Source organism: Nocardiopsis oceanisediminis, assembly GCF_048595525.1.
GTDB lineage: Bacteria > Actinomycetota > Actinomycetes > Streptosporangiales > Streptosporangiaceae > Nocardiopsis_A > Nocardiopsis_A oceanisediminis.
Window position 1 is genome coordinate 4,876,137 of record NZ_JAFMZJ010000001.1, and the last position, 57,671, is coordinate 4,933,807.

General features: G+C 75.1%; 47 protein-coding genes (2 of these 47 cut by a window edge). 16 read left to right on the top strand and 31 right to left on the bottom strand.

From position 1 onward, the window contains the following. The 3 genes from J0910_RS21355 to J0910_RS21365 form a co-directional block, all read left to right on the top strand. Positions 1-963, top strand: the 3' portion of a protein-coding gene (locus J0910_RS21355; protein ID WP_420160322.1) for a thiolase family protein. It extends 240 nt beyond the left edge of the window; 963 of the gene's 1,203 nt are visible here — the last part of the coding sequence; the start codon falls outside the window, past its left edge; the stop codon is at positions 961-963. Further along, complete coding sequence (locus J0910_RS21360; RefSeq protein WP_420160323.1) at positions 960-3,059, top strand: 3-hydroxyacyl-CoA dehydrogenase NAD-binding domain-containing protein; 2,100 nt, start codon at positions 960-962, stop codon at positions 3,057-3,059. Before J0910_RS21355 ends, J0910_RS21360 begins: the two co-directional genes overlap by 4 nt. A 105-nt stretch (positions 3,060-3,164) precedes the next feature. After that, the gene (locus J0910_RS21365; RefSeq protein ID WP_420160324.1) at positions 3,165-3,734 is read left to right on the top strand and encodes a hypothetical protein; all 570 of its coding nucleotides are present in this window, start codon (positions 3,165-3,167) and stop codon (positions 3,732-3,734) included. A 21-nt stretch (positions 3,735-3,755) separates the two neighbouring features. On the opposite strand, the gene J0910_RS21370 is transcribed toward J0910_RS21365, so the two are convergent. Continuing rightward, complete coding sequence (locus J0910_RS21370; protein WP_420160325.1) at positions 3,756-5,987, bottom strand: MMPL family transporter; 2,232 nt, start codon at positions 5,985-5,987, stop codon at positions 3,756-3,758. A gap of 288 nt (positions 5,988-6,275) precedes the next feature. Between J0910_RS21370 and J0910_RS21375 the strand changes: the two genes are divergently transcribed. After that, on the top strand, positions 6,276-6,971 hold the full coding sequence (locus J0910_RS21375; RefSeq protein WP_420160326.1) for a TetR/AcrR family transcriptional regulator: 696 nt from the start codon (positions 6,276-6,278) through the stop codon (positions 6,969-6,971). Between the two features lie 368 nt (positions 6,972-7,339). Continuing rightward, positions 7,340-8,200: a neutral zinc metallopeptidase gene (locus J0910_RS21380; protein WP_420160327.1), complete on the top strand. Its 861-nt coding sequence runs from the start codon at positions 7,340-7,342 to the stop codon at positions 8,198-8,200. 394 nt (positions 8,201-8,594) lie between these two features. Here the strand turns inward: J0910_RS21380 and J0910_RS21385 are convergent, their stop codons facing one another. From J0910_RS21385 to J0910_RS21420, 8 genes are all read right to left on the bottom strand, one after another. Continuing rightward, a complete protein-coding gene (locus J0910_RS21385; RefSeq protein ID WP_420160328.1) occupies positions 8,595-9,950 on the bottom strand; it encodes an FAD-dependent oxidoreductase in 1,356 nt (451 codons plus the stop codon). A gap of 64 nt (positions 9,951-10,014) precedes the next feature. Then, entirely contained in the window at positions 10,015-11,940 is a 1,926-nt protein-coding gene (dxs, locus tag J0910_RS21390) for a 1-deoxy-D-xylulose-5-phosphate synthase (protein WP_420160329.1), read from the bottom strand. A gap of 110 nt (positions 11,941-12,050) precedes the next feature. Beyond that, positions 12,051-12,695: a G/U mismatch-specific DNA glycosylase gene (mug, locus tag J0910_RS21395; RefSeq protein WP_420160330.1), complete on the bottom strand. Its 645-nt coding sequence runs from the start codon at positions 12,693-12,695 to the stop codon at positions 12,051-12,053. Between the two features lie 46 nt (positions 12,696-12,741). Next, positions 12,742-13,461 (bottom strand): sulfite exporter TauE/SafE family protein, encoded by a 720-nt coding sequence (locus J0910_RS21400; protein WP_420160331.1) that lies wholly within the window; start codon positions 13,459-13,461, stop codon positions 12,742-12,744. A gap of 99 nt (positions 13,462-13,560) precedes the next feature. Then, a complete protein-coding gene (locus J0910_RS21405; protein WP_420160332.1) occupies positions 13,561-14,829 on the bottom strand; it encodes a sugar ABC transporter permease in 1,269 nt (422 codons plus the stop codon). After that, on the bottom strand, positions 14,829-15,614 hold the full coding sequence (locus tag J0910_RS21410) for an ATP-binding cassette domain-containing protein (protein ID WP_420160333.1): 786 nt from the start codon (positions 15,612-15,614) through the stop codon (positions 14,829-14,831). The genes J0910_RS21405 and J0910_RS21410 overlap by 1 nt, the downstream gene beginning before the upstream one ends. Positions 15,615-15,704: 90 nt before the next feature. Beyond that, complete coding sequence (locus J0910_RS21415; protein ID WP_420162044.1) at positions 15,705-16,820, bottom strand: ABC transporter substrate-binding protein; 1,116 nt, start codon at positions 16,818-16,820, stop codon at positions 15,705-15,707. Positions 16,821-17,301: 481 nt separating this feature from the next. After that, on the bottom strand, positions 17,302-18,474 hold the full coding sequence (locus J0910_RS21420; RefSeq protein ID WP_420160334.1) for an ROK family transcriptional regulator: 1,173 nt from the start codon (positions 18,472-18,474) through the stop codon (positions 17,302-17,304). Between the two features lie 137 nt (positions 18,475-18,611). Between J0910_RS21420 and J0910_RS21425 the strand changes: the two genes are divergently transcribed. Continuing rightward, positions 18,612-19,193, top strand: coding sequence for a nucleoside/nucleotide kinase family protein (locus tag J0910_RS21425; protein WP_420160335.1), 582 nt, complete (start codon positions 18,612-18,614; stop codon positions 19,191-19,193). 352 nt (positions 19,194-19,545) lie between these two features. Here the strand turns inward: J0910_RS21425 and J0910_RS21430 are convergent, their stop codons facing one another. From J0910_RS21430 to J0910_RS21445, 4 genes are all read right to left on the bottom strand, one after another. Continuing rightward, positions 19,546-21,945 (bottom strand): serine/threonine-protein kinase, encoded by a 2,400-nt coding sequence (locus J0910_RS21430; protein WP_420160336.1) that lies wholly within the window; start codon positions 21,943-21,945, stop codon positions 19,546-19,548. 219 nt (positions 21,946-22,164) lie between these two features. Continuing rightward, positions 22,165-22,344: a DNA primase gene (locus J0910_RS21435; RefSeq protein WP_420160337.1), complete on the bottom strand. Its 180-nt coding sequence runs from the start codon at positions 22,342-22,344 to the stop codon at positions 22,165-22,167. An 82-nt stretch (positions 22,345-22,426) separates the two neighbouring features. Continuing rightward, complete coding sequence (locus J0910_RS21440; protein WP_420160338.1) at positions 22,427-22,732, bottom strand: hypothetical protein; 306 nt, start codon at positions 22,730-22,732, stop codon at positions 22,427-22,429. Positions 22,733-22,810: 78 nt separating this feature from the next. Beyond that, the gene (locus J0910_RS21445) at positions 22,811-24,487 is read right to left on the bottom strand and encodes a molybdopterin-dependent oxidoreductase (protein ID WP_420160339.1); all 1,677 of its coding nucleotides are present in this window, start codon (positions 24,485-24,487) and stop codon (positions 22,811-22,813) included. A 143-nt stretch (positions 24,488-24,630) separates the two neighbouring features. Here J0910_RS21445 and sigK point away from each other — a divergent pair, with 143 nt between their 5' ends. Both sigK and J0910_RS21455 read left to right on the top strand, forming a co-directional pair. Next, complete coding sequence (sigK, locus tag J0910_RS21450; RefSeq protein WP_420160340.1) at positions 24,631-25,227, top strand: ECF RNA polymerase sigma factor SigK; 597 nt, start codon at positions 24,631-24,633, stop codon at positions 25,225-25,227. Continuing rightward, positions 25,224-25,958, top strand: coding sequence for an anti-sigma factor (locus J0910_RS21455; protein WP_420160341.1), 735 nt, complete (start codon positions 25,224-25,226; stop codon positions 25,956-25,958). The genes sigK and J0910_RS21455 overlap by 4 nt, the downstream gene beginning before the upstream one ends. 96 nt (positions 25,959-26,054) lie before the next feature. Here the strand turns inward: J0910_RS21455 and J0910_RS21460 are convergent, their stop codons facing one another. The 6 genes from J0910_RS21460 to J0910_RS21485 form a co-directional block, all read right to left on the bottom strand. Beyond that, complete coding sequence (locus J0910_RS21460) at positions 26,055-26,216, bottom strand: hypothetical protein (protein ID WP_420160342.1); 162 nt, start codon at positions 26,214-26,216, stop codon at positions 26,055-26,057. A gap of 117 nt (positions 26,217-26,333) precedes the next feature. After that, positions 26,334-28,232: a S9 family peptidase gene (locus tag J0910_RS21465; RefSeq protein WP_420160343.1), complete on the bottom strand. Its 1,899-nt coding sequence runs from the start codon at positions 28,230-28,232 to the stop codon at positions 26,334-26,336. A gap of 84 nt (positions 28,233-28,316) precedes the next feature. Further along, positions 28,317-29,792 carry an MDR family MFS transporter gene (locus tag J0910_RS21470; RefSeq protein ID WP_420160344.1) on the bottom strand — a complete coding sequence of 492 codons (1,476 nt, stop codon included), beginning with the start codon at positions 29,790-29,792 and terminating at the stop codon, positions 28,317-28,319. Positions 29,793-30,142: 350 nt separating this feature from the next. Then, complete coding sequence (gene acnA, locus J0910_RS21475; RefSeq protein ID WP_420160345.1) at positions 30,143-32,863, bottom strand: aconitate hydratase AcnA; 2,721 nt, start codon at positions 32,861-32,863, stop codon at positions 30,143-30,145. A 321-nt stretch (positions 32,864-33,184) separates the two neighbouring features. After that, on the bottom strand, positions 33,185-34,117 hold the full coding sequence (locus J0910_RS21480) for an LLM class F420-dependent oxidoreductase (protein WP_420160346.1): 933 nt from the start codon (positions 34,115-34,117) through the stop codon (positions 33,185-33,187). Between the two features lie 205 nt (positions 34,118-34,322). After that, a complete protein-coding gene (locus J0910_RS21485; RefSeq protein ID WP_420160347.1) occupies positions 34,323-35,600 on the bottom strand; it encodes a class I SAM-dependent RNA methyltransferase in 1,278 nt (425 codons plus the stop codon). 259 nt (positions 35,601-35,859) lie between these two features. Between J0910_RS21485 and J0910_RS21490 the strand changes: the two genes are divergently transcribed. After that, a complete protein-coding gene (locus J0910_RS21490; RefSeq protein WP_420160348.1) occupies positions 35,860-36,546 on the top strand; it encodes a potassium channel family protein in 687 nt (228 codons plus the stop codon). 1 nt (position 36,547) lies between these two features. Continuing rightward, positions 36,548-37,237: a potassium channel family protein gene (locus J0910_RS21495; RefSeq protein ID WP_420160349.1), complete on the top strand. Its 690-nt coding sequence runs from the start codon at positions 36,548-36,550 to the stop codon at positions 37,235-37,237. 275 nt (positions 37,238-37,512) lie between these two features. On the opposite strand, the gene J0910_RS21500 is transcribed toward J0910_RS21495, so the two are convergent. Continuing rightward, a complete protein-coding gene (locus J0910_RS21500) occupies positions 37,513-38,301 on the bottom strand; it encodes a DUF3159 domain-containing protein (protein WP_420160350.1) in 789 nt (262 codons plus the stop codon). A 191-nt stretch (positions 38,302-38,492) separates the two neighbouring features. On the opposite strand from J0910_RS21500, the gene J0910_RS21505 reads away from it, so the two are divergent. Continuing rightward, on the top strand, positions 38,493-39,608 hold the full coding sequence (locus tag J0910_RS21505; RefSeq protein WP_420160351.1) for a serpin family protein: 1,116 nt from the start codon (positions 38,493-38,495) through the stop codon (positions 39,606-39,608). A gap of 43 nt (positions 39,609-39,651) precedes the next feature. Next, a complete protein-coding gene (locus J0910_RS21510; protein ID WP_420160352.1) occupies positions 39,652-40,026 on the top strand; it encodes a hypothetical protein in 375 nt (124 codons plus the stop codon). A 94-nt stretch (positions 40,027-40,120) separates the two neighbouring features. Here the strand turns inward: J0910_RS21510 and J0910_RS21515 are convergent, their stop codons facing one another. The 3 genes from J0910_RS21515 to valS form a co-directional block, all read right to left on the bottom strand. Continuing rightward, positions 40,121-40,918, bottom strand: a complete 798-nt coding sequence (locus J0910_RS21515; RefSeq protein WP_420160353.1) for a DUF3710 domain-containing protein — start codon at positions 40,916-40,918, stop codon at positions 40,121-40,123. 56 nt (positions 40,919-40,974) lie between these two features. Next, a complete protein-coding gene (gene dut / locus J0910_RS21520) occupies positions 40,975-41,412 on the bottom strand; it encodes a dUTP diphosphatase (RefSeq protein WP_420162045.1) in 438 nt (145 codons plus the stop codon). Between the two features lie 151 nt (positions 41,413-41,563). Next, the gene (gene valS, locus J0910_RS21525) at positions 41,564-44,137 is read right to left on the bottom strand and encodes a valine--tRNA ligase (protein ID WP_420160354.1); all 2,574 of its coding nucleotides are present in this window, start codon (positions 44,135-44,137) and stop codon (positions 41,564-41,566) included. 219 nt (positions 44,138-44,356) lie between these two features. Between valS and J0910_RS21530 the strand changes: the two genes are divergently transcribed. Beyond that, positions 44,357-44,662 (top strand): DUF4235 domain-containing protein, encoded by a 306-nt coding sequence (locus tag J0910_RS21530; protein ID WP_420160355.1) that lies wholly within the window; start codon positions 44,357-44,359, stop codon positions 44,660-44,662. A 37-nt stretch (positions 44,663-44,699) separates the two neighbouring features. Here the strand turns inward: J0910_RS21530 and J0910_RS21535 are convergent, their stop codons facing one another. The 4 genes from J0910_RS21535 to J0910_RS21550 all read right to left on the bottom strand — a co-directional run bounded on the left by J0910_RS21535 (position 44,700) and on the right by J0910_RS21550 (position 48,616). Further along, complete coding sequence (locus J0910_RS21535; RefSeq protein ID WP_420160356.1) at positions 44,700-45,539, bottom strand: hypothetical protein; 840 nt, start codon at positions 45,537-45,539, stop codon at positions 44,700-44,702. Between the two features lie 217 nt (positions 45,540-45,756). Continuing rightward, positions 45,757-46,053: a DUF4193 domain-containing protein gene (locus tag J0910_RS21540; RefSeq protein ID WP_184391424.1), complete on the bottom strand. Its 297-nt coding sequence runs from the start codon at positions 46,051-46,053 to the stop codon at positions 45,757-45,759. Between the two features lie 608 nt (positions 46,054-46,661). Then, entirely contained in the window at positions 46,662-47,966 is a 1,305-nt protein-coding gene (locus J0910_RS21545; RefSeq protein ID WP_420160357.1) for a sensor histidine kinase, read from the bottom strand. Beyond that, positions 47,963-48,616: a response regulator transcription factor gene (locus J0910_RS21550; protein ID WP_420160358.1), complete on the bottom strand. Its 654-nt coding sequence runs from the start codon at positions 48,614-48,616 to the stop codon at positions 47,963-47,965. The genes J0910_RS21545 and J0910_RS21550 overlap by 4 nt, the downstream gene beginning before the upstream one ends. Before the next feature lie 819 nt (positions 48,617-49,435). Between J0910_RS21550 and J0910_RS21555 the strand changes: the two genes are divergently transcribed. Continuing rightward, on the top strand, positions 49,436-49,603 hold the full coding sequence (locus tag J0910_RS21555; RefSeq protein ID WP_017593790.1) for a hypothetical protein: 168 nt from the start codon (positions 49,436-49,438) through the stop codon (positions 49,601-49,603). 72 nt (positions 49,604-49,675) lie between these two features. Here J0910_RS21555 and J0910_RS21560 read toward each other — a convergent pair whose 3' ends face one another. The 3 genes from J0910_RS21560 to J0910_RS21570 form a co-directional block, all read right to left on the bottom strand. Beyond that, a complete protein-coding gene (locus J0910_RS21560; RefSeq protein WP_420160359.1) occupies positions 49,676-50,524 on the bottom strand; it encodes an inositol monophosphatase family protein in 849 nt (282 codons plus the stop codon). A 39-nt stretch (positions 50,525-50,563) separates the two neighbouring features. Further along, positions 50,564-52,594 carry a S9 family peptidase gene (locus tag J0910_RS21565; RefSeq protein WP_420160360.1) on the bottom strand — a complete coding sequence of 677 codons (2,031 nt, stop codon included), beginning with the start codon at positions 52,592-52,594 and terminating at the stop codon, positions 50,564-50,566. Positions 52,595-52,864: 270 nt separating this feature from the next. Further along, on the bottom strand, positions 52,865-53,896 hold the full coding sequence (locus tag J0910_RS21570) for a ferrochelatase (RefSeq protein WP_420160361.1): 1,032 nt from the start codon (positions 53,894-53,896) through the stop codon (positions 52,865-52,867). Positions 53,897-54,024: 128 nt separating this feature from the next. Here J0910_RS21570 and J0910_RS21575 point away from each other — a divergent pair, with 128 nt between their 5' ends. Further along, positions 54,025-55,326 carry a D-arabinono-1,4-lactone oxidase gene (locus J0910_RS21575; RefSeq protein WP_420160362.1) on the top strand — a complete coding sequence of 434 codons (1,302 nt, stop codon included), beginning with the start codon at positions 54,025-54,027 and terminating at the stop codon, positions 55,324-55,326. A gap of 211 nt (positions 55,327-55,537) precedes the next feature. Here J0910_RS21575 and J0910_RS21580 read toward each other — a convergent pair whose 3' ends face one another. Further along, positions 55,538-56,581, bottom strand: a complete 1,044-nt coding sequence (locus J0910_RS21580) for a hypothetical protein (RefSeq protein WP_420160363.1) — start codon at positions 56,579-56,581, stop codon at positions 55,538-55,540. Positions 56,582-57,075: 494 nt separating this feature from the next. On the opposite strand from J0910_RS21580, the gene sepH reads away from it, so the two are divergent. Then, positions 57,076-57,671 carry the 5' end (the start) of a septation protein SepH gene (gene sepH, locus J0910_RS21585; RefSeq protein ID WP_420160364.1) on the top strand. Its footprint extends 733 nt past the window's final position, so 596 of the gene's 1,329 nt are visible here — the first part of the coding sequence; it begins with the start codon at positions 57,076-57,078; its stop codon lies beyond the right edge, outside the window.

Consider the following 57,671-nt stretch of genomic DNA (forward strand, 5'->3'; position numbering starts at 1 on the left):
GGGCTGCCGCGCAGCGTGCCCGGCTACGCCATCGACCGGATGTGCGCCGGCGCGCTCACCGCGGTCACCACCAGCGGCGCGGGCATCGCCTTCGGCGCCTACGACGTCGTCATCGCCGGCGGCGTGGAGCACATGGGCCGGCACCCGATGGGCGAAGGCGTCGACCCCAACCCGCGCTTCCTCTCCGAGAAGCTGGTGGACCCCTCCGCCCTGGTCATGGGCAACACCGCGGAGAACCTGCACGACCGCTACCCCTCCATCACCAAGGAGCGCGCCGACGCCTACGCGGTGCGCAGCCAGGAGAAGGTCGCCAAGGCCTACGCCGACGGCAGGATCCAGCAGGACCTGGTCGAGGTGCTGGTCCGCTCGGCCGAGCAGGGCTACGGCCTGGCCACCGCGGACGAGCCGCCGCGGCCCGGCACCAGCATGGAGAGCCTGGCCGGCCTGAAGACCCCGTTCCGCGCGCACGGCAACGTCACGCCGGGCAACGCGGCCGGCCTGAACGACGGCGCGACCGGCGCCATCATCGCCGCCGAGGACGTCGCCGCCGAGCTGGGCCTGGACGCCCGGATGCGGCTGGTGGACTTCTCCTTCGCCGGCGTCGAGCCCGAGGTGATGGGCGTCGGCCCGGTCCCGGCCACCGAGAAGCTCCTCGCCCGCCAGGGCCTGGGCATGGACGACATCGGCCTGATCGAGATCAACGAGGCCTTCGCGGTCCAGGTGCTGGCGTTCCTGGAGCACTTCGGGATCGCCGACGACGACGCCCGGGTCAACCCCTGGGGCGGCGCCATCGCGCTGGGCCACCCGCTCGCCTCCTCCGGCGTGCGGCTGATGATGCAGCTGGCCCGCCAGTTCGCCGAGCGCCCCGACGTCCGCTACGGCATCACCACCATGTGCGTCGGCATGGGCATGGGCGGGACCGTGCTGTGGGAGAACACGAACTGGGAAGGGAACGCCAAGTGAGCAGCCCCATCGAAGAGGCGCGGGAGCTCTTCGCCGACGAGGTCGTCACCAAGGCCCTCTCGCGCGACGTCGAACTCCCCTACGGCGCCGGCAAGGCCGTGCTGATCACCCTGGACAACGGGCACGACCACACCAAGCCGAACACGTTCGGCCCGGGCGGCCTGCTCAGCCTCGGCGAGGCGATCGACGCCGCCGCGGCGCGCACCGACATCACCGCGGTCGCGATCACCGGCAAGCCGTTCATCTTCGCCGTCGGCGCCGACCTGACCGGCGTGCCGCTGCTGCAGAACCGCGAGCAGGCGCACGCCATCGGCAGGCTCGGCCACGACGTCTTCCGCAAGCTCGGCGAGCTGAACGTGCCGACCTTCGCGTTCGTCAACGGCGCGGCGATGGGGGGCGGCGTCGAGGCGGCGCTGCACTGCTCCTACCGCACCGTCTCCTCGGGCGTGCCCGCCTTCTCCCTGCCGGAGGCCTTCCTCGGGCTGGTCCCGGGCTGGGGCGGCACCTACCTGCTGCCGAACCTGATCGGCGCGGAGAAGGCGCTCAAGGTCGTCATCGAGAACCCGCTGGCCCAGAACAAGCAGCTCAAGGGCCCGAAGGTGTTCGAGATGGGCATCGCCGACGCGATGTTCGAGCCGGCCGACTTCGTCGAGGAGTCGCTGCGCTGGGCGGCCAAGGTCGTCAAGGGCGAGATCAAGGTCGAGCGCCCCGAGGTGGACAAGGGCGAGGCCTGGGACCAGGCGGTGAACAACGCCCGGTTCCTGCTGGAGGGCAAGCTGCACGGCGCCGCCCCGGCCCCGGTGCGCGCCCTGGAGCTGGTCGCCGCGGCCAAGGACCGCACCCGCGACGAGGGCTTCGCCGCCGAGGACGACGCGCTGGCCGACCTGATCATGAGCGACCAGCTCAAGGCCGGGCTGTACGCCTTCGACCTGGTGCAGAAGCGCGCCAAGCGGCCGGCCGGCGCGCCGGACAAGTCGCTGGCCCGCAAGGTCACCAAGGTCGGCGTGGTCGGCGCCGGGCTGATGGCCGGGCAGCTGGCCCTGCTCTTCGCCCGCCGGCTGGACGTCCCGGTCGTCCTGACCGACCTGGACCAGGACCGCCTGGACAAGGGCGTCGGCTACGTGCACGGCGAGATCGACAAGCTGCTCGCCAAGGGCCGGGTCAACCAGGACAAGGCCAACCGGCTCAAGGGCCTGGTCACCGGTTCGCTGACCAAGGACGCCTTCGCCGACGCGGACTTCGTGATCGAGGCCGTGTTCGAGAGGATGGAGGTCAAGCAGCAGGTCTTCGCCGAGGTGGAGGCCGTCGTCTCCCCCGAGGCGATCCTGGCGACCAACACCTCCTCGCTCTCGGTCACCGAGATGGCGAGCAAGCTGAAGCACCCCGAGCGGGTGGTCGGCTTCCACTTCTTCAACCCGGTCGCGGTGCTGCCGCTGCTGGAGCTGGTCCGCGGCGAGAAGACCGGCGACGCGGCGCTGGCCACCGCGTTCGCCACCGCGAAGAAGCTGAAGAAGACCGCGGTGCTGTGCAAGGACGCCCCGGCGTTCGTGGTGAACCGGCTGCTCACCCTGTTCATGGGCGAGGTGCTGGGCGCCGTGCAGGAGGGCACCGACCCCGAGGCCGCGGACCGCTCGGTGGCGCCGCTGGGCCTGCCGATGTCCCCGCTGCTCCTGCTCCAGCTGGTCGGCCCGGCCGTCGGGCTGCACGTCGCCGAGACCCTGGCCGGGGCGTTCCCGGACCGGTTCCACGTCTCCGAGCAGCAGCGCAAGATCGTCGAGGCGGGCATCACCGACCTGTACGGGCCGGACTTCCGGCTCGACCCGAAGGTCAAGGAGCTGTTCACCGCCGAGGGCGACGGCCTCTCGGAGCAGGAGATCCTGGACCGGGCGCTGAACGCCCTGGCCAAGGAGATCCGGATCATGCTGGACGAGGGCGTCGTCGCCGAGGCGGCCGACATCGACCTGTGCCTGATCACCGGTGCGGGCTGGCCCTTCCACCTGGGCGGCATCACGCCGTACCTGGACTACGCCGGCGTCTCCGAGCGGGTCAACGGGAAGAGGTTCCACCCTGAGGCCACGGGTTTCAAAGCACTGTAAGGCGCTGTAGCGCTGCAGGGCCCCGCACCGGGCGGTGCGGGGCCCGACGCGCGGCCCCGGCCGGGATGCCCCTCCCGACCGGGGCCGCCGTCGTACGCTGGGAGGGTGAACGCGCGACCCGGTGCCTTCGCCGTCGTCAACCGCCGCCGGATCACCTCGCAGGGGCTCTGGCTGACCGCCGCCTGCCTGGTGTTCATCGTCATCGGGGTGGCCCTGGTGCTGCGCGGCGGGCTCGCCGACGTCCTGATCGGCGCGGCCACCGTGCTGCTGTTCGCCGGCGGCGGCCTGCTGGTGGCCGGCCGGCGGCTCTCCCGCCGCCCGCTCCTGGAGCTGGACCCCTCCGGGGTCCGGCTGCTCGCGCCGTGGCCGCGGCGCCCCTCCGACGACATCTTCCTGCCCTGGGACGAGGTCGCCTCGGTCTGCCTGTGCCGGCGCACCGTCGCCTACGCCGACCACACCCACGACCTGGACTACCTGCACTTCCTCACCGGGGAGGAGAAGTGCGAGGGCGAGCGGGGGCCGGTGCCGCCGCCGTCGCCGTGGACCGTCCGGCCCGGGGCGGCGGTCCGCTCCACCTGGGACCGGAGCGTGGAGGAGGTGCTGGCCGAAGTGCGCCGGCTCCGCCCCGCCCTGCCGATCACCGACCGGCGCACCGCACCGCCGCGCAGGCGGTGACCTGCCGCCGGCCCCGGGCGGTCAGGAGAGCGGCGCCCGCTCGCGGGGGCGCTCCGCGCCGGCGCCCGGCTCCTCCTCCGGCCCCTCCCCCTCGGTGATGCCGATCCGGTCGTGCAGCCGGCGCAGCGGGCCGGGCAGCCACCAGTTGGCGCCGCCGAGCAGCCGCATCGTGGCGGGCACCAGCAGGGCCCGGACCAGGGTGGCGTCCACCGCCACCGCCACGGTCAGGCCGACGCCGATGATCTTCAGCGAGAGCAGGGCCGAGGAGCCCATCGCGCCGAGCACCACCACCAGCAGCAGGGCGGCGCTGGTGATGATGGACCCGGTGCGCTGCAGCCCGACCGCGACCGAGTGCCGGTTGTCCCCGGTCGCCAGGTACTCCTCGCGCACCCGGCTGAGCAGGAACAGCTCGTAGTCCATGGCCAGGCCGAAGGCGACCACCAGGATGAGCACCATGTAGGTGGGGTCGATGGTGCCGACCGCGTCGAAGCCGAGCAGCGAGGCGAGGTGGCCCTCCTGGAACCCCCAGATGACCACGCCGAGCGAGGCGCCCAGCGACAGGAAGCCCATCAGCACCGCCTTCACCGGCAGCACCAGCGACCCGAAGGCGAGGAAGAGCAGCACCGCGGTGACGGTGATGACGAACGCCAGCGTCCAGGGCACCGCCGAGACGATCGCCGCCACGTTGTCGATCTGCATCGCGGCGACCCCGCCGACCAGCACCTCCTCCGCGCCCTCCGGACCGGGTTCGGCGCGCAGCTCGCGGATCATCCGCCGGGTGTCCGGGTCGTCGGCCTCGCCCCGGTAGGCGACGGCGATGTGCGCGGTGCCGGCGGAGAACCGCTCCACCGAGGCCTCCACCACCCCGTCGACCGCCTTCAGCCGGTCGGCGTAGCCGTCCAGGGCGCGCTCCGCCTCCGCGCCGGAGCCCATCCCGGTGACCGCGACGTCGGCGGTGCCCACCCCGCCGGCCGGGAAGTCCTCGGCCAGCGACTCCATCGCGGCCCGGCTCTCCGCGCCGGCCGGAAGGTAGCGCTGGTCGGTGGAGCCGACGTGCGTGGAGAAGAGCGCCGAGGCGAACGCGATGAGCACACCGCCCACCGCGACCGTGTAGAGCACCGGGCGGCCCATCACGCTCTGCGCCAGCCTGGACCAGGCCCCGCCGCCGGTGCTCGCGGCGAGCGCGGCGGTGACGCCGAGCGCGCGGCGCCGGTGCACCCGGGAGAAGACCCGCAGCGCGTCGATGCGCCGGCCCACCACGGAGAGCAGCGCGGGCAGCACCACCAGGGCGGCGAGCACGTCGAACAGGACGACCGCGATGCCGCCCAGGCCGATGGAGCGCAGGATCGGCTGCGGGAAGAAGAGCAGCCCGGCGAAGGCGATCATCACCGTCACCCCGGAGAAGGCGACGGTGCGCCCGGCGGTGGCCAGGGTCCTGGGCACCGCTTCGGAGACCGCCGCGCCGCGCCCCACCTCCTCGCGGAACCGGCTCACGATGAACAGCCCGTAGTCGATGGCCAGGCCCAGGCCGAGCAGGGTGGCGACGTTGACCGCGAAGACCGACACGTCGGTGGCGTAGGTGAGCACGCGCAGCAGGGTGAGCGAGCCGAGGATGGCCAGCCCGCCGACGGCCAGCGGCATCAGCGCCGCCACCACGCCGCCGAAGATCACCACCAGCAGGACCAGCAGCAGCGGCAGGGAGATCAGCTCGGCGCGGACCGCGTCGCTCTCCGCCCGCTCGGAGATCTCCTTCTCGATGGCGAGCGGGCCGCCCAGCGACCGCTCCAGCGGGCCGGCGGTGATCTCGTCGCGGATCTCGGAGAAGTTCTCCATCCGCTCGGCCTTGGTGCCGCCCTCGATGGTCAGCGGCACGTAGGTGGCGTGGCCGTCCTCGGAGAGCAGGATGCCGCGCTCCCTGTCGGTCAGGCCGTCGTCGAGGTAGGTGGTGGCCGAGGCGACCTCGTCCGGCAGCCGGTCGCGCATGCCCTGGATCTGCTTGACGAAGGTGAGGTTGTCGTAGCGCAGCTCGTCGCTGCGGAAGACCGCGACCACGTCGACGCCGTCGTGGCCGAGCCGCTCCTCGATCACCTCCGCGGCGCGGGAGGACTCGGCGCCGGGGTCCTCGAAGCCGCCGTCGCCGACCGCGCCGAACACCCCGGTGCCCCAGACGCCGGAGGCGACCGCGAAGACGAGCGTGGCGGCGAGCACCCACACCCGGCCGCGGTAGGTGAACCGTCCCAGCGCTGAGAACATGAAACGCCCCTCGGCATGCTGTTAACGTGAGGTGACACGGTCGCGAACACGGCTAATGCCGGTGAACGGCGTCAGCTTACGGTGTTCACGGAAGATGACGCTATTTACCACCGATTCCGGTGTCAACAGGCCGGTGGCGGAGGCCGCGCCGGGCGGGCGCGCGGGCGCCTAGAGAGGCGGAGGGAAGTGCGAGGCTCCGGACCAGGGTCGGCGCAGGTCGGCACGGGCGGGTCGGACGGCGGGGAGGCGCGGGCCGGCGCCCGGACCGCCCCGAGCAGGCGGGAGCGTGTGCGCGAGGCCACACTCGCCGAGATCAAGGAGAACGCCCGGCGCCAGCTGGCCGAGCAGGGGCCGGGCGGGGTGAGCCTGCGCGCCATCGCCCGCGGCATGGGGATGACCGCCCCCGGCCTGTACCGGTACTTCTCCAGCATCGGCGACCTGCTCAACGCGCTCAAGGCCGACCTGTTCACCGAGCTCGCCGAGGCGGTGGAGGGGGCCAGCTCCGCGCTGCCGCCCGAGGACACCGACGGCCGCATCCTCACCTCGCTGCGCGCCTTCCGCACCTGGGCGCTGGCCAACCGGCCGGAGTTCGCGCTGATGTTCGGCCTGCCCGGCCCGGACCGCAGCGCCGACGCCCGGGTTCTGGAGGCCGCCCGGCACTTCGCCGCGACCTTCTTCGCCCTCTTCGACCGGCTGCTGGAGGAGCGCCGGTTCGCGCTCCCCGCCGAGGAGGACATCCCCCCGGCGCTCCGCGCGCAGCTGGACGCCTTCGCCACCGAGACCGGCTTCACCACCGAGAACGTCTCCTACGGCGCCCTGCGGGTCCTGCTCTCCTCCTGGGTCCGGCTCTACGGCGTGGTGTGCATGGAGGTCTTCGACCACCTCTCGCTCATCCTCGGCGACATGGAGCCGCTGTTCGAGGCGGAGCTGCAGGAGGTGCTGACACCGCTCGGCGTCGCCTACCGCGCCCCCGGAGGGGGCTGAGGGGCGGCCGGAGACCCCCGCCGCACTCGCCGTCGCCGCCCATGTCCGAATAAGGTTGATCTTCTCCCCCTCCGCCGCCGAGGGCGGGGGACGACGAACGGGCAAGGACGCGCCACGTGGACAGCTCTCCCAGCGACGACCGGGCAGCCGGAGCGCCCCGCGCCGCACCGCGCGGCCCCGTGCCCCCGTACCCGCCCCAGGGCCCGCCCGGCCCGCGGCCGGCGGCGCCGTACCCCGCGCCCCGCTTCCACGGCCCGGCCGGGCCCGTGCCGCCTTACGGGACCGCCGGGCCCGCGCCGCACCCCGGCGCCGCCGGGGCGGCCGCGCCGTACCCGCATCCCGCGCCCCGCCGCCGGGCGTCCCGGCCGGTGGTGTGGACCGCGGCGATCATGTCCGCCCTGGTCTCGCTCACCGCCGTGGCCGCCGCGGTGGTCCTGGTGGTCGCCCAGGGCGGCCAGGCCCCCGGGCCCTCCGAGCGGCCCGCCGTCGACCTGTCCCCGCACTACTCCCCGGAGCTGTCCGAGCCGCCGCGGGCCGTGGAGATCGACGTCTCCTCGCACCCCGTCTACGACCTGCCCATGCCGGAGCCGGTGGACTGCCCGATCCCGGACCTGGACCCCGGCTCCGACGCCTCCTGGGAGGCGTTCAGCGCCGAACTGGGCCCCTGCCTGAACGACCTGTGGCGCCCGCGCCTGGAGGAGCTCGGGCTGCGCGTGGCCGACCCGGAGTTCACGACCACCCGCGAGAACCCGGACGAGGGCTCCTCCGCGGAGGGCGTGACCCTCGCCTACTACGACAGCGAGCTCCACGAGATCACCATCGTGATCCCGAACGTCTCCGCGGTGTCCGAGGAGTTCCCCGGCCGGGACCAGGAGGGCGTGTGGAGCGCCCTCATCGGGCACGAGTACGGCCACCACGTCCAGGAGGTGACCGGCGTGCTGGAGGAGTCCTACGAGATGGAGTACGCCGCCTCCTCCCAGAGCCAGTCGCTGCAGGCGCTGCGCCGCACCGAGCTGCAGGCCGAGTGCATGGGCGGGATCGCCATGCGCGGCCTGGGCGCCTTCGACGACGAGCAGATCGAACGGGTCAACGAACTGCTCAACGGCGGCGACGACCTGCCCACCCACGGCAGCTCGCACAACCGCCGCACCTGGTACGAAAAGGGCGCCGGCGGCGAGACCCTGGAGTCCTGCAACACCTACGCCGCCCCGGCCCGCGAGGTCCGCTGAGAATCCGCCCCGCCCCTCCGGTCCGGCGCGGGCCACCGCCACGCGCACCACGCCCCCGGGACGCCCTGCTCCGGGGGCGATGCGCACGCGTCAGGCGCGGCGGCGGGGCCGGGGCCGGACCGCCCGGAGACCGGCGCGGACGCGGCGTCCCGCGCGGTCGGCGGCCGCGCCGCGTCCGCGCCCCGGGCGCCCGCACAGGGCGGCGCCGGCCGCGGGACCCGCCTCGGTGGCGGGGGCGTCCGGCCGCACGCAGAGCACCGGAGGGCGCCTTCCCCGGCCGGCGGCGCGGAGACGCGCCCCTCCGGCCGCCGCGCGGAGGAGACCGGGAAGACCGCGGCGGAGGGCCGGCCCCGATCGGCGGGCCCGGCGGCGGCCGGAGCGCTCCGTGCCCGGGTCAGCTCCGGGCCGCGCGGCGGAACTCCTCCCAGCCGAGCAGCTTGACCCGCTCGCCGCGGCCCAGCCGGGCGGCCAGCTCCGCCTCGGCCTCGTCGATGGCCAGCCAGCCCGCGTAGTCGTTGGGCTCGGCGCCGCTCCCCTGCAGCAGCTCCTCCAGGCCGGCGCGCGGGTCCGCGCCGGCGCGCAGCTCCGCGGCGTCGTCGAGCAGCCCGCGGACCGTCCCGGCCGCGTCGGACTTGTTGGTGCCGATGACCCCGGTGGCGCCGCGCTTGGCCCAGCCCGCGGTGTAGACGCCGGGCAGCGGCGCGCCGTCCGGGCCGACCACCCTGCCGTCCCGGTTCGGCAGCACCGCGGCGTCCTCGTCGAACGGCAGCCCCGGCAGCGGCACCCCCCGGTATCCGATGGAGCGGAGCACCAGGCCGGCGGGGATCTCCTCGGTCTCGCCGGTGCCCTGCAGCCGGCCGCCGGCGTCCAGCCGGGTCCGCTCGGCCAGGACCGACTCCACCCGGCCGGCGCCGCGCAGTTCGAGCGGGCGGCGCCAGAAGCGGAGCCGCACCTCCCGGGGGCGCCCGGCCGGGGCCTGCCCGGCCCACTCCTTGAGGTAGCGGAGGTTGGTCCGGGCCGCGCGGGCCGCGGTGAGCATCTCCTCGCCGTTGGGGTCGATGTCGACCTCGGCCGGGTCGACGAACAGGTCGGCGTTGTCCAGGGAGCCCATGTCGCGCAGTTCGGGGGCGGTGAAGCGGGCCTGCAGCGGGCCGCGCCGGGCCAGCAGCCGGACCCGGCGCACCTTGCTCGCCGCCAGCACGTCGAGGACCGGCTGCGGGATGTCGGTGCCGCGCAGCTCGTCGGCGCTCTTGGCGAGGATCCGGGCGACGTCCAGCGCGACGTTGCCGGCGCCGACCACCACCGCGTCCTCGGCCTCCAGCAGGAACCGCTCCACCCCGCTGTCGGGGTGGCCGCAGTACCAGTCGACGAAATCGGTGGCGGCGGCGCTGCCCGGGAGGTCCTCTCCGGGGACGCCCATCCTCCGGTCGGTGGCGGCGCCGGTGGCGAAGACCACCGCGTGGTAGGCGCGGCGCAGTTCCTCCAGGCCGACGTGGCGGCCGTACTCCACGCCGCCGACGAAGCGGACGCCGGGGTGCTCCAGCACCCGGCGCAGGGCGCGGGCGACGCCCTTGATCTTGGTGTGGTCCGGAGCGACGCCGTAGCGCACCAGGCCGTAGGGGGTCGGCAGCCTGTCCAGTACGTCCACCCGGACGGGCTCGCGCTCCTGCCGGGTCAGGGCGTCGGCGGTGTACACGCCGGCCGGCCCCGACCCGATGACCGCGACCCGCAGGGGCTCGGGAGAGCTCATGCCCCTCATTGTCGCCCATGGGGCGCCCGCCCGCCCGGCCGGACGCGGCCGGGCGGGACCGCGGCTACTGCTGCGCGGGCTCCCCGTCGGCGCGGGCCCCGTCGGTGTGCCGGGAGACGGTGCCGATCAGCTTGCGGGCCAGGTCCTGCGGGGTCAGGCCGAGCTTCTCCAGCACCGCGTCGCGCGAGGCGTGGTCGAGGAACTCCTGCTCGATGCCGAAGGTGCGGACCGGCAGGTCGAGGTCGGCGTCGCGGAGCGCGCGGGCGACCGCGTCGCCGACCGCGCCGACCCGGCCGTTGTCCTCCACCACGGCGACCACCCGGTACCGGGCGGCCTCCCGCACCAGCGCGGCGTCCAGCGGCTTGACCCAGCGCGGGTCGACCACGGTGACGCCGATGCCCTGGTCGGCCATCCGGTCGGCGACCTCGACGCAGGTCCGCGCCATCGCGCCGACCGCGACCAGCAGCAGGTCCTCGCCGTGGCCGGTGTCGGCGGCGCGGCGCAGCACGTCCATCGAGCCGAGCTTGCCGACGGCCGCGATGTCGTCCTCCACCACGCCCTTGGGGTAGCGCAGCACGGTGGGGGCGTCCTCCACGGCGACCGCCTCGCGCAGCTCCTCGCGGAGGGTGCGGGCGTCGCGCGGCACCGCCAGCCGCAGACCGGGGACGACCTGCAGGATGGACAGGTCCCACATGCCGTTGTGGCTGGCGCCGTCGGTACCGGTGATGCCGGCCCGGTCCAGGCAGAAGGTGACGCCCTGGCGGTGCAGCGCGGCGTCCATCAGCACCTGGTCGAAGCAGCGGTTGAGGAAGGTCGCGTAGACCGCGACGACCGGGTGCAGCCCGCCCATGGCCAGGCCGGTGGCCGAGGTGGCGGCGTGCTGCTCGGCGATGCCGACGTCGTAGGTCCGCTCCGGGTAGGCCTCGGCGAACGGCGCCAGGCCGGTGGGGTGCAGCATGGCCGCGGTGATGGCGACCACGTCGTCCCGCTCGGCGCCGATCTTCACCATCTCGTCGCTGAAGACCTTGGTCCACTTGGTACCGGACGAAGAGGACTTCTTGGCCTCGCCGGTCTCCGGGTCGAAGGCGCCGGGCGCGTGGAACTGGTCCTCGTCGTGGTTCTCGGCCGGGGCGTAGCCCTTGCCCTTCTGGGTGAGGCAGTGCACGATCACCGGTCCGCCGTAGTCGCGGGCCCGGCGCAGCGCCCGCTCGACCGCGGCGGCGTCGTGGCCGTCGATCGGTCCGAGGTACTTCAGGCCGAGGTCCTCGAACATGATCTGCGGCTGGATGGCGTCCTTGAGGCCCTTCTTCAGGCCGTGCAGCGCGTCGTAGAGCGGCTGGCCGACCACGGGGGCGCGGTGCAGCGCGGACTTGGCCATGTCCAGGGCCTGCTCGTAGCCCTGGGACATGCGCAGCGAGGACAGGTGGTCGGCGAGCCCGCCCATGGTGGGCGAGTAGGAGCGGCCGTTGTCGTTGACGACGATGACCAGCCGGCTGTCCTTGCGCTCGGCGATGTTGTTCAGCGCCTCCCAGGCCATGCCGCCGGTGAGCGCGCCGTCGCCGATGACCGCCGCGACGGTGCTGTCCTTGCGGCCCCGGACCAGGTTGGCCTTGGCCATCCCGTCGGCGTAGGAGAGCACGGTGGAGGCGTGCGAGTTCTCGATGAAGTCGTGCTCGGACTCGGCCCGGGAGGGGTAGCCGGACAGCCCGCCCTCACTGCGCAGCCGGGAGAAGTCGCGGCGGCCGGTGAGCATCTTGTGCACGTAGGCCTGGTGCCCGGTGTCGAAGAGGACCGGGTCGCGCGGGGAATCGAAGACCCGGTGCAGCGCGATCGTCAGCTCCACCACGCCCAGGTTGGGCCCCAGGTGGCCGCCGGTGCGCGACACCTCTGCGACGAGGAACTCGCGGATCTCGGCGGCGAGCGCCGGAATGTGCTCGGCGCCGAGCCTCTTCAGCTCCTCCGGGTTGCGCACCGTTTCGAGCAGCGTCAACTCTCGTCAGTCCCCTCGTCTGCGTGTCGCCTCGCGAACACCGGCCTGCTTCGGCGGGCCCACGCGATCCACCGAGTCTACGTTCACCGTGAACCTGCCGTTACCTGAAACTACCCTCCCGTAGACCCTCCCTTGCGCGGAAACCGGAAGGACCGCGGGGGCTCCTCCGCGGGGCCGCCGCCGAAGCGCTCCCGGACCGCGCGCAGCTCCGCGGCGATCGCCTCGGGCGTCCAGTGCGCGTTGAGCCCGCTGGGGTTGGGCAGCACCCACACCGGCGCCCCGCCCACCTCCGCCCCCTCCTGGAAGCCGATCCGGGCGCGCGGCTCGGCGAAGGCCGCGCGGTAGGCGGTGACGCCGAGCACCGCCAGCACGCCCGGCCGGTACCGGGCCACCCGCTCGGCCAGCGCGCGGCCGCCCTCGCGGAGCTCGTCCGGGGTGAGCTCGTCGGCCCGGGCGGTGACCCGGGCCGCCACGTTCGTTATGCCCAGCCCCAGCCCCGGAAGCAGGTGCTGCTCGTCCGGGCGGAGCCGGCGCGGGGTGAACCCGGCCCGGTGCAGCGCCGGCCAGAACCGGTTGCCCGGCCGGGCGAAGTGCAGTCCGGCCCAGCCGGAGTAGAGCCCCGGGTTGATGCCGCAGAACAGCACGGCCGGATCCGGGCCGATCACGTCGGGCACGGCCGCGCCGCGCGCCGCCTCCAGCTGCTCGCGGGTGGGGCGCGCCGGGCGCGCCTCGCCGGACCGCCGTCCGCTGCTCATGCCGCTCATACCGGCGGGAGCCTACCGCCCCGGCCGGGCCGGGTGCTCACAGGAAGGAGCGGACCACCAGGACCGCTCCGGAGCAGGCGACCACGGCGAGCAGGGCGGCGCGGAGCAGCCCGGCGTCGACCAGCCTCCGCAGCGGCCGGCCGAGCAGGAAGCCGAGCACGATGCAGGGGAGCATGGCCAGGCCGACGGCGGCCTGGTCCCGGTCGAGCTGGCCGGAGGCGCCGAGCGCCGTCAGCGAGATGCCGATGCCGAACAGGAAGAACGCGCCGAGGGTGGCGCGCACCCGGGGCCCCTCCTCGTTCTGGTAGACCAGCGCGATGGGCGGGCCGCCGATGGAGGTGGCGGTGCCCATCACCCCGGAGGCCAGGCCGGCCGCCAGCAGCGGGGCCGGGGCCGGGCGCAGGGTGAGCGGGAGCAGCGAGAGCCCGACGGCGACCAGCACCATCGCGCCCACCGCCGCGCCGAGCATCCGCGGTTCCAGGGCGGCCACCACCCAGACCCCGAGCAGGGTTCCGGGGATCCGGGCGGGCAGCCCCCAGGCCAGCCCCTTCCAGTCGATGTGCCGCCACTCCGAGGCCACCGTGAGCAGCGGCAGGAGCCCGGTGGTGATGAGCAGGCTCCCCGGCATGAGCGCGGGGTCGATGAAGGAGACCACGGGGGCGGCGATCAGGCCGAGCCCCAGCCCCACGCTGCTCTGCACGGCGGCGCCGACGATCACGACGGCGCCGATCACCAGCATGTACTCGATCGGCGGCATGGGCGCCGACGCTATATCCCCACCCGCCCGGTCGGGATCAGGGGGTGGCGGATGGGGGGATGACCGGGGGACCGGACCGCGGGCCCGGTCCCCCGGGGGTCATCCTCGGGCGTGCGTCCTGCGGCTGCGCCGGGAGAACGCGTCCAGCACCACCGCGATCAGCAGCACCACCGCGGTGATCATGTACCGCACCGGGGTGCCCATCTGCAGCAGGTACAGCCCGGAGGTGATGGCGCCCAGCACCAGGCCGCCCAGGAGCGCCGAGTAGGCGTTGCCGCGCCCGCCGAACAGGCTGGTGCCGCCGATGACCGCCGCGGCGATGGCCATCATCAGCTCCTCGCCGGCCGCGGTGTCCAGGCTGGCCGAGAAGGAGCGCGACACCAGGACCACGCCGCCGATCGCGGCCAGCATCGAGGCCAGGCCGAACACCGAGATCCGGATCAGGTCGACGTTGATGCCGGCCCGGCGGGCCGCCTCGGCGCCGCCGCCGACCGCGAACACCATCCGGCCGTAGCGGGTCTTGCGCAGCATCAGGTCGAAGGCGACGACGAACCCCACGAAGATCAGGAACGCCAGCGGGACGCCCTTGAACTGGTTGAGCACGGCCACGCCGCCGAAGACCGGGACCGCGAGCAGCAGGGTGCGCAGCGCGACCTCGGCCGGCGGGCGGGCGGTGGCCAGGCCCGCGGCCGCGCGGCGCCGCTCGCCGGTGAAGGTGAGCACCGCGTAGAGCAGCACCGCGCCGCCGCCGATCAGCCAGCCCATCCACGGCACGAAGTAGGTCTGGGTGAGCGCGGCGATGGCCCCGCTGTCGCTGATGTTGATGGTGCCGTCGTCGCCCAGCAGCTGGAGCTGGAGGCCCTGCCAGCCGAGCAGGCCGGCCAGGGTCACCACGAACGCCGGCACGCCGACCTTCGCGAAGATCGTGCCGTGCACCAGGCCGATGGCCAGGCCGGCGCCGACCGCGGCGGCGATCGCCGCCCACTCGGGCAGCCCGTAGCGGACCGCGAGCACCGCGGTGATCGCGGCGGACGCGCCGGCCACCGACCCGATCGACAGGTCGATCTCGCCGAGCAGCAGCACCATGATCACACCGGTGGTCATCAGGCCGACGGCCGCGACCTGCACGGTGAGGTTGGACAGGTTCTGCGGGGAGAGGAACCGCTCGTGCATCGTCTGGAAGACGGCGCAGATGAGGATCAGCGCGACGATCACCGGGACCGGGCCCAGCTCGCCGCCGCGCAGCCGGCGCAGCCCGGCCTGGACCAGGCCGGCCGGCGTGGTGCGGGTGACGATGAGGCGCGGGTCCGGCCGCGCCGGGGCCGGCCGCTGCTCCTCCCCCGCCGCGGGTGCCTGCTGTGCGGCCATCATTCGGCTCCCGTCCGTGCCGTCGCGGCGCGCTGCTGCCGCCGCGCCACCGGGTTGTCGGCCGCGCCCGTGATGGCGGCCACGATCTCCTCGTACGGAGTGTCCTGCACCGGGAAGTCCCCGGCGTTGCGGCCGAGCCGCAGCACCGCGGCGCGGTCCGCCACGGCGCGCACGTCGGCCATGTTGTGGCTGATCAGCAGGATCCCCAGGCCGCGCTCGCGGAGCCGCTCGATGAGGTCGAGCACCTGCGCGGTCTGCGCCACGCCCAGGGCGGCGGTGGGCTCGTCCAGCATGACCACCTTGGGCTCGCCCAGCAGCGAGCGGGCGATGGCGATGATCTGGCGCTGGCCGCCGGAGAGGGAGGCGACCGGCACCCGCAGGCTGGGGATCTTCACCGACAGCGAGTCCAGCAGCTCGGCGGCGGTGCGCTCCATCTCGACCTCGTCCAGCGCGCCCAGGCGGGTCTTCTCCACGCCGAGGAAGAGGTTGCCGACGATGTCGAGGTTGTCGCAGAGGGCGAGGTCCTGGTAGATGGTGGCGATGCCGAGGCGCTGCGCGTCGGCCGGGCGGGAGACGGTGACCTCCCGGCCCTCCCAGCGGAACGCGCCGCCGTCCGCCGGGTGGGCCCCGGCGATCACCTTCACCAGCGTCGACTTGCCGGCGCCGTTGTCTCCGAGCAGGGCCACGACCTCGCCGGGGGCGATGGTCAGGTCGACGTCGCTGAGCGCCTGGACGGCGCCGAATCTCTTGGAAATCCCGGACAGTTCCAGGACGGGTGTGCTCATGGATCTTCCCCTCGGTCCCCCCGTTCGCGCGGAGGGCCGGATCGGTGCCCCGGTGCCCGTCCCGCGGTGCCCCGCGGGACGGGCGCCCTGCTAGGACTCGGACATCTCCTTGCAGAAGTCGGTGTCGGCGTAGTCCTTGGTGCAGATCTCCTCGACGGTGTAGAAGCCGTCGGAGACCACCGTCTCCTCGACCTGGTCGACGGTGACCGGGACCGGCTCCAGCAGGACCGCGGAGACCTCTTCGCCGCTGCCGTCCTCGATCTTGCTGATGCCGTGCTCGCCGCCGTCGTACTCCTCGCCGGTGGCCGCGGCGACCGCCATGTCGGCGGCGATCTCGGCCTCGGGGCGGATGGACTTGTAGACCGTCATGTACTGCTCGCCCGCGACGACCCGCTGGATGCCGGCGAGTTCGGCGTCCTGGCCGGTGATCGGGGGCAGGTCGTCGACGCCGGCGCTCTTCAGCGCGGCGACGATGCCGGCCGCCATGCCGTCGTTGGCCGAGTAGACGCCGGCGATGTCGTCGGCGCCGATGGAGGTGATCGCCTGCTCCATCTGGGTCTGGGCGCGGTCCGGCGACCAGTCCGGGGTGTCGAACTCCTGGGCGATCTCGACCTGGCCGTCGAGCACCTCGTGCGCGCCCGCCTTGAAGTCGCCGGCGTTGGGGTCGGTGGGGGAGCCGTTGATCATCACGATCTCGGCGTCCTCGTCGGCCTTCGCCTTGTCCAGGGCCTCCAGCAGGGCGCGGCCCTGGACCCGGCCGACCTCCTTGTTGTCGAAGGAGACGTAGTAGTCCACGCCGCCCTCGGCGAGCCGGTCGTAGGCCACCACCGGGACGCCCTGGCTCTGCGCGTTCTTCACGATGCCGCCGGCCGCCTCGGAGTCGACGGCGTCCAGCACCAGCACGTCCACGCCGTCGGTGAGCATCGCCTCGGCCTGGGACTGCTGCTTGGAGGTCTGCTGGTCGGCGTTCTGGTAGAGCAGCTCGCACTTCTCGCACCGGTCGGCCAGCGCCTCTTCGAAGTACGGCTTGTCGAACTTGTCGTAGCGGGCGGTCTTGGACTCGGGGAGCAGCAGGCCGACGGTGAAGCCCTCGTCCACGCTGTGGGTCTCGCCGTCCGCGGCCCCGCCGCCGGTCGTGGTGGCGCCGCAGCCGGTGGCGAGCAGCGCCAGCACGGCGGCCGCCCCCGCCGCGGCACCGCGCAGCATCGTGTTCTTCGACTTCAAGGGGATGTTCCTCCTACTCAGGGCGAACACCGGGCAGGGGAACGCGAAGCCCGGTGAACCGATGTGTGAAGTCAAGCCCCCGGAAACTTTGCCGTCAAGTCTTGAACACATAACTGAAACGTCACGAGAGTTTCGTTCAACCCGTGAAGCAAATATTTGCGCAGGTCGCAGCAAGGATCGCATGGCTGTGAACATCTGTGGGCCCCCCGGGTGCACCCCGCCCGCACCGCTGCCTTGACCCGGTTTCCCCAGGTGGGAGCCGACATCGACGGCGCCGCAGGCGTTCCCGGGTGGCACAGGCCTCGCCCGCCTGTGAGCGACGTCGCGGCGCCCGCCGCGCCGCCCCGGAGGCGGGTTCCGGGGACAGCGGTCGAAGGCGGGGGCGCTCCGGGGCCCGCGCCGCCCCGCGCCGCGGGCCCCGGGCTCCGCCCGCGCGGCCTCCCCGGTCCGGCGCCGGTCCGGGCTACCCCGCCGGCACCGCCGAGGCCGCGGCGCGGAGCGCGCCGCGGATCACCGCGTCCTCGCCCAGCGCGCCCGGCTCGATCCGCAGATCGCGCAGGGCGCTGCCGAGGGCGCCCAGCTCCAGCGAGCGCCGGCACGGCTCCATCAGCCGCTCCCCCGCCGCCGCGAGCTCCCCGCCGATCAGCACCATCTCCGGGTTGAACGCGTTCACCAGCACCGCGACCCCCCGGCCCAGCGCGGACCCGGCCTCGGAGACGATCCGCCGGGCGCCCGGATCGCCCCGCTCCGCGGCCCCGATCAGCCCGCCCAGGTCGCTCGGCGCCCCCGGGCCCCCCTGCGTCGGCACCATGTCCACCAGGTAGGGGGCGCCGACCAGCGTCTCCAGGCAGCCCCGGTTGCCGCAGCGGCACACCTGGCCGCGCTCGTCCAGGCCGATGTGCCCGATCTCCCCGGCGGTGCCGCCCGCTCCGCGGAACAGCCGGCCCTCCACCATGATCCCCGCGCCGACCCCCTGGGAGAGGCGCACGTAGACCAGGTGCCGCACCCCCCGCCCGGCGCCTTCGGCCGCCTCCGCCTGCACCGCGAGGTTGGCGTCGTTCTCCGCCAGCGCAGGCAGGCCCAGCCGGGCCGCGAGCAGCTCGGCCGGGCGCGCCCCGGCCCAGGCCGGCATGCAGGTGATCGCGCCGACCTCGCCGGTGCGCACGTCCACCGGCCCCGGCACCGCCGCGCACACCCCCAGCACCGCGGAGCGGTCCAGCCGGGCCCCGGCCAGCACCGTCTCCAGCAGCCAGACCGCGCGCCGCACCCCCTTGGCCGGGTCGGCGGCCACCTCGTAGGGGATGGACTCGCGGACCAGCGTCCGGCCGTCGGTGTCGCCGACCGCCGCGGTGATCCGGGAGTTGCCGAAGTCGAGCGCGGCCACCGCGCCGGGGGCGCGGCGCAGTGTGACGGCGCGGGCGCGGCGCCCGTTGGAGGAGGTGCCGCGGACCGATACGGTGCCCGCGGTGCGCAGGTCGCGCACGATGTTGGAGACGCTGGCCGCGGAGAGGCCGGTGGCCCGCGCGATCTCCGCCTGGGTCAGCGTGCCGGCCTCGCGCAGCGCCTCCACCACGCGGCGGCGGTTGGCCTCCCGGAGTGCGGCCTGGGAGCCCGGGGTCACCTCGACGTCGGTCACTGAGCCCCTTCTCTACCTCTCCCGCCGGCCGCGGCGCGGCCCTCCGGAGTGGAAGCGTACTGGTGAGAGCCAGCTTACAAGGCTTGAAACCAGGGCTCTCCGGGCTCCGCCGCGCGGGCCCGGGTAGGGTGCCGGGCATGCCCACCGTGCCCACCCGCTCCCCCGACTGGCGCTCCCGCGTCGCCGACCTGCTGCTCCGCGCCCCGGCCCGTGCCGGGCGGTGCCGGGTCCTCGGCCTGGAGGGGCCGTCCGGGTCCGGCAAGACGTCGCTGGCCGGAGCGCTCGCCGAGCGGCTCCGCTGCCCGGTGGTGCACATGGACGACCTCTACCCCGGGTGGGAGGGCCTTGCCGCCTCGGTCGCCCGGGCCCGCCGCGAGGTCCTCGACCCGATCGCCGAGGGCCGCCCGGCCGACTGGCGCCGGTGGGACTGGGAGGCCGGGGACTGGGCCCCCGACGGCCCCGGCGGCCGGCACCGGCTGGACCCGCCCGGCCTCCTGGTCATCGAGGGGTGCGGCTCCGGCGGCGCGGAGCTGCGCCCCGCCCTGTCCCTGCTGGCCTGGGTCGAGGCCCCGGAGCGGGTGCGGGCCGAGCGGCTGGACGCCCGCTCCGACGCCGCCCTGTACGCCCCCTACCGCTCGATGTGGGCCGCGCAGGAGGCCCGGTTCTACGCCTCCGACGCCCCGCGCGACCACGCCGACCTGGTACTGGAGAACGGCTGATCCCTCCGGTGGGGAAGGCCCGCCGGGCCGGCGCCCGATCCGGCAAGGGCGCCGGTCCCCGGGCGCGGCCGGGGCCGTTCACCGTTCGGCTCCCCCGGCCGTGCACGGGCGCGTCCGGGCGGATGCCGCGCGCCGCCGGGCGTTCCCGGCCGACCCGGCGGCCGCTCCGCGCGCGGGCCCTCCGGAGGACGCCGGAACGTCCTCTGCCGGGGAGCCCCGGCTCAGGGGCTCCCGCCCCCGGCCGCCCGAGCGCCCGGAGACCCCGGGCACATCGCGGCCCCGGGCCGGAACCGGGGGCCGGCGGCGGGAGCACCCGGGCCGCGCGGTGCGGGGGCGCGGCCGCGCCCCGGGCTCAGGGGGCCGAGGGCAGGGCGCGCAGGGCGCGCAGGTCGGCCTCCATCGCGTCCACGCCCTGCCGGAGCCGGACGACGTGCGCCTCGGCCTGCTGGTGGCGGGCCTGAGCGGCCTGGACCGCGCTCGGGTAGCCGTTGCGCGGCCCCATCGAGCCGGTGACCCCCATCGCGGCGATCCGGGCGCCCGCCCAGAGCAGGAAGACCGATCCCGTCCACCCGGCGACCGACCCGGCGGCGCCGCCGATGCCGGCCGCCACGACCAGCGCGATGACCAGCACCCAGACCGGGACCTTGAGCCGCCGGTGCAGGGTGTACAGCCGCGCCTCGCGCTCCCACTCCTCGGCGGCGGTGCCCTGCTCGGCCTGGGCCCGGCTGAGCGCCTCGCGCCACTCCGCCCGCTCCTTGGCCACCGTGGCCACCAGGCCCGACATGGACCGGAGCACCGCGGCCATGCCGGCCCGCCGCGCGCCGCGGGCCTGCTCCACCGGGGCCCAGAGCAGCGCGTGCAGCTCGGCCGCGTCCGCGTCGCCCTGCGGCGGCGGGCCCGCGACCTGCTCCGGGTGGAGCAGGTGCGCCAGGACCCGGGCCGAGTCGATCGGCGGCCCGCTCAGCCGGGAGGTGCCGGACCGCAGCCGCCGCTGGAACTCCACCGCCGCCTGGTCGGCCTCCTCCAGGTCGTGCAGGAGGCGGCGGCGGTCCTCGGCGTCCGGGCCCTGGTGCAGCGCCATGGCGCGCAGCACCTCGGGCCGGGCCACCAGCAGCAGGTCGTTGGCGGGCGGGGCGCCGGTGAACAGCGCCTGGGTGTCGGAGAACTGCTCCCGCAGCCCGGCCAGGGAGGCGTCCCGGCCGCGGAACACCGGCGGCAGGTCCGGCCGGAGCTGGGCGATGAACCAGGCCAGGGCGATGTTGGCGTCGTCGGGGCGGCGCCGGAACAGCGAGCGGTCCACCGCGGTGTCCCGGGCGTCGCTGATCAGCCAGCTGCCGAGCGCGTCGCGCGCGCCGTCGTCGCCGAACACCCGGACCGCGTGGCCCCAGTCGCGCTGCATCGCCTCGGCCAGCGCACCGGGCTCGGTGTACTTGGCCCCGGCGAACCAGTACGGCGGGGTCTCCCCGGGCGGGCCCGGGGCGTAGGCGGGCACCGCGCCGGAGGGCCCGGCGGAGGGGACCGGGGTGTAGGGCGGCGGGGTGCCCGGACCCGGCGGGATGTACGGCGGGGGCGAGGGGTGCACCGCCCCGGACGGGTACGGGCCCGCGGGCGGCGGGGTCGGCGGTCCGGCGGGCGGGGCCCCGGGGGCGGACGGGGGCGCGAGCGCGGAGGCCGCGTGCCCCTCCTCCCCGGCGAGCCGGGTGTACTGCCGGGTCGCCGGCGCCCCGGGGCCGGCCTCCCCCGGTGCGAGCGCGGTGTACTGGCGGGTCCCCGGCGCCTCGGCGGGCTCCACCCGGGTGGGGTCGGCCGCCCCCTGGACGCGGGTGGCGCCGTCCGCCCCCTCGACCCGGGTCGCGCCGTCCGCCCCCTGGACCCGGGTGGCGCCGTCCGCGGAGACCTCGGCGGCCGCTCCGCCGGCGGCGGCCTGCGGGGCCGCGGAGCCCCCGGCGGCGGGGGCGTCCAGGAGCAGGTCGAGCAGGCCGCGCGCGGTCGGCCGCCGCGCCGGGTCCTTCTCCAGGCAGGCCAGCACGATCGGGAGCAGCGGCTCGGCGATGCCCTCGGTGTCGGGGGCCCCGGAGAGGATCCGGGTGATCCTGGCCACCTGGGTGGGCGCGGAGAACGCCTCCCTGCCGGTGGCGGCGAACGCCAGCACCGCACCCCAGGCGAAGACGTCCACGGCCGGGGTGAGGCGCAGCCCCTCCAGCTGCTCGGGCGCCATGTAGCCGACGGTGCCCACCACCCCGCTGGCGGTGACCGAGGTGGTCTCCACCGCCCGCGCGATGCCGAAGTCGATCACCCGGGGGCCGTCCGCGGCGAGCAGGATGTTCTCCGGCTTCAGGTCGCGGTGGACCACCCCGGCGCCGTGGATCGCGGCCAGCGCGGTGGCCGTGGACACCGCCAGCCGGTGCAGGTCGGCCCCGCCGCGCGGGCCGTCCTCGGCGACGGCGTCCTGCAGGGTGGGGCCGTCGATGTACTCGGTGGCGATCCACGGCCGCTCCGCCTCGGGGTCGGCGCCGAGGATCGCCGCGATGCAGAACCCGCTGACCTTGCGGGCCTGCTCCACCTCGGCCGCGAACCGGCGCCGCATGTCCGCGTCGCCGGCCCAGGTGGCGTGGAGCAGCTTGACCGCCGCCCGCCGCCCGTCGGGCGCCTCGCCGAGGAAGACCTCGCCGAACCCGCCCCGGCCGAGCCTTCGGACCAGCCGGTAGTCGCCGACGGTCTGCTGTTCGGTACCGGTCTCCTCGTCGCCCATGCCCGCCTTTCTCACGCCGGAAGCGCGCGCCGCGGAACCGGGCGCGCGGGGGTCGACGCGGTGGGCCTGGGGGAATGGGGGGTTTCGCCGTTCCTGCGAAGGCTCCGCGGACCCGAACGGGATGATGTTCCCAGAGGGACAGGGTATACGCGATCCGGCGGCCGCTCCCCTCGCCGTGCGCGGGAGAGCGGCCGCCGGGGCCGGTCCGGTCAGGTGCGGTCAGTCGTCGCCGTCGTCGCCGTCCTCCTCGTCACCGCCGTCCTCGTCGCCGCCCTCCTCCTGGGAGGAGTCGTCTCCGCCGCCGGTCAGGTCGCAGGCGGTCCCGGAGAGCACGATGAACGAGGCGATGGCGCCGGCCGCGGCGAGGCGGCGGAGCAGGGCGAGGCGTGGTCGGGGCATGGCGTCTCCTTCGGTCGCGGCCGCAGTCTCCCGCTCCCCCTTCCCCGCCCAGGGCGGGCCACGCCCGGTGGACCGGAACGGGTCAGCTCCCGTCGTCCGCCCCCTCGTCCATCCCGTCTTCCATCCCCTCGTCCGCGCCGTCGCCGCCGTCCTGGTCCATCTCCTCGTCCATGCCGGCGCCCTCGGACTCCTCCATGCCGCCGTCCTCCATCCCCTCTTCCTGCTCCATCTGCTCGTCCTGCATCTGCTCGCCCTCGGTGCCCTCCTCAGAGGAGCCGCCCCCGGAGCCGGAGGTCAGGTCGCAGGCTGCCGCGGACAGCACCACGGCTCCGGCGACGGCGCCGGCCGCGGCGAGGCGGCGGAGCAGGGCGATCGTCCGTGCGGACATGGTCGTCTCCCATCACTGGTTTCACTGGTTCCCGTTCGCCCCCGCCGGGGCCGGCGGGGGAGGTCTGCCCGTCCCGGGCTAGGCGACGGTCACCCGCACCTCGTGGTGGCCGGTCGCGCCGTCGGGGGCGGGAGGGGCCTCCTCCGCGGTCTGCACCCGCCCGTCGGCGGTGGTCGCGCGGACCGCCAAGGCGTGCTCGCCCGGCTCGGCGTCGTCCCAGTCGAAGACCCACTGCCGCCAGGTGTCCGCGGTGGCCTCCTCGGCGAGCCGGGCCTCCCGCCACCCGCCGCCGTCCACCCGCACCTCCACCCGGTCGATCCCGGTGTTCTGGGCCCAGGCCACCCCGGCCACGGTCACCCCGCCGGGGCCGGCCGAGGCGCCGTCCCTCGGGGTGTCGATGCGGGACTGCACCTTGATCGGGCCCCGCGCCGACCAGCCCCGCGGCACCCAGTAGGCGTCGAACGCGTCGAAGGTGGTCAGCTCCAGTTCGGTGAGCCACTTGCAGGCCGATACGTAGCCGTACAGGCCCGGGACGACCATCCGCACCGGGAAGCCGTGGTCGGCCGGGAGCGGCCGGCCGTTCATGCCCAGCGCGAGCAGCGCGTCCCGGCCGTCCATCACGTCCTCCACCGGGGTGCCGATGGTCATCCCGTCCGAGGAGCGGGAGACCAGCTGGTCGGCCGGGCCGCCTTCGGACGGCGGGCGCACCCCGGCCTCGCGCAGCAGCGCGGCCAGCGGCACCCCGATCCACCGGGCGTTGCCGACGTAGGGGCCGCCGACCCGGTTGGAGACACAGGTCAGAGTGACGTCCCGCTCCGCCAGATCGGACCGGTCCAGCAGGTCCTGGAAGGTGAAGACGGTCTCCCGGGCGCCCGCGCCGTGCAGCCGCAGGCTCCACCGGCCGGCGTCGATCCGCGGCACCACCAGCGCGGTGTCGATCCGGTAGAAGTCCTCCGTCGGGGTGAAGAACGGCGCCAGGCCGGCGACCTCCAGGTCGGCGCCGTCCGGCACCGGGCGGGCCGGGGAGGCGGGGCGGGGCAGCGCGAAGCGCATGCTCTGCTCCGCCCCCGATCCTGCTCTGGAGGTGTAGGCCCGCGCCCCGGCGGCCGCCCCGGCCGACACCGCCGCCGCGGCGCCCGCGAGCAGCACGAAGCGGCGCCGGTCGAACCCCTCCCCCGGGGCCGCCGGGTCCGCCGCGGCCCCGGCGGGCTCCGCCTTGGCGGGCTTCTCCCCGGCGGGCTCCGCCCCGGTGCCCCCGGCGCCCCGCTCCGGCTCCGCCGGCCGGGCGGGCGGGCCGGCCGCGTGCAGCAGCAGCCGCAGCACCAGGTAGGCGGCGGCCCCGCCGACCAGCCCGGGAAGGACCGCGAGCGGCCCGGCGTCGGGCCGGCTCAGTGCGGCGGCCGCGGCCACCGCGGCCAGCGCGCCGGCGCCGATCCCGCCGATCCAGGGGCGGCGCCGCGCCGCGACCCCCAGCAGGGCCGCGGCGACCGCCAGCACCGCGACCATCCCGCCCAGCAGCACCGCCTTGTCGGCGGTGCCGAAGGCCTGCACCGCGAACTCCTTCAGCGGGCGGGGCGCCAGGTCGATGACGGCGCCGCCGACCGCGGTCAGCGGCGCGGCGTCGGGGCCGACCGGCACCGTCGCGACCTCGGCCGCGGCCAGCCCGGCCCCGGCCGCGACCAGCCCGCCGACCGCCGCGGCCGCACCCCTCGCGCTCGGGGCGGATTTCCGGTTCTGCTGCTTCGTCTCGGACACACCCCTGCTTCGGAGCCGCCCCCGGGGAGGAGACCCCGCCCCGGCGACTTTTTCCGCCGCCCCTCCCCCGGCCGGGTCGCCTCCGGGCCGCCGGCTCCGAATGCGAGGATGACGGATCCGGACGACCCGACGGGCAGGGTGGGATGAGGGTGGACGAAGCGGTTCCGGCGCACCCGCCGGACGGGGCCGGGGCGCGGGAGCTGGCCGGGCTGCTGCGGCGGACCGCGCTGGGCGACGCGGCGGCCTTCGAGGGGCTCTACCGCGAGCTGGCCGGGCCGGTGCTCGGGCTGGCCTCCCGGGTGCTGCGGGACAGGGCCCAGGCCGAGGAGGTGGCGCAGGAGGTGTTCGTCGAGGTGTGGCGGCTGGCCGCGCGGTACGACCCCGAGGCGGGAGGGGTGCGCGCCTGGGTGCTGACCGTCGCGCACCGCCGGGCCGTCGACCGGGTCCGCGCCGAGCAGGCCGCGTCCGACCGCGAGCTGCGCGCCGGGCGCGCCGAGCCCCGCTCCACCCCCGCCGACGAGGTGCCCGACCAGGTCGAGCGGGGCCTGGACCGGGAGCGGGTCCGCCGCTGCCTGGGCCGGCTGACCGAGCTGCAGCGGGAGGCGGTGCGGTTGACCTACTACCGGGGCTACACCCAGCGGGAGGCCGCGGCGGCGCTGCGCGTCCCGCTGACATCGGTCAAGGGGCGCCTGCGCGACGGGCTCATCCGGCTGCGCGACTGCCTGGGGGTGGCGGGGTGAACCGGCGCGAGACCGAACCGCACGGCCTGATCGCGGGCTACGCCGTGGACGCCTTGGACGAGGCGGAGCGGAAGGCCGTCGAGGCGCACCTGCCCGGCTGCGAGGAGTGCCGCCGCGACCTGCGCGAGTTCCGGGAGACGGCGGCCCTGCTCGGCTCCGCCGAGACGGTCCCTCCGTCAGAGGGGCTGTGGGGGCGCATCCGCGAGCAGGCCGAGCGCACCCGGCAGCTCCCGCCGGAGGCCGCCCCGGACCGGGGGAGGGTGCTGCCGCTGCGCCGCCGGACGCGCGCCGCGCTGCCGTGGGCGGTGGCCGCCGCGGCGGTGCTGGCGGCCGCGGTCCTGGGCGGGGTCGTGGTGGAGCAGAACGGCCGGATGGAGTCGATGCGGACGCACACCGCGGAGGTGGAGGCGCTGCTCGCCGCCGAGGACACGGAGATGGCGACCCGCCCGGTCTCGCACAGCGAGGCCAGCGCGACGCTGTTCGTCTCCCAGGAGAACGACACCGTGATGATCATGGTGGAGGGGCTGCCCCCGGCCCCCGACGGGATGGGGTACCAGCTCTGGTACGTCGACCCCGACGGGATGCGCTCGGCCGGGATGCTGCACGCCGACGGCGGGATGCTCACCGGCATGTCCCCCGGGCTGGGCGACGCGGTGCAGATCGGGATCAGCATGGAGCCCTCCGGGGGCGCCGAGCAGCCGACCGGGGAGCCGATGAAGGTGGACGTCTAGACGGGTTCCCGATGTTCCCGGCGGTGCGGCCCGGTCGGCGCGTGCCGACCGGGCCGCGGCGTCGGGATCGTCGGGGGCGGGGCGGCGCCCCGGGGGTCAGCGCTTCTGCTTGAGGAACCGGGAGACCGCCATGAAGACGAACACCGCCAGGCCGATGATCAGGGCCCACTTGATCAGGCCCAGCAGCGCCCCGAAGAGCCAGCCGGCGACGGAGAAGGCGAGGAAGATCGCGAGCGCGATGAGGAGGATGCGTCCCATGGCTCCACCGTAGGGCCGGCGGCGGGGCGGGCGCACCCCGCGGCACCGGGGTTCAGGGGAGTTTCGGGGGCGGGCCCCGGGCGGCTCAGGGTCGCCTCGGGGTCCGCCCCCGGGGCGTCACAGGTACCGGTCCCACCAGTCCAGGATCGCCGCGAACCGGGCGGTCCGGTGGCTGGGCAGGCCGCTGCGGGACATCTCGTGGTCCTCGCCGGGGAAGATGAGCATCTCCACTTCGGCGCCGCGCCGCTTGAGCACGGTGAACAGCCGCTGGGCCTGCTCCAGCGGGCAGCGGAGGTCCTGCTCGGAGTGGATGATGAGCATCGGCGCGCCGATCCGGTCGGCGTAGGTGAGCGGGCTCTGCGCGGCCCAGCCCTCCCGGTCGCCGTACAGGTCGTAGGCGAACTCCCAGCCGATGTCGCTGCTGCCGTGGAAGCTGTCGACGGCGCTGACCGACCGCTCGCTGATCGCCGCCCGGAACCGCTCGCCGTGGTGGGCCGCCATCCAGGTGGTCATGTAGCCGCCGTGCGAGCCGCCCAGCACCCCGACCCGGTCGGGGTCCAGGCCGTCCCGCTTGAGCGCCTCGTCCAGCAGCGCGTTCAGGTCGGCGGCGGTGACCCGGCCGACGTCGCCGAGGACCGCCCGGCCGTGCGCCTGCCCGTACCCGGAGGAGCCGCGCGGGTTGCCCATCACCACCGCGTACCCGGCCTCGGCGTAGACCTGCGCCTCGTCGAAGACCCTCCAGCCGTACTGGGCGAACGGGCCGCCGTGGATCATCAGCAGCACCGGGTGCGGCCCGGGGCCGGCCGGGCGGACCAGCCAGCCGTGCACCGGGTACCCGTCCGGGGCGGCGCCCTCGATCTCCTCCGGCGGCAGCCAGCCGGGGTGGGTGTTGAACGCGGTGAGGACGCGCTCGCCCGCCCCGTCCAGCGCCACCAGCTCGCCCGGGGAGCGGGCGTCGCCCACCGGGACCACGGTCGTGCCCGCGGCATGGGCGGGGGTGCCGGCCAGCCGCTCGCCGCCGAGCAGCACCTCGGGCTCGCCGCCGCCGTAGGGCACCAGCAGCAGGCGCACCGCACCGCGGTGCTCGGCGGGGAAGAGCACGCCGTCGGCGACCGGGACCGCCGCGGTGCCCATGCCCAGGTGGAACCGCTCCTCGTCGGTGAGGCGGACCGGCGGTGCGCCGCCGTCCGCCGGAACCGACCACAGGCCCTCGTTCTCCGTGGTGGCCCGGGTGCGCTCCGGCCCGGGGTCGTGGGCGGTGAAGACCACCGACGACCCGTCCGGGGTGAACCGGGCGGCGGAGGCCGCCAGGTCGTTGCGGGTGATCCGGCGCAGCCCGGTGCCGTCGGGGGCGCAGGTCCACACGTCGGCGACCATGTCGGTGTCGCGGCCCTCGTGCCGGGCGGAGGCGAACGCCAGCAGCCGGCCGTCCGGGCTCCAGTCCGGCCCGGAGTGGTCGTGGTCGCCCTCGGTGACCCGGACCGGTTCGGGCTGGCTCCCGGCGGTCTCGGCCGCATCGACGGTGAACAGGTGCGTCCGCCGGTCGTTGGTGTAGCCGACGCCGTTCAGCCGGTACCGGAGGGCGGTGATCCGGCGCGGCGGCTCCTTGCCGGGCTCTCCCCGGTACCGGCCCTCCTCGGGGACCCGCGCCAGGTAGGCGATGCGGGTGCCGTCCGGGCTCCAGACCGGGTCGGAGACGCCCAGCGGGTGGCCGGTGAGCCGCCACGGCTCCCCGCCGCCGGCCGGCATCACGTACAGCTGGGCCCCGGTCCCCTCCTCGGCGCGCAGGAACGCGATCCGGGTGCCGTCCGGGGAGAAGGCCGGGGCGGAGTCCCGCCCGCCGCGGGTGAGCCGCGCCGGTTCGGCCGAGCCGTCGGCGGGGACCCGCCACAGCTCGCCGCGGTAGGCGTCGGCCGCGGTGTCCGAGCGGACCACCGCGGCCACCGCGGTCCGGCCGTCCGGGGAGAGGGCGGGCGCCCCGAGGGAGTGGAAACGCTCGATGTCGACGTGGGTCATGGGAGGACCCTACGGTCCGCCCTCCCCGCCCGACAGGGCTTTTCCGGCGCTCCCGGCCGGGCGGCCCGGCCGGACCGGCCGCGGTCAGGCCGGCTGCTGCTCGCCCTCCGGGGCCTCCCGCTGCGCGGGCGCCCGGCGGACGAAGAGGGTCGCGACGAAGGCCAGGGTGCCGATGACCGCGCCGAGTTGGAACGCCGTGTGGATGCCGGCCGCCTGGGCGGCGACGTCCTCCGCTCCGGCGCCGATCCGGCCGGCCGCCACCGCGCTCATCACCGCGACGAACATCGCGGTGCCCGCGGCGCCGGCGAGCTGCTGCACGGTGCCGACGACGGCGCTGCCGTGCGAGTAGAGCTCCGGGCGCAGCGAGCCGAGGGCGCCGGTGAGCAGCGGGGTGAACATGAGGCCCAGGCCGACGCTGAGCGTCATGTGCAGGGCCACCACGTAGCCCAGCGGGGTGTCGGGGCCCAGCAGCGTCATGCCCCACAGCACCAGGGCGACCACGGCCGCGCCCGGGGAGACCAGCGGCCGCGGGCCGTACCGGTCGAAGAGCCGGCCGACCAGCGGGGCGATCAGGCCCATCACCAGGCCGCCGGGGAGCACCACCAGGCCGGTGACCAGGGTGTCGTACCGCAGGACGTTCTGGATGTAGACCGGCAGCAGGATGATCGCGCCGAACAGCGCCATGAAGCTGACCGCGACCAGCACGATCGACAGCGTGAACGCCCCCGAGCGGAAGACCCGCAGGTCGAGCAGGGCGCGCTCGTCGCGCTGCAGCCGGAGCTGGCGGCCGACGAACAGCACCAGCGCCGCGGCGCCGACCGCGATCGCCGCCCACGGCGGCACGGCCGCGGTGCCGTGGCCCTCGCCGCCCAGCCCGGAGAAGCCGTAGACCAGGCCGCCGAAGGCGAACGCGGACACGACCACGGAGAGCACGTCCACCGCGGCCGGGCGCGGCTCGGTGACGTTGCGGATGAACGCGGTGCCGAGGGCCAGGCCGAGCAGCGCGATGGGCAGCACGATGCCGAACATCCAGCGCCAGTCCAGCGCGCTGAGGATGAACCCGGACAGCGTCGGGCCGACGGCGGGCGCCACGGACATGACGATCGAGATGTTGCCCATGGTGCGGCCGCGCCGGTCGGCGGGGACCATGTTCAGCACCGTGGTCATGAGCAGCGGCATCATGATCGCGGTGCCGCCCGCCTGGACGATCCGGCCGAGCAGCAGGACGGTGAACCCCGGCGCGAGGAAGCAGATCAGGGTGCCGGCGCTGAACAGGGTCATCGCGGCGATGAACACCTGGCGCAGGCGGAAGCGCTGCAGCAGGTAGCCGGTGACCGGGATGACGACCGCCATCACCAGCATGAACGCCGAGGTGAGCCACTGCCCGGTGGAGACCGGGATGCCCAGGTCCCGGTTGAGCACCGGCAGCGCCACGCTCATGATCGTCTCGTTCAGGATCACCACGAAGGCCGAGACCAGGAGGAGCGGGATCACGAACCTGTCGCCGCGGCGCGGTTCGGCTCCGGTCTCGGCCGCTGCGTGTTCGGGTCGCCCGGTCACAGGTCTCCTCAGGGTGTTCGGTGGGGGCCCGTTCTCGGCGCGGGGGCGCGCGGGCGCACCCGGGAGCGCGGGCGGGCGCGGCCGGGGCCGCGCCCCGCGGACTCCGGAGCAACCATTGCGGAGGCGCAGATATTCCCGCCCTCCCGGGCGGGGCGGCGCCTTTCCGGCGGCGGCTCCGCCCGCCCGGGCCGGAAGGGGGTTCCGCCGCGTCCGGAAGCGGCCCCGGAAAAGCGGCAGGGCCGCCGCCGTCTCCTGGACGGCGGCGGCCCTCGCCTCCTGCCATGCCGCGCGGGGTGGCCGCGCGGCGCGGAAGAGCGGCCTCCCGGGCGCCGGGGCGCCCGGGGGCTGGACTACTCGCTGATCAGCTGGCGCAGCACGTACTGCAGGATGCCGCCGTTGCGGTAGTAGTCGGCCTCACCGGGGGTGTCGATCCGGACCACGGCGTCGAACTCGACGCCGGTGTCGGTGGACACCTTGACGGTGGCGGGGATGCGGCCCTCGTTGAGCTCGGTCACGCCGGTGATGGAGAAGGTCTCCTCACCGGTGAGGCCCAGCGAGTCGGCCGACCGCCCCTCGGGGAACTGCAGCGGCAGCACGCCCATGCCGATCAGGTTGGAGCGGTGGATGCGCTCGTAGGACTCGGTGATGACGGCGCGGACGCCGAGCAGCCGGGTGCCCTTGGCCGCCCAGTCGCGGGACGAGCCGGAGCCGTACTCCTTGCCGCCCAGGACGACCAGCGGGGTGCCCTGCGCGGCGTAGTTCTGCGCGGCGTCGTAGATGAACGACACCGGCGCGTCGGCCTGGGTGAAGTCGCGGGTGTAGCCGCCCTCGGTGCCCGGCGCGATCTGGTTGCGCAGCCGGATGTTGGCGAAGGTCCCGCGGATCATCACCTCGTGGTTGCCGCGGCGGGAGCCGTAGGAGTTGAAGTCCTTGCGCTCGACGCCGTGGGACTTCAGGTACTCGGCGGCCGGGGTGCCCGGCTTGATGGCGCCCGCCGGGGAGATGTGGTCGGTGGTGACCGAGTCGCCCAGCTTGGCCAGCACGCGCGCACCGGAGATGTCGGTGACCGCCTCCGGGGCGGGGGCCATGCCCTCGAAGTACGGGGGCTTGCGCACGTAGGTGGAGCCGGCCTCCCACTCGAAGGTGTTGCCGGTCGGGGTGGGCAGGGAGCGCCACCGCTCGTCGCCGGCGAACACGTCGGAGTAGGCGCGCTCGTACATGTCCGAGGCGATCGCGGAGTCGATGACCTCCTGGATCTCCTCCGGCGTCGGCCAGATGTCGGACAGGTGCACCGGCTCGCCCTGCTGGTCGGTGCCGAGCGGCTCGGTGGTGATGTCGACGTCCATCGAGCCGGCCAGCGCGTACGCGACGACCAGCGGCGGGGACGCCAGGTAGTTCATCTTGACGTCCGGGTTGATCCGGCCCTCGAAGTTGCGGTTGCCGGAGAGCACCGCGGTGACCGCGAGGTCGTTGTCCTGGACGGCCTTGGAGATCTCCTCCGGCAGCGGGCCGGAGTTGCCGATGCAGGTGGTGCAGCCGTACCCGACCAGGTTGAAGCCGAGCTTGTCCAGGTAGGGGGTGAGGCCGGAGCGCTCGTAGTAGTCGGTGACCACCTTGGAGCCCGGGGCCAGCGAGGTCTTCACCCACGGCTTGCGGGAGAGGCCCTTCTCCACCGCCTTCTTGGCCAGCAGCGCGGCGCCGATCATGACCGAGGGGTTGGAGGTGTTGGTGCACGAGGTGATCGCGGCGATGGTGACGGCGCCGTGGTCGATCTCGGTCTCGGTGCCGTCGGCCAGGGTCACCTTGACCGACTTGTGCGGGCGGCCGTTGGCGGTCTGCGCCGGGGCGTCGGAGGCCGGGAAGGACTCGTCGCCGGCCTCGTCGACCTCGTCGTCGATGTAGTTCTGCACGTCGCGGCGCCAGGTGTGCTTGGCGGCGCTGAGCGCGATCCGGTCCTGCGGGCGCTTGGGGCCGGCGATGGACGGCACCACGTCGGCCAGGTCCAGCTCCAGGTACTCGGAGTAGACCGGCTCGTGCGCGGGGTCGTGCCAGAGGCCCTGCTCCTTGGCGTAGGCCTCGACCAGGTCGGTCTGCTCGGCGGAGCGGCCGGTCAGCTTCATGTACCGGATGGTCTCGTCGTCGATCGGGAAGATCGCGGCGGTGGAGCCGAACTCCGGGCTCATGTTGCCGATGGTGGCGCGGTTGGCCAGCGGCACCGAGGCGACGCCCTCGCCGTAGAACTCGACGAACTTGCCGACCACGCCGTGCTCGCGGAGCATCTCGGTGATGGTCAGCACCAGGTCGGTGGCGGTGGTGCCGGGGTTGAGCCGGCCGGTGAGCTTGAAGCCGACGACGCGCGGGATGAGCATCGAGATCGGCTGGCCGAGCATCGCGGCCTCGGCCTCGATGCCGCCGACGCCCCACCCCAGGATGCCCAGGCCGTTCTGCATCGTGGTGTGGGAGTCGGTGCCGACGCAGGTGTCGGGGTAGGCCTGGCCGTTGCGGTCCATCGTGACCCGGGCCAGGTGCTCGATGTTGGCCTGGTGCACGATGCCGGTGCCGGGCGGGACGACCTTGAACTCGTCGAAGGCGGTCTGGCCCCAGCGCAGGAACTTGTACCGCTCGTTGTTGCGCTCGTACTCGATCTCGACGTTGCGCTCGAAGGCGTCCGGCCGGCCGAAGAGGTCGACCACCACGGAGTGGTCGATCACCAGCTCGGCCGGGGCCAGCGGGTTGATCTTGTCCGGGTCGCCGCCCAGGTCCTTGACGGCCTCGCGCATGGTCGCCAGGTCGACGACGCAGGGCACCCCGGTGAAGTCCTGCATGATCACCCGGGCCGGGGTGAACTGGATCTCCTGGTTCGGCTGGGCCGAGGGGTCCCAGTTCCCGAGCGCGCGGATGTGCTCGGCGGTGACGTTCGCCCCGTCCTCGGTGCGCAGCAGGTTCTCCAGCAGCACCTTCAGGCTGTAGGGAAGCCGCTTGGAGCCCTCGACGGTGTCCAACCGGAAGATCTCGTACGACGCGTCGCCAACGCGGAGCGTGTCACGGCTGCCGAAGCTGTTCGTGGACACGATTTCTGCCTCCTGATCTCGCCACTTGCTCCCGGTATCCTCCCGCACCGGGAGGACCGGGAGATCACTGAGGCCGCCTGAATCGCCCCGAGCCGCGGGCCTGCTCGCCCCGAGCCCCTTTTTCGGAACGGACCCCGCCGACCGGGCGGCGCCGCGCGCGGAGGCGGGCCGCCGGGATCGCGCCGGCGGGGCGGTGAACCCCGCGAGCCCAGTGATCGGGTCTGCTTTTTATCTTGACGTCAAGGTATCGAAGAGATATCTCGATATCAAGTTACCCCGGCGTGAGAGCGGCCTCCCACCCGCCCCCGCCGGAGGGCCGGCTCATCCGAGCTGGGACGCCACCTTCGACGCCACCAGCTCCAGGTGGTCCAGGTCGGACAGGTCCAGCACCTGGAGGTAGATCCGCTCGGCGCCGGCCTCGGCGTACCGGCCGATCTTCTCCACGATCTCATCCGGGGTGCCCGCGAGGCCGTTGGCCCTCAGCTCCTCGACCTCGCGGCCGATCGCCCCGGCCCGCCGCGCCACCTCGGCGTCGTTCCGGCCGCAGCACAGCACCTGGGCGGCGGAGTAGACCATCGGCTCGCTCCGCCCCGAGGCGGCCACCGCGTCCCGGGTCCGGCCGAACGCCGCCGCGGTGTCCTCGACCGAGCAGAACGGCACGTTGTACTCGTCGGCGTGCGCGGCCGCCAGGCGCGGGGTCCGCTTGAGCCCGGTGCCGCCGATGAGCACCGGCGGACGGGGCGCCTGCATCGGCTTGGGCAGCGCGGGCCCCTCGGCGAGCCGGTAGTGCCGGCCCTCGTAGCGGAACGTCTCGCCCACCGGGGTGCTCCACAGCCCGGTGATGACGTCCAGCTGCTCCTCGTAGCGGTCGAACCGCTCCCGGGCCGCGGCGGGGAAGGGGATGCCGTAGGCGGCGTGCTCGGCCTCGTACCAGCCGGCGCCGAAGCCGAACTCCACCCGGCCGCCGCTCATCCGGTCGACCTGGGCCACGCTGATCGCCAGCGGCCCGGGGTGGCGGAAGGTGGCCGCCGTCATCAGGGTGCCCAGCCGGATCCGGGAGGTCTCCCGGGCCAGGCCGGCCAGGGTGATCCAGGCGTCGGTCGGGCCGGGCAGGCCGTCCGCGTCGCCCATCTTCAGGTAGTGGTCGGAGCGGAAGAAGGCGTCGAACGAGAGGTCCTCGGCTGCCTTGGCGACCGCCAGCAGGGTGTCGTAGTCGGCCCCCTGCTGCGGCTCGGTGAAAATCCTCAAGCGCATGCGCCCCATTGTTCCCCCGTTTCCCCCGCCCGGCGAACCTGCGCCGCGCGGGTCCCCGGCCGGTCGCGGCCGGCGGGCGGGGAGGCCCGGACAGCGGAACGGCGTCCCCGGCCGGCGGGAGCGCCGGCCGGGGACGCCGGAAACCCGAAGGGCGCGGCCCGCCCGCGGGACCGGGGGCGGCGGGCCCCGGGGACGATCCTCGGATCTAGGCCTTGACCAGCAGCGCCAGGCACTCCACGTGGTGGGTCATCGGGAAGGCGTCGAAGGCGCGCAGGCCCTCCAGGCGGAAGCCGGCCTCGGCGAAGGCCGCGATGTCCCGGGCCAGGGTGGCCGGGTCGCAGGAGACGTAGGCGATGCGGCGCAGGCGCATGGCGGTGAGGGCGGAGACCACCTCGGGGCCGGCGCCGGCCCGCGGCGGGTCCAGGACCGCGATGTCGGCGCGCAGGTCGGACCACTCGCGCAGCCGGGCGGCGACGTCCCCGCCCTCGATCCGCACCTGGGGCAGGTCGCGCAGGTTGTGCGCGGCGTCCCGGACGGCTTCGTGCTGGCCCTCGACGCCCATGACGCGCCCGTCCTCGCCGACCGCCTCGGCCAGCGCCCCGGCGAACAGCCCGGCGCCGCAGTACAGGTCCAGGGCGGTCTGGCCGGGCTCGGGGGCGAGCGCCTCCAGCACCGCGCCGGTCAGCGTCTCCGCCGCCGCCGGGTGCACCTGCCAGAAGCCGCCCGCGGCCACCCGGTACTCGCGCCCGGACACGTACTCGCGGATCCCCTTGCGGCCGCGGACCGCCTGGGTGCGGCCGCCCTTGAGGCGGCGGAGCACCGCCGCCGAGGCCTCCGGCCGGGGCAGCGCCGGCAGCCGCTTGCCGCTCGGCGCGGCGATCACCGCGCGGTCGCCGCCGCTGCCCGAGGCGACCGCCTCCACCTCGGAGACGCCCGGCCAGGGCAGCCGGGTCACGCCGAGCCGCTCCACCTCGGGGTGGGCGATCACACAGGTGTCGACGTGCTCCAGCTCGTGCGAGCGGTGCCGGCGCAGCCCCGCCCTGCCCTCGGCGTCCACCCCGTACCGGACCCGGGTCCGCCAGCCCAGGCCGTCGGGGGTCCCGGGCAGCTCCTCCACCGCGACCTCGCGGTCGATGCCGGCGATCCGGCGCAGCTGCTCGGCGACGACCTCGCCCTTCATCCGGCGCTGCGCCTCCAGGGAGGCGTGCTGCCAGTCGCAGCCGCCGCAGCGGCCCGGCCCGGCGAACCGGCAGGGCGCCTCGACCCGGTCCGGCGAGGCCTCCAGGACCTCCACCGCGTCGGCCCGCAGGAACCGCTTGGTGCGCTCGGTGACCTGCGCGATCACCCGCTCGCCCGGGAGCGTGTGCCGGACGAACACCACCAGGTCCCCGTCGCGGCCGACGCACCAGCCGCCGTGGGCCACCCCCTCGACGCGCAGTTCGATGCGGGCACCGATCTCGGGCATGGTTCGGGCAACGGACATGGCGGTCTACCTCCGGAAGGCGGGAATCGTTCGGGCATCGCTATGGGTGACCCGGCACAAGCCACCGCCCATCTGCGGCAACTCTAGCCGACCCGGCCCACCTCCCGGCCCTGCCGAACCGCCTTCCCGACCGCCGAGCGCGGGCGGCGGGCGCGGGTGTACCGTCGGCTGGGGAGCGCCGCCGGCCCGCCCGGGCAGCAGCCCTTCCCCGGTACGGCCCCTCCCCCGTAGTAGGCGAGGTCAGGAGCGAGACACGAGCATGCACATCGTGATTCTGGGCTGCGGACGGGTGGGCTCCACCCTCGCGCACGCCCTGGAGGACGCGGGGCACACCGTCGCGGTGATCGACCGCGACCCGGACGCCTTCCGGCGGCTGCGCCCCTCCACCGCCTCGGCCGCGGTGCGGGGCCTCGGGCACGACCGGGAGGTGCTGGTCAAGGCGGGCATCGAGTCGGCGTCCGCGTTCGCCGCGGTGAGCAGCGGCGACAACTCCAACATCATCGCGGCCCGGGTGGCCCTGGAGACGTTCGGCGTGAAGCACGTCGTGGCGCGCATCTACGACCCCCGGCGGGCCCAGGTCTACCAGCGGCTGGGCATCCCGACCGTGGGCACCGTGCACTGGACCGCCGAGACCGTCCTGCGCCGCCTGGTGCCCGGTTCCGACGGGATCGGCCTGGGACCGCTGTGGCGCGACCCGTCGGGCAGCCTCACCATGACCGAGGCCCCGCTCCCCGCGGCCTGGCGGGACCGGCGCATCGAGCAGCTGGAGGCGGCGCTGCCGCTGCGCGTCGCCTACCTGGTGCGCGGCGGCGAGATCCTGCTCCCCCGGGGCGACGAGGCGCTGCTCGCCGGCGACGTGCTGCACATCCTGGCCCGCGTCGGCGACCTGGATTCGGTGCAGGCCCGGCTGAACGCGCCGGACGACGGCGAAGAGCGGGAGGACTGAGATGCGGATCGCGATCGCGGGGGCCGGCGCCGTGGGGCGCTCCATCGCCGGCGAGCTGTGCGGCAGCGGCCACGAGGTGCTGCTGATCGACCGGAGCGCGCGCTCCATCGACGTGGACGCGCTGCCCGACGCCGAGTGGCTGCTGGCCGACGCCTGCGAGCTGGCCTCGCTGGACAGCGCCCGGCTGGAGGACTTCGACGTCGCCATCGCCGCCAGCGGCGACGACAAGGTCAACCTGGTCTTCTCGCTGCTGGCCAAGCGCGAGTTCGGGGTGGGCCGGGTGATCGCCCGGATCAACGACCCGCGCGACGAGTGGCTGTTCACCGAGGCGTGGGGGGTGGACGAGGCGGTCTCCCCGCCGCGGCTGATCGCCGGGCTGGTCGACGGGGGGCCGGCCGCCCGCGCCGCCGCTCCGGACGGCGCCGCGCTCCCGCCGGGCTCCGCCGCCGAGACCGACCTGCTGGAGTTCACCCTGACCGAGGGCTCCCCGCACTCCGGGGCCGCCGTCGCCGAGCTGACCCCGGCGCTGCCCGCCGGTGTGGTGCTGGTCGCCGTGGTGCGCGGCGGCCGGGCCGCCCCTCCCGACCCGGCGACCGCGCTGCGCGCCGGCGACGACCTGGTCTTCCTCGGCGGCGTGGACTCCGCCGAGGAGCTGGGCTCGCTGCTCGACCCGCAGGCCCCCGCAGGCTGACAGGGCCTCCGCCCGCTCCGGCCACCGGGCGGGACCGGCCCCCGCGGCCGGCCCGCCCGCGTGCCGAGGCGCGGGAGCCGGCCGGGAGATGAGGAGTGCCGGGGCCCCGCCGGGCACCGGGGCGGCCCCGCCCCTGCGCCGGCGGCTCGGGCCGGGTACGGGGCCGGGCGGTCGGCGCCGTACAGGCCGGGGCCGCGGCTCCCGCCGCGGGGTCGAAGCCGGTCAGGGCCGGGCGGCCGGGCCCCGGCCGCCGGCAGAGGTCCGGCGCGGAGCCCTCACCCCGCCGGCGGGGTGCCCCGGTCGGAGCCCGGGTCCTCGCCCTCGCCGGAGGGGCCCGACAGGCCGCCGCCCTCGGACATCGGCGTCTTGCCGCGGGCCAGGATCCAGACCATGGCGGCCAGCGCGGCGACCTGGAGCGGCCAGCCCATCGCGATCTTGGCGATGCCGAGGAAGGCGAAGGTGGAGGCGATGTCGTACTTCTCCGCGGCCCACAGCGGCAGCTGCACCGCGACCCGGACCACGCAGGGCAGCACCAGCAGCCAGGTCAGCCGGGAGCTGAGCCGGACCACCGCCGGGTCGGACCGCCAGCCCGTCGGGTCGCCGGTGACCGCGCCGATGAGCAGGCCGATCGCCGGCCAGCGGACCAGGATGCTCAGGGTGAGCACCGCGGCGTAGACCGCGTTGTAGATGATGCCGGGCAGCGCGAAGTCCTCGGCGTCCCCGCTGCGCAGCGCGAACACCGCGGCGATGGCGATGCCGAACAGGCTGTTGAAGACGAACTGCACCGAGGAGCGCTGCGCCAGGCGGACCGCCGCCAGCACCAGCGCGGCGCCGATGCCCACCCCCAGGGCCAGCTGGAGGTTCTGCGTGACCAGGTAGGAGACGGTGAAGCCGATCGTGGGCACCGCCGCCTCGACCATGCCGCGCTTGCCGCCGAGCGCCTTGGCGAGCTGAGCGCGGACCACGGCCTCCACCGTGTGCTCGGAGACCTCCCCGCGCTCGGCCGGGCCTCCGCCGTCCGCCTCCGCGCCGGTCTCCTCCGCCGCCCGCTGCCGCTCGGTCATACCGTTCCCGCCCGTCCTGGCCGTGCTCTTCGCGGACACCACCCTAGGGCAACGCCCCGCCGCCCGCTCCGGGTTCCAGGTTAGGCGCCGGGGATGCACTGGCACCCGTCCGGCGCTCCGCCTACCCTGGCCGCAGACCCGGCCGGAGGCCGTCCGGCGCCCGGCCGCCCCGACCCCGCTTGGAGGCCGCCATGCGCCGACGCCCGCCGCTCCACCCCGACCACCTGGCGTTCGCCCTGGCCCTGGACGCCGGCCTGCGCGGCGGCGAGTCGCACGTCTGGTCGCCCTACTCGGTGGGCGAGGCGCTCGGCCTGGTCGCCGGAGGGGCGCGCGGCGCCACCCGGGCCGAACTGGAGGGACTGCTCGGCCGCGACCTCGGCGCCCACCTGCGCGCCCTGGAGGAGGCGGTGGCCCCGGACGGCGCGGGCGGGCCGGAGCTGGAGACCGCCACGTCCCTGTGGGCCCGCGAGGACCTGCGGGTCGACCCCGGCTTCGAGCGCGCGGTCGCCGCGCGCCGCTCGGCGTCGGTGCGCACCGCCGACTTCGCCGGCGACCCGGAGGGGGTGCGCAAGGCCGCCAACGCCGAGGTGGCCGAGGCGACCCACGGCCTCATCACCGACCTGCTCCGCTCCGGCGACATCACCACCGCCACCCAGGCGCTGCTGCTCAACGCCCTGTGGGTGCGGCTGCTGTGGACCGACCCGTTCGACCCGGCGCAGACCGCCCCGCACCCGTTCCGCTCCCCCGGCGGCCCGGTGGAGGCGGCGATGATGCACCGCCAGGGCCGGATGCCCTACGCGGAGGCCGGCGGGTGGGCCATGGCGACCCTGGGCAGCGAGCACGACCTCGCCCTGGACGTGCTGCTGCCGCCGGAGGAGGAGGGCGGCGCCCCGCTGCCCGCGCTCACCGCCGACGCGCTGTCCGGCCTGTACTCCGCGCGCTCCCCCGAGGAGGTGCGCCTCTCGCTGCCCAGGTTCGAGATCTCCTCCCGGGCGATGCTCTCCGGGGTGCTCGCCGCCACCGGGGTGCGCACGGTCTTCACCTCCGACGCCGACCTGAGCGGGATCGCCGACCGCCGCCTGCTCGTCGACGAGGTGGTGCACCAGGCGCTGCTCCGGGTGGACGAGCGCGGCGCCGAGGGGGCGGCGGCCACCGCCGTGGTCATGCGCACCATGTCGCTGGTGCCGCCGAAGCCGCCCAGGGTGTTCACCGCCGACCGGCCGTTCGCCTTCGTGCTGCGCCGCCGCTCCGCCGCGCTGTTCCTCGGCGCGATCACCGCCCCCGAGGACCCGGGCCCGGCCGAATAGCGGGGCTCCGCCGCGCTCGCCCCGGCACGGTGCGGCTGCCGGGGTGAGGGCCGGGTCCGACTTCGCAGCCTTCGCGGCGGCCGTCCGCGCCGGCGATCCGGACGCGTGCGCCGCCGCGTTCCGCGGCGCCCTCCGCGAGACCGCGGACCCGCCGGAGGACGGGGAGGTCGCGGTGCGGGGCGCGTGGACCCTGCACGGTGCGGAGGGGGCCTGGATCACCGGCTCGCGGCGCCCGGCGTCCCTCCCCGGACCGGACGGCGAGCGCGCCGTCGCCCTCGCCCCCCTCAGCGTGCACGCGCAGTGGTGCGCCGGACGCGCCTTCCCCATGGTCCGGGCCGATCCGGGGGTGCTCGCGGAGCCGCCCGCCGGCGAGTCCCGCTCCCGGCCGGACCGGGCGGCCCCGGCCCGCCCCGTCTGAACGCCGGGCGGCCCCGGCGGCCGCTCCGCCCGGGTGGAGCTCGGGGCGGGGCGGCCGCCGGGGCCGCTGGAGGAGAGAGGGCCCGGCGGGCGGGTCAGGAGGCGGGCGGGGCGGGGCGGCTCTGCTCCCCGGTGTCGGGCGCCGGGGCCCCGGCGCCCTCGCCGGCCTCCGGGGCCTGCGGCTCCTGGGCGGCCTTGCGCTGCGCGGCCTGCTGGGCGCGCTGGGCCTGGATCTGCTCCTGGACCTCCTTGGGCACCACGATCTTGAGCATCTCCCGCGGCGGGACCGGGTCGTCCCCGCGGACCACCACGATCTTCTGGAAGACGTCCTCCACCTGGGCCATCACCTCGGGCTTGACCGCGCCCTCGCCGCGGATGACGCCGCGCAGCACCCACCGCGGGCCGTCCACCCCGATGAAGCGCATCCGCTGGCCGAGCTGGCGGCCGTCCTCGGTGGTGCGGCCCTCGACCGGGACCAGGGCGCGCAGCTCGGGGCCGAAGGTCCCGTCGAAGTCCTCGGCCTTGCCGCCCTGCCCGGTGATCTGCTCGCGCAGCTCCTCGCGGAGCTCGTCCCAGAGCCCGCTGGTCTTGGGCGCGGCGAACGCCTGCACCTGCACCGCGGAGGTGTCGTTGATCAGGGTGACGCCGACGATCTGCTCGTTGCGCATCATGTCGAACCGGATCTGGGTCCGCTCACCCACCGGCACGCGCAGGCACCCCAGGTCGACCCTGGGGTACTCGGGGACGTCCTCGGAGGCGTCCCAGGGGCCCAGGGCGCGGTGCCGGTCGGCCTCCTTGGCCGGCTCCTCCGCCCGGGCGCGTGCGAGCGGGGTCTCCTCCGCGGCCTCGGCGGCGCTCTTCTTCCCGCTCTTCTTGCCTCGGCGTCCGAACACGCCTCACACCTCTCCCGCTTGCCGGCCCCCGCCGTGGATCGCCGGGGGCGCCTCCGTCATCTGTCGCCGAAACCGCCGGTGGAGCCGAACCCTCCGCCGCCGCGCACCGAATCCGGCAGCTCCGCGGCCTCCACGAAGCGCACCCGCTCCACCCGCTGCACGACCAGCTGCGCGATCCGGTCGCCCCGGGCGAGCTTGACCGGGGTGTCCGGGTCGGTGTTGAGCAGGGTCACCCGGATCTCGCCGCGGTAGCCCGCGTCGATCGTCCCGGGGGCGTTGACCAGGGTCACCCCGCACCGCGCGGCCAGACCGGACCGGGGGTGGACGAAGCCCGCGTACCCGTCGGGCAGGGCGATGGCCAGCCCGGTGCGGACCGTGGCGCGGCGGCCGGGGGCGAGCTCGACGTCCTCGGCGCTGACCAGGTCGGCGCCGGCGTCTCCGGGGTGGGCGTAGCCGGGCGGCGGCAGGTCGGGGTCGAGGCGGCGGATGAGCACGTCGACCGGGGCGCCGTCGCCGGCGGGGGCGCCACCGGCGGTGCCGGATGCTTCACTTCTCACATCCGCCGAGCCTACTGCAGGGCGCCGGTGCGGCCGACCCCGCGGCGGCGCCCTCCCACCGGGGAAGGGCGCCGCCGCACCGGGTCCGCTACTCGGCGGCCTCGGGCAGGGTCACCTCGACGGCCAGCTCGGTCTCGTCGCCGGGGTGGAACTCCAGCGAGGCGGCCCGGCCGGCGGCGGCGATGTCGCCCTCGGCGACCCCGGCCGCGCCGGCGTTCTTGCCGCGGACCACCACGGCGGCCACCTCGGCCCGCATGGAGAGCTTGGCCTCGGACTTGGCCTTGCGGACGGCGCGCAGCACCTCCGAGGCGGCGGCGAGCACGCCCGGGTCGCCGCCCTGCGCGGCGGCGCGCACCTCGGCCGCCTCCGGCCAGCGGGCGGCGTGCACCGAGCCCTCGCGCCACCAGGACCAGACCTCTTCGGCGACGAACGGCAGGAACGGCGCGAACAGCCGCTGCAGCACCGACAGGGCGATCAGCAGCGAGGTGCGGGCCGAGGCCCCGTCGGCGGAGTCGGCGTCGTAGGCGCGGGCCTTGACCAGCTCCAGGTAGTCGTCGCAGAACTCCCAGAAGAACCGCTCGGTCCGCTCCAGGGCCCGGGTGTGGTCGTAGGCCTCGAAGGCGGCGGTGGCGTCCTCGACGGTGTCGGCCAGCGCGGCCAGCATCGCCCGGTCCAGCGGGCGGGTGACCGCGGCCGGGTCCTCCGAGGCGTTCTCGCCGGCCACCGACAGCGCGAACTTGCTGGCGTTGAGGATCTTGATGGACAGCCGGCGGCCGACCTTCATCTGCCCCTCGTCCAGCGCGGTGTCGGTGCCCAGCCGGCCGCTGGCCGCCCAGTACCGGATCGCGTCGGAGCTGTACCGCTCCAGCAGGTCCAGCGGGGTGACGACGTTCCCCTTGGACTTGGACATCTTCTTGCGGTCCGGGTCGAGGATCCACCCGGAGATGGCGGTGGAGCGCCAGGGCAGCGTGCCGTTCTCCAGCTCGGCCCGGACCACCGTGGAGAACAGCCAGGTGCGGATGATGTCCTGGCCCTGGGGGCGCAGGTCCATCGGGAAGACCCGGGAGAACAGGTCCTCGTCGCGCTCCCAGCCGCCGGCGATCTGCGGGGAGAGCGAGGAGGTCGCCCAGGTGTCCATCACGTCGGGGTCGCCGATGAAGCCGTCCGGCTCGCCGCGCCGCTCCTCGGTGTACCCGGCGGGCGCCTGGGAGCTGGGGTCGATCGGCAGCGCCGACTCCTCCGGCAGGATCGGCTCGTCGTAGCGCGGGTTGCCGGCCTCGTCGAGCGGATACCAGACCGGGAAGGGGACGCCGAAGAAGCGCTGGCGGCTGATCAGCCAGTCGCTGTTGAGGCCCTCCACCCAGTGCTCGTAGCGGGTGCGCATGTGCCCCGGGTGCCACTCCAGCTCGCGGCCGCGGGCCAGCAGGCGCTCCCGGATCTCCGCGTCCCGGCCGCCGTTGCGGATGTACCACTGCCGGGTGGTGACGACCTCGAGCGGCTTGTCGCCCTTCTCGTAGAACTTCACCGGGCGGGTGGTGGGCACCGGGTCGCCGACCATGTCGCCGGAGGCGCGCAGCAGCTCCACCATGCGCTCGCGGGCGGTGTGCACGGTGGCCCCGGCCAGCTTCGCGTAGGCCTCGCGGGCGGCCCCGGAGTCCACGCCGGGCGGCGGGTCGGCGATGATCCGGCCGTCCCAGCCGACGATCGGCCGGGTGGGCAGCTGCAGCTCGCGCCACCAGGTGACGTCGGTGATGTCGCCGAAGGTGCAGATCATCGCGATGCCGGTGCCCTTGTCCGGCTCGGCCAGCCGGTGCGCCTTGACCGGGACCTCGACGCCGAAGACCGGGGAGCGCACGGTGCTGCCGAACAGGTCGGCGTAGCGCTCGTCGTCGGGGTGGGCGACCAGGGCGACGCAGGCCGCGATCAGCTCGGGGCGGGTGGTCTCGATGTGCACCGGGTCGCCGCCGTCGCGGTGGAAGGCGATCTTGTGGTAGGCGCCGGTGCGCTCCCGGTCCTCCAGCTCGGCCTGGGCCACCGCGGTGCGGAAGGTGACGTCCCACAGGGTGGGCGCCTCTGCCATGTAGGCCTCGCCGCGCTTCAGGTTGCGCAGGAAGGCGCGCTGCGCCGCGGCGCGGGAGCCGTCGTCGATGGTGGCGTAGGTGTGGCTCCAGTCGACGCTGAGCCCCAGCCGGCGCCACACGCCCTCGAAGACCTTCTCGTCCTCGGCGGTGAGCCGCTCGCACAGCTCGATGAAGTTCCGCCGGGAGACGGGGACCTGGCGCTTGGGGTCGGGCTTGGCGGGCGGGGAGAAGTCCGGGTCGTAGGGGATCGACGGGTCGCAGCGGACGCCGTAGTAGTTCTGCACCCGGCGCTCGGTGGGCAGGCCGTTGTCGTCCCAGCCCATCGGGTAGAACACGGTCTTGCCGCGCATCCGCTGGTAGCGGGCGACCAGGTCGGTGTGGGTGTAGGAGAAGGCGTGGCCGATGTGCAGCGACCCCGAGACCGTCGGCGGGGGGGTGTCGATGGAGTAGATCTCGTCGCGGGTCTTGGTGCGGTCGAAACGGTAGACGCCGGACTCGTCCCATACGTCGACCCATTTCGCCTCGATGCCGTCGAGCGAAGGCTTGTCGGGAACGCGGAAGGAACGATCGCGGTTGGTCATAGGGGCAATGGTATTGGCACCCGGCGCCTGCTCGCTCCCGCTTTCCAGGGGTGCGCCGCGCGGGCCCGGCGCAGCGCCCGGGGCGGCCGCGGCGGCCCCTCCCGGGGCGTCCGTGGCAGGATGGGCCCACGGCGGCCTCCGCCGTGGGAACCCCAACATCCGGCCCCTCCGCCCCGACCGGGCGCGGAGGGGGACGAGAACGGAAGCGACCGGTATCCGATGTCCAAGAAAGACGGCGACCTGACCGCCACGATCGTCGGGGGCGTCGCCGCGCTGGCGGCGGGCTACGTCGCCCGCAAGGCGCTCACCTTCGCCTGGACCCAGACCACGGGCAAGGAGCCGCCGACCGACCCCGAGTCCCTCGAGGTCGGGCTGGGCGAGGCGCTCGGCTGGGCGGTGCTGACCGGCGTCGGCATGGAGGTGGCCCGGGTGCTGGCGGTGCGCGCCGCGCACCGGCGGCTGCTGCCGGCCCACCCCGGCAACGCGCCCATCCTCGAAGACGCTCCCCTCATCGAGGAGGGCTGAGCGGAGGGGGCCGGGCCCGGCCGGCGGCGCGGACGCGTCAGGCGCCGCGGCCCAGCCTCCGGCGGCCCTTCTCCTTCTCCTCCGCGGCCCGCACCGCGGGGGGCGCCAGGTCGCCGCGGATCGCGCGGCCCAGCGCCAGGGTGGCGGTGCGGTTCAGCGCCCCGCCGGCCACCGCGCCGGTGAGGTAGGGGCCCAGGGTGGTCAGGTGCCGCCCCAGCAGCAGCATCAGGCGCTTGCGCAGCGCCGCCTTGGCCGCGGCGCCCAGTACCACGGTGAGCGACTGGCCCGCCTGGAGCGGGTCGATGCCCCGCCGGTGCGCCCAGGCGGTCACGTACCCGGTGGTCCGGCGGAGCCCGCCGCCCGGGATGGGGGTCCCGTAGACCTCGTGCAGCTCGGCGATGAGCTTGACCTCGATCGCGGCCACCACCAGCGTCTCGGCGACCAGCTGGGCGGGCGCGGTGAGCAGCAGCGGGGGCGCGGTGAACTGGACCGCGGCCAGCGCCCCGCCGGCGGCGCCGACCGTGGTGGTGGCGTGCGCGGCGTTGCGGACCAGGGCCTCGGCGAGCTCCTCGCCCTCCAGCCCCTTGTGGTGCCGGACCAGCGTCTCGCGGTCGCGGACCGGGATGCGCGGGGCGATCTCCTCGGCGAAGGTGTCGGCCAGCCAGCGCCCGCCGGCGGCGCTCTTCACCCCGGCCGCCCTGGCGCTGCCGGCCAGGGCCTTGGCCAGCCGGGCGACCAGTCCGGCGCGGCGCTTGGGGTCGTCCCCCTCCTCGGAGACGATCCGGCCGACGAGGTCGCCGAGGTCCTCCCGCCCGGCCGGGACGAGGTCGGTCCCGGGGCCGTCCTGCTCGGACTCCGGGGGTGCTCCGGTGGACATGGGCCTCCTCGTGGTCGCGTCGGGCTCTGCGCCGCGGCTCTGCGCCCCGGCCTCCCAGCCGGGGAACGCCGGGCCCGCGGCGGGAATTCCGCTCAGGCCGGGTCCGGCCGCTCCAGGCGCGGTACCCCGGAAAAGGAAGATGCGCCCCCCGAAGGGAGCGCATCCGGGATCAGTGGTGCGCCGACCGGCGAAGCGCTGAGGAGGAGGCCCGCCCGTTTCAGGCGCACTCCTTGCAGACGAGCTGGCCCCTGCGCTCCTCCGCCAGCTGGCTGCGGTGGTGCACCAGGAAGCAGCGCGAGCAGGTGAACTCGTCGGCCTGGCGCGGAAGCACCCGGACGGCCAGCTCCTCGCCCGACAGGTCGGCTCCGGGGAGCTCCATCCCCTCGGCGACCTCGTCGGGGTCCACGTCGATGGTGCCGGTGCCCTTGTCGACGCGCCGCGCCTGCAGCTCCTGCAGGCTGTCCTCGTTCATGTCCTCGTCGGTCTTGCGCGGGCTGTCGTAGTCGGTCGCCATCTGCTTGCTCCATCCCCCTCGTTCTGTGCCTCGTCGCGCGGGTGTAACGCGCGAGAGTCGGATCTTGTGCCCGGTCGGCCGGAAAACCTTGGCGGCGTAAGAGGACTGTGACCCCTCCCGAGTGTCCTCACACCGGGTGGCGACCCAGGTTGGCCGGACCCGGCCGCGCTCCGCGCGCCCGTGAGCGGCCCGCTCCCCGCTCCACTCTTGCTACCCAACATCGGAAGGGTCTCGACCCATTCCTCCCCGCGGGTTCCCCCGCGTGCGCACACGGGCCGCGGATCGGTGCGATGTTCGAGGTGAGAGTGGAAACGCTCGCGCAATGGGGTGTTCCCTCCGCGTTCACGCCCGGGAGAGCATACCCACCCCGCAGACCCGCCGGGACCAGGGGTGGCCGTGTCGTCGGACACGTATAGATATCACGGAAGCAGTGCCGGTGCAGCCCGGCCCGGCGAGCCTGTGCGCGCCCGCCCGCCCCGGGCCTTCGCGCGGGCGCCCCGGCGTCCCCGGGGGGGGAGGGGCCGCGCGGCGTCGGCGCCGCCCTCCCCGCCCCCGGGCGGGGGCTCGGCGCGGGGCGCGGGGCGCGGCCGGAGGATGTGCGGGCGCCCCTAGTCGCGGGGGGCGGGGAAGGCGACGGTGACCACCATGCCGCCCCCGGCCCGGGGCCAGGCGCTGACCGTTCCGCCGTGCGCGCGCACCACCGAGCGGACGATGGACAGCCCCAGCCCGGCGCTCTTGCCGGAGGCCACCCGGTTGCCGGTGGCCCGGCGGAACGGCTCGAACAGCCCCTCGATCTCGTAGCCCGGGACCACCGGGCCGGCGTTCTCCACCTGCACCGCGGGGGCTCCCTCGTACATGCCGGTGCGCACGGTGATCTCGCCGCCCTCGGCGTTGTACCGCAGGGCGTTCTCCACCAGGTTCCCCACCAGCCGCTCCAGCAGCACCGGGTCGCCGGTGACCGCCGCGGGGCGCAGGTCGGTGCGGGCGGTCAGCCCGGAGGAGTCGATCTCGGCGGTGTGCTGGCTGAGCACCGTCTCGGCGACCTCGCCCATGTCGACGGCGGTGCGCACCTCCAGCTCGCGGTCGCTCTTGGCGAGGAAGAGCAGCCCGTCGATCAGCCGCTCGTGCCGGGAGTTGGTCTCCAGCAGGGTGCGGCCGACGCTCTTCAGGTCGGCGGAGGCCTCGGGGTCGCTCAGCGCGACCTCCAGCAGGGTCCGGTTGATCGCCAGCGGGGTGCGCAGCTCGTGCGAGGCGTTGGCGACGAACCGGCGCTGCCCGTCGAAGGCCCGGTCCAGCCGCTCCAGCATCGCGTCGAAGGTGTCGGCGAGCTCGCGTATCTCGTCGTCGGGGCCGCCCAGCGCGATCCGCTCGTGCAGCGAGCGCTCGGAGAGCCGGCGCGCGGTGCGGGTGATCTTCTGCAGTGGGGAGAGCGCCCGGCCGGCCACCGCGTAGCCGAGGCCGACCGCGAGCAGGCCCACCAGCGCCAGGGCCAGCACCGAGAACCGGGTGAGCTGGGCGAGCAGCTCCTCGATGAACAGGCTCTTGATGAACTCGACCTCGGAGGGGTCCATCTCCTGGCCGTTGCTGCTGCGGAAGGGCAGGTTGTCCAGGACGCCCGCGACGATGACGTAGTTCAGCAGCACCAGCAGCGAGCCGGCCGCGAAGAACAGCATCCCGTAGATGAGGGTGAGGCGGGCGCGCAGGCTCATGTTGTCGGTGAAGCGGTGCAGGCCGTCGGCGACCGAGCCGCCCAGCTTGCTCCCGGACGCCGGGGCGGGGGCCTGCTGCGGGGCGCTGAGCCTGCGCCAGGTCCCGGTCTCCCCGGGCGGGGTGGGCGGCACCTCGCCCGGGCCGGCCGGGGCGACCGGCTCGGCCCCGGGCCGGTCGGCGCCCTTGCCCGCCGAGGCGCTCACAGCCGGTACCCCGCCCCGGGGACGGTCTGGACGACCGGCGGGTCGCCGAGCTTCTTGCGCAGCGTCATCACGGTGACCCGGACGACGTTGGTGAACGGGTCGGCGTTCTCGTCCCAGGCCTTCTCCAGCAGCCCCTCGGCGCTGACCACGGTGCCGTTGGCGCGCATCAGGACCTCCAGGACCGCGAACTCCTTGGGGGTGAGCGGGACCTCCCGGCCGTCCCGCTCGACGACGTGGTTGGCCGGGTCCAGGGTGATCCCGCTGCGGCTGAGCACCGGCGGCAGCGGCGGTACCGCGCGCCGGGACAGCGCCCGGACCCGGGCGACCAGCTCGGCGAAGGCGAACGGCTTGGCCATGTAGTCGTCGGCGCCGAGGGTGAGGCCCTCGACCCGGTCCTCCAGGCCGCCGGAGGCGGTGAGCATCAGGATCCGCCCGGCGTAGGAGCGGCCGACCAGGGCCCGGGCGACCTCGTCGCCGTGGACTCCGGGCAGGTCCCGGTCGAGGACGACCACGTCGTAGTCGTTGACGTCGGTCCGCTCGAGGGCGCTGTCGCCGTCGTAGACCACGTCGACCGCCATGGACTCGCGGCGCAGACCGACCGCGATCGTGTCAGCGAGGACCTGCTCGTCCTCCACCACCAGTACGCGCACTTCGCCCTTCGTTCCCAGCGGTCAGGTGAGAAAAAAGCCGCTGCCGGCGCATCCCCCAACACACCGGCAGCGGCGTCTTCGACCCCGGACGCACTGCCCTTTCTCGCACGGCCCGAATAAGGACGGAGTAAGCGCCCCGCCCGAGGCGGGGCCGTCCGGGCCGGGCCCGGGCTCCGTCCGCTCCGGCAAACGTAGGCCGGAGCGGGCCCTGCGGCAACCTGGCAGGCCGCCGGGGAGACTGAGATCCGGTGCCCGGCCCCATCCCCCAACAGGGCCGGGCCACCGGTATTCCCCCTTGTGCGGGAGCCCCCGCCGGCGCATCCCCCAACCGCCGGCGGGGACCGTTCACCCCGCACATCTCGAATCTGACACATCCAGGATAAGAAACCGGTAAGCACTGGCGCATTCTGGTGGATGTGGTGTAGCCCACCGGGGAGCCGGTCCGCTCCGTCTTCGGTCATACCCGCTACGACCAGCAACGATACCGGGAGCATCGAAAAAACGGGCCCCGACCGCCGGAAGCGCCGCGGCACTGGGATCATGGCCGGGGAGAGAGCGGACCGCACCGGCCGGCCGCCGGCACCCTCCATCACGGATCGATCACGTCCATCCGGGCGCGTTTCGGGCCTCAGGAGGGGTGGGTATGGCTTGGACCCGTGGGCGCCCGCGATCCCCGAACGACGCGGGACGCCCGTCCCAGCGCCGAGCGACCGGGTCCGACCTGCCCGGAAGCGATCCACAGCGTCACAGCGTCGTGACAGCAGGCAACCGACCAGGCCCGCGCGTGCGCGCGCGGGGGATATTCCGAGTGAGGTGAGAATGGGCGAGTTCCTCGCGGAGATCAATGTCCGTATCACGGAAACCTACACGTCGCTCCAGGCGGCCCGGGCCGCAGGAGACGATTTCCTGGCCGACATGCACGCCTCCGAACTCGAGGACCTCAAGCGCATCGCCGCCCGCAACGGGGTGGACGCCGGCTGCGTTTGACCTTCACCGGGGCGGCCGGCCCGGAGCGCGGTGCTCCGGGCCGGCCGCCTTCGCGTTCCCGGCCCGCGCCGCTCAGCCGCCGGCGGGCCCGTCGGTGTCCGCGTCCAGCGGCTCCAGCAGGTCGTGCAGCTCCTCGAAGAGGCCCGGCCCGGCGGCGATGGTGAGGTCGGGGTTGGCCGGCGCCCCGCGCAGGCCGCCCACCAGCACCCCCGCCTCCTGGGCCACCAGCGCCCCGGCCGCCCAGTCCCACTGGTTGAGCCCGCGCTCGTAGTAGCAGTCGGCCCGGCCCTGCGCCAGCGAGCACAGGTCCACCGCGGCCGACCCGTTGCGGCGGATGTCCCGCACCCGGGGCAGCACGGTGCGCAGCACCTCCGCCTGCCAGGCCCGGCGCCGCGGGTCGTAGCCGAACCCCGTCGCGACCAGCGCGAACTCCAGGGAGGGCGGCTTCGGTGCCTGCAGCGGCCGCCCGTCCAGGAACGAGCCGCCGCCCAGCACGGCCGTATAGACCTGGCCGCGGCGCGGCACCGCGACCGCGCCGGCCACCACCCGCCCCTCGACCTCAGCGGCGATGCTGACCGCCCACTCCTCGCGCCCGTAGAGGTAGTTCACGGTGCCGTCGATCGGGTCGACGACCCACCGCACCCGGCCGGCCCCGCCGGCGCCCGCGTCCTCGCCGCCCTCCTCACCGAGGACCGCGTCGCCCGGGCGGGCGGTGAGCAGCCGCTCCCGGATGAGCTCCTCGGAGCTCTGGTCCATGGCGGTGACCACATCGGTGGGGGTGCTCTTGGTGGCGAGCACCCCGATGCCCTCCTGCCCCTCGGCGGCCAGCTCGCCCGCCTCCCGGGCGATCCCCGCGGCCAGCTCGGCCAGGGCCCGCCGCTCCTCGACGCCCTCCGCGGCACCGCCGCCCGTCGTCGCCATCGTCTCCGTTCTCCCCCCTGGTCGGTCCCGTCCCACCCGTCACAGCAGTTCCGGGCGGCGCCACTCCTTGCCGAGCACGTGGTGGTCGAGGAAGGCCCAGATCGTCTCGTACCAGACCTTGATGTTGCCCGGCCGCAGCACCCAGTGGTTCTCGTCCGGGTAGTAGAGGAACTTGGCGTCCACCTCCCGGTGCACCAGGTCCCACCACAGGCTCAGCCCCTCGCCGATCGGCACCCGGTAGTCCTTGTCCCCGTGCACCACCAGCACCGGGGTGCGGATCCCGTCGGCGCCGCGGTGCGGGGAGGCCGCCCGGTAGCGCTCCGGGGAGGTGGACGGGTCGCCGAACTCCGCGGTCCAGGCGGGCGGCACGTCGGTGGCGCCGCTGAAGGCCTCCAGGTTCCACAGCGAGGCGTGCGTGACGACCGCCTTGAACCGGTCGGTGTGCCCGGCGATCCAGTTGGCCATGTAGCCGCCGAAGGAGCCGCCCATCGCGGCGGTGCGGGTGCCGTCGATGTCCTCGCGGGCGACGGCGGCGTCGGTGGCCGCCATGACGTCGGCGAAGACCCGCGGCCCCCAGGTGCCCCAGGCCCGGCGGAGCATGTCCTGGCCGTAGCCGGTGGACAGCGCCGGGTCGGGCAGCAGCACGGCATAGCCGCGGGCCGCCATCAGCCACGGGTTCCACCGCCAGGACCAGCCGTTGAAGCTCATGTAGGGGCCGCCGTGCACCCACAGCAGCAGCGGGGCCGGGGACGCGGCCGAGGCCTCGGCCGGCAGCACCAGCCAGGAGCGGATCGGGGTGCCGTCGTCGGCGGTGGCGTGCACCTCGGTGAGCCGTCCGGGCGGGTCGAGGGGCAGGTCGGGGGCGGGCAGCCGGACCGGTTCGGCGGCCTCGGCGGCGGGGTCGAGCCGCACCGGCGTGGGCGGCTCGTCCCAGGAGTCGCGCAGCGCGTACAGCGCGGTGCCGTCCGGCGCCGGCTGCAGCGTGCCGTAGGCGCCGTCGTCGCCGGTGAGCCGGGTGACCGCCGAGGTGGCCAGGTCGACGCGGAACACCGGGGCGCGGCCGGCGTCGTCGGCGGTGAAGTACAGCGCCGCGGAGTCGGCCGCCCAGGCGAACTCGCGCGGCCAGGCCTCCGAGCCGGGGAGCGGGTCGCGCTGCTCGCCGGTCTCCAGGTCGATCAGGCGCAGCGCGGCGCTGCGCGGCTCGCCGCCGGGCGCGCCGTCGTAGGAGCGGAGCACCGCGACGGTGCGGCCGTCCGGCGAGATCCGCGGGGAGGAGAAGTCGTACTCCGGGTCCTCGGCGAGAGTGCGCCGCTCGCCGGTGGCGGTGTCCAGCGCGACCAGGGCGGAGTGCCGGCGGCCGCGGGCGCCCATCACGCTCCACTCGGCGACGGCGGTGCGGCCGTCGGGGGTGACCGCGGGCGAGGAGAAGCGGAGCCCGGCGCCGGGCTCGGGGGTCAGGTCGCGGGCCTCGCCGAGCGGTGCGGCGGCGCCCTCGGGCGGGTCGGCGGCGAACAGCCGGGGCTCGGCCGGGCCCAGGTCGCGGTCCCAGTAGCGGATCGGGGCGGTCTCGTGCAGGATCGCCGTCACCCCGGCGTCCTCGCGGGCCTTGCGCGCCTCGGCGTCGGCCTCGGCCCCGGAGGTGCCGGGCATCGCCTCGGCGGTGAACAGCACCGTGCCAGCGTCCCGGGCGGCCGCCACCGAGGAGATCCCGCCCGGCCGGGAGGCGACCCGGCGGGCCTCGCCGCCGCCGGCCGGCAGCAGCCACAGCGCGGGCTTCTCCGCGGCGGCGTCGCCCGGCTCCGCGGTGGGGTCGGGGCGCTTGGAGACGAACAGCAGGGAGCCGTCGGGCAGGAACTCCGGGGCGGCCTCGCCCTCGGCGGAGCGGGTCAGCCGGCGCGGTTCGGCGCTCCCGGAGGGGTCGATCTCCCACAGCGAGGTCCCGTAGGACTTGCCGTCCGGCTTGAGCTCGCTGACCGGGGCGACCAGCCGGCCGCCGTCCGGGGAGAGCCGCAAGCCGCCCACCCGCCGCAGCGTGACGTAGTCGGAGAGCTCGAACCAGGAACGAACCATGTGTTTCCTCCCGTATCCCTGCGGACGGTCCGGTCCGACCCTATCCGGAATGCGGAACCGCGGAAGGGGCCGGGAGGCCCCTGTGCACAGCGCCCCGCAGCCGGCTCGCGGGAGGGGGATCGGGGGCGGGAGGCGGGCCTCCCGGACCGCGCCGGGGCGCGGCCCGGGGCGGGGCGCCCCGGGCCGGGCGGCCGCCGGAGAAGGCCCTGCGGGGCGGCGGGCCGGAGAGCGCGGCCCGAAGGGCCCCTGCAGGGGAGGGAGGGAAGGGGGTCAGCGCTGCGCGCAGCAGTCCGCCGAGCCCTCCGGGCAGCCCGGGAGGGTGCCCAGGCCGACCCGCTCGGCGCCCTGCGCGCGCTCGGCGACGAGCTCGCGCACCATCCGGACGAAGGCCGGGTGGGTGCCGGGGGAGAGGGCGCGCTCGAAGGCCAGGCCGAGCTTCTCCGCGGTCTCGCGCGCCTCGTTGTCCAGGTCGTACTTGACCTCCATGTGGTCGGAGACGAAGCCGTAGGGGACCACGACCACGGCCTCGGTGCCCTCTTCGGCGAGCTCCTCCAGCCGGTCGTTGATGTCCGGCTCCAGCCACGGCTGGCTGGGCGGCCCGCTGCGGCTCTGGTACACGAGGTCGTAGCGGTGCTCGCCGCCGACCCGCTCGGCGACCAGCCGGGCCGCCTCCTCCAGCTGGGCGACGTAGGCGCCGCCGGCGCCGTAGCCCTGCTCCGGGGCGCCGCTGGCGTCGGCCATCGCGATGGGCACCGAGTGCGCGGAGAAGAGCAGCCGGGCGCCGGCCCGCTTCTCCTCCGGGAGCCGCTCCAGCGCCTGGACGGTGTGGTCGACCAGCGGGCCGATGAAGCCGGGGTGGTCGAAGAAGGGGCGGATCAGCTCGATCTCGGGGGCGCCGGGGCCGACCTCGGCGCGCGCCCGCTCGATGTCGTCCAGGTAGGCGCGGTGGCTGGAGTAGTTGCTGTAGGCGGAGGTGGACAGGGCGACGGCGCGGCGCACCCCGTCCTCGGCCATCTTGCGCACCGTGTCGGTCAGCATCGGCGCCCAGAACCGGTTGCCCCAGTAGACGGGCAGGTCCACGTCGTGCTCGGTGAAGTCGGCGCGGATCGAGGCGAGCAGGTCGCGGCACTGCCCGTTGATCGGGCTGACCCCGCCGAACAGGAAGTAGTGCTCGCCGACCTCGGCGAGCCGCTCCCGCGGGATCCCCCGGCCGCGGGTGACGTTCTCCAGGAACGGGATCACGTCGTCCTCGGCCTCCGGACCGCCGAAGGAGATCAGAAGGAAAGCGTCATAGGGCCTCATGGAATCCATGTAACCAGCTGATCGGCGCGGTTCCCGACATCCCCCGGGTTAGCGTCGCCACCCTGCTCCCCGGCTCCGGGGGCACCCCGCCCCGGCCCGCGGTGAACTCTGGAGTAACCTCCCGGGGCATGACGAATGTGTTGTGGCGCACATGGGCCGACACGTACCGGGCCCGGCCCCGGACGACCGCGACCCCCAACGGAGCGGCCGAGGCCGCCGGCGCGGTCCGCGCCGCCGCGCGGCAGGGCCTGCCGGTGCGGATGGTCGGGTCGGGGCACTCCTTCACCGACACCGCCGTCACCGACGGCATGATGCTGCTGCCCACCTCGCTGACCCGGCTCCGCTCGGTCGACCTGGCCGCGGGAACCGCCGAGGTCGAGGCGGGGGCGCCGCTCTGCGACCTCAACGACGCGCTGCACCGCTCCGGCGCCGCGCTGGCCAACATGGGCGACATCGCGGTGCAGACGATGGCCGGGGCGATCCAGACCGGGACGCACGGCACCGGCCGCGACGCCGGCGGCCTCGCCTCCCAGGTGGTGGGGATGGAGCTGGTCACCGCCGAGGGGGAGGTCGTCACCTGCTCCGCGGAGAGCGACCCCGAGCTGTTCCACGCCGCCCGGGTCGGCCTCGGCGCGTTCGGCGTGGTCACCGCCTTCACCATGGCGGTCGGGCCGTCCTTCCTGCTGCACGCCCGCGAGGAGCCGATGCGCCTGGACGAGGTGCTGGAGCGCCTCCCGGAGCTGCGCGCCGACAACGAGCACTTCGAGTTCTTCTGGTTCCCGCACACCGGGCTGACCAACACCAAGCGGAACAACCGGGTGCAGGGCCCGGCCCGGCCGCTGACCCCGTTCAAGTCCTGGCTGGACGACGAGTTCCTGTCCAACTCCGTGTTCGACGGGGTGAACCGGCTGGCCCGCCGGGCCCCCGCGGCGATCCCGGCGATCAACCAGCTCAGCGCCCGGGCGCTCTCCGCGCGCGACTACACCGACGCCTCGCACCGGGTGTTCGCCTCGCCCCGGCGGGTGCGGTTCGTGGAGATGGAGTACGCCGTTCCGGCCGAGGAGCTGCCGGCGGTCCTGCGCGAGCTGCGCGCCGTCACCGACCGCGGCGACCACCGGATCAGCTTCCCGGTGGAGGTCCGCTTCGCCCCGGCGGACGACGTGTGGCTGTCCACCGCCTACGGGCGGCCGACCGCCTACGTGGCGGTGCACGTCTACAAGGGCGCCCCCTACGAGCGGTTCTTCGCCGACGCCGAGGCGGTGTTCACCTCGGTGGAGGGCCGCCCGCACTGGGGCAAGATGCACACCCGGGACCGGTCCTACCTGGAGCGGGTCTACCCGCGCTTCGCCGACGCGATGGCGGTCCGGGACCGGGTGGACCCGGAGCGCCGGTTCGCCAACGCCTACACCGGGCGCGTCTTCGGCCCCTGAGAGGCTTCCGGGCGTCCGGCCGGACACTCCGGGCGGCCGCTCGCACATCCGACGGTCTCTGAGGCCGCCGGGGGAAGAGGGGCGCCGGCGCCCCTCTTCCCCTCTCCTTCTCCGCGGTGGCGGCGGCGCTCCGGGGAGAACACGAGGAGGGCCCGGCCGCACGGCCGGGCCCTCCCCCGCTCCCTCTGCCCGCCGCGGGGTCCGGCGGGGGTCAGTCGGTTCCCAGGTCCTGGGAGTACGGTGCGCCGCCGGTGCCGTCCTGCGGCGCCTGCTGCCCCGGGTCCTCGCCGCCGGCGCCACCGCCGCCGGTGCCGCCGGTGCCCTCTTCCCCGGTTCCCCCGGTGCCGCCGGTGCCCTCCTGGCCCTGCTCGCCACCGGTGCCGCCGGTTCCCCCGGTGCCACCGGTACCGCCGGTGCCCGGGTCGGGGGTCTGCTGCCCACCGCCGGTGCCGGTGCCCGGGTCGGTCCCGGTCCCGGGGGCGACCTGCTGCCCCTGGCCGCCGGTCTCCGGATCGGTGGTCGCGCCGTCCTGCGGCGCCGTCTCCCCGTCCTCACCGGTGCCCGGGACGGACTCGGCGTCCGGGTCCTCCTCCTGCACCTCCTGGCTCTGCGAGGCGCCGCCCAGCAGGGAGGGCCTGGAGGGGCCGTCCTCTCCCTGCACGGTGGCGGAGAGGCTGCGCCCGGTGAACAGCTCGAAGGCCAGGATCGCCAGCATCGCGACGGCGAACACCACCGCCGCCGGGACGATCAGCATCCGGTACCGCTGCCACCAGGTGCGCGGCTCCTCGTCCTGCTCCGGCTCCCCGCCGCCCTCCGGCGGGTCGCCGAAGGCCGGCAGGGCCCGGGTGGCGCCGGCCGGGCCGGCCGGGCCGAACACCGCCGTCGCCTCCGGGCCGGGGCCGGAACCGGCCTCCGCGGCCGGGCCGGCCGGCCCGGCGCGGTGCACCGCGGTGAACCCGGACCCCACGACCTCCTTGGCCTTGTCCCGGCTGCGCTCCAGGAAGTGCTGGGTCACGGCGGTGCCCGCGGTGCTCATCACGCTCATCACCGCGGCGCCGAGGATCGTCCCGTAGACCCCGAGGAACGACGCCGCCGTCGCGGCGGTCAGCGTCGCGACGCCGCCCGCGATCACCTGGGGCGCGCTCAGGTTGATCCTCTTCTTCTCCTCCTGCCCGCCCTGCTCGCCGTCGCCGGCGTCCCCCGTGCCGCGCCGGTGCGCGGCCTTGTGCTCCATGTCCTCTTCCAGACCGGACATCCTCCCCCCTCGCACGCCTCGCGGCGCAGTGGATCCCCCGTACATGTCATCGCGGGGCCGCCATGACCTCCGGCCATAACAACCCCATAACGGCACAACCTACGCGAACTCCGTTTCAGTTCCGGTCGAGGGCGGACATTAAATGAATCACCGTCCGATGTCGCCCGGCGCGTCGGCTTGCCCGCCGCGAAACCGGTGACGCACCGGCCCGGCCTCTGCGGCGGGCGGGCCCCCGCCGGATAGCATCACCGGCAGACATCGAAGCAAGGGGACCGGGAACCCGTTCTCCGCCTCCGGCGCCCGCCTCCCCCTCCGTGCCAAGATGGGCACTCGGGTACGGTCGGCCGGCGGGGCGGCGCGCACCCGCGGCGGCGACACGCCGCGGTTCGGACATGCCGCGCGGGGTACTGGCCGAACACTGCCGAGCGCACGAGACTGAGAACGCGGGGGAAGGCCGAGGGCCCACCCTCGACGGGGAAGCGAAAGGGAGGGCGATGCAGGAGCTTCGCCTCGTGGCCGTCAGCGAGGACGGCACCTACCTGGTGCTGGCCAGCGCCGGTCGCGGCACCCGCTTCACGCTGCCCGTCGACGACCGACTCCGCGCCGCCGTCCGCGGCCAGTTCTCCCGGCTCGGCCAGTACGAGATCGAAGTGGAGAATCCGTTGCGCCCAAAGGAAATCCAGGCCCGGATCCGCTCCGGCGAGACGGCGGAGGCGATCGCCGAGCTCGCCGGAATCCCCATCGAGCGCGTCCGCTGGTTCGAGGGCCCGGTGCTGCAGGAGCGCGAGTACATGGCGCAGCAGGCGCAGCGCGCCTCGGTGCGCTCCCCCGGCGACTCCACCCCCGGCCCGGTCCTGGGCGACCTGGTCACCGACCGGATCGGCGCGCACCAGCTGGAGACCGGCGACGCGGTCTGGGACTCCTGGAAGCGCGAGGACAACACCTGGCAGCTCAAGCTCGCCTTCCTGCTCGGCGGCGAGGAGCGCCTGGCCCACTGGGTCTACGAGCCCCGCCGCCGCACGGTCGCCCCCTCCGACGAGGAGGCCCTCCGCTTCTCCTCCCCCGACGCGGACGGCGCCGCGGAGCCCGC

Coding starts and splice junctions, on each gene's coding strand:
- J0910_RS21570 (WP_420160361.1), bottom strand. CDS start 53,896: ATGAGGCCCTATGACGCTTTCCTTCTGATCTCCTTCGGCGGTCCGGAG.
- J0910_RS21495 (WP_420160349.1), top strand. CDS start 36,548: ATGCGGATCGCGATCGCGGGGGCCGGCGCCGTGGGGCGCTCCATCGCC.
- J0910_RS21410 (WP_420160333.1), bottom strand. CDS start 15,614: ATGAGCACACCCGTCCTGGAACTGTCCGGGATTTCCAAGAGATTCGGC.
- J0910_RS21425 (WP_420160335.1), top strand. CDS start 18,612: ATGCCCACCGTGCCCACCCGCTCCCCCGACTGGCGCTCCCGCGTCGCC.
- sigK (WP_420160340.1), top strand. CDS start 24,631: ATGAGGGTGGACGAAGCGGTTCCGGCGCACCCGCCGGACGGGGCCGGG.
- mug (WP_420160330.1), bottom strand. CDS start 12,695: ATGAGCAGCGGACGGCGGTCCGGCGAGGCGCGCCCGGCGCGCCCCACC.
- J0910_RS21490 (WP_420160348.1), top strand. CDS start 35,860: ATGCACATCGTGATTCTGGGCTGCGGACGGGTGGGCTCCACCCTCGCG.
- J0910_RS21555 (WP_017593790.1), top strand. CDS start 49,436: ATGGGCGAGTTCCTCGCGGAGATCAATGTCCGTATCACGGAAACCTAC.
- J0910_RS21575 (WP_420160362.1), top strand. CDS start 54,025: ATGACGAATGTGTTGTGGCGCACATGGGCCGACACGTACCGGGCCCGG.
- J0910_RS21465 (WP_420160343.1), bottom strand. CDS start 28,232: ATGACCCACGTCGACATCGAGCGTTTCCACTCCCTCGGGGCGCCCGCC.
- J0910_RS21370 (WP_420160325.1), bottom strand. CDS start 5,987: ATGTTCTCAGCGCTGGGACGGTTCACCTACCGCGGCCGGGTGTGGGTG.
- J0910_RS21540 (WP_184391424.1), bottom strand. CDS start 46,053: ATGGCGACCGACTACGACAGCCCGCGCAAGACCGACGAGGACATGAAC.
- valS (WP_420160354.1), bottom strand. CDS start 44,137: ATGACCAACCGCGATCGTTCCTTCCGCGTTCCCGACAAGCCTTCGCTC.
- J0910_RS21385 (WP_420160328.1), bottom strand. CDS start 9,950: ATGAGCTCTCCCGAGCCCCTGCGGGTCGCGGTCATCGGGTCGGGGCCG.
- J0910_RS21530 (WP_420160355.1), top strand. CDS start 44,357: ATGTCCAAGAAAGACGGCGACCTGACCGCCACGATCGTCGGGGGCGTC.
- J0910_RS21560 (WP_420160359.1), bottom strand. CDS start 50,524: ATGGCGACGACGGGCGGCGGTGCCGCGGAGGGCGTCGAGGAGCGGCGG.
- J0910_RS21415 (WP_420162044.1), bottom strand. CDS start 16,820: ATGCTGCGCGGTGCCGCGGCGGGGGCGGCCGCCGTGCTGGCGCTGCTC.
- J0910_RS21435 (WP_420160337.1), bottom strand. CDS start 22,344: ATGCCCCGACCACGCCTCGCCCTGCTCCGCCGCCTCGCCGCGGCCGGC.
- J0910_RS21405 (WP_420160332.1), bottom strand. CDS start 14,829: ATGGCCGCACAGCAGGCACCCGCGGCGGGGGAGGAGCAGCGGCCGGCC.
- J0910_RS21430 (WP_420160336.1), bottom strand. CDS start 21,945: ATGGGCGACGAGGAGACCGGTACCGAACAGCAGACCGTCGGCGACTAC.
- J0910_RS21580 (WP_420160363.1), bottom strand. CDS start 56,581: ATGTCCGGTCTGGAAGAGGACATGGAGCACAAGGCCGCGCACCGGCGC.
- J0910_RS21480 (WP_420160346.1), bottom strand. CDS start 34,117: ATGCGCTTGAGGATTTTCACCGAGCCGCAGCAGGGGGCCGACTACGAC.
- J0910_RS21505 (WP_420160351.1), top strand. CDS start 38,493: ATGCGCCGACGCCCGCCGCTCCACCCCGACCACCTGGCGTTCGCCCTG.
- J0910_RS21460 (WP_420160342.1), bottom strand. CDS start 26,216: ATGGGACGCATCCTCCTCATCGCGCTCGCGATCTTCCTCGCCTTCTCC.
- J0910_RS21535 (WP_420160356.1), bottom strand. CDS start 45,539: ATGTCCACCGGAGCACCCCCGGAGTCCGAGCAGGACGGCCCCGGGACC.
- J0910_RS21565 (WP_420160360.1), bottom strand. CDS start 52,594: ATGGTTCGTTCCTGGTTCGAGCTCTCCGACTACGTCACGCTGCGGCGG.
- J0910_RS21400 (WP_420160331.1), bottom strand. CDS start 13,461: ATGCCGCCGATCGAGTACATGCTGGTGATCGGCGCCGTCGTGATCGTC.
- J0910_RS21485 (WP_420160347.1), bottom strand. CDS start 35,600: ATGTCCGTTGCCCGAACCATGCCCGAGATCGGTGCCCGCATCGAACTG.
- J0910_RS21440 (WP_420160338.1), bottom strand. CDS start 22,732: ATGTCCGCACGGACGATCGCCCTGCTCCGCCGCCTCGCCGCGGCCGGC.
- J0910_RS21500 (WP_420160350.1), bottom strand. CDS start 38,301: ATGACCGAGCGGCAGCGGGCGGCGGAGGAGACCGGCGCGGAGGCGGAC.